Source organism: Dysgonomonas sp. 25 (assembly GCF_010501075.1).
Taxonomy (GTDB): Bacteria; Bacteroidota; Bacteroidia; order Bacteroidales; family Dysgonomonadaceae; genus Dysgonomonas.
On the sequence record NZ_QVMN01000013.1, the window covers coordinates 1 to 57671 of the forward strand.

The 57671-nt window shown below is 43.4% G+C and carries 37 protein-coding genes, 1 tRNA gene and 3 pseudogenes (1 of these 41 running past the window's edge); 11 read left to right on the forward strand and 30 right to left on the reverse strand.

Annotation, left to right across the window (positions count from 1 at the left end; genetic code table 11):
• The first annotated feature begins 654 nt into the window (after positions 1-654).
• Both D0T66_RS14975 and D0T66_RS14980 read left to right on the forward strand, forming a co-directional pair.
• Positions 655-1905 (forward strand): FISUMP domain-containing protein, encoded by a 1251-nt coding sequence (locus tag D0T66_RS14975; protein ID WP_163358111.1) that lies wholly within the window; start codon positions 655-657, stop codon positions 1903-1905.
• Between the two features lie 425 nt (positions 1906-2330).
• A complete protein-coding gene (locus tag D0T66_RS14980; protein WP_163358154.1) occupies positions 2331-3182 on the forward strand; it encodes a mechanosensitive ion channel family protein in 852 nt (283 codons plus the stop codon).
• 84 nt (positions 3183-3266) lie between these two features.
• On the opposite strand, the gene D0T66_RS14985 is transcribed toward D0T66_RS14980, so the two are convergent.
• The 6 genes from D0T66_RS14985 to D0T66_RS15010 form a co-directional block, all read right to left on the reverse strand.
• Positions 3267-8885, reverse strand: a complete 5619-nt coding sequence (locus D0T66_RS14985; RefSeq protein WP_163358112.1) for a carboxypeptidase-like regulatory domain-containing protein — start codon at positions 8883-8885, stop codon at positions 3267-3269.
• Between the two features lie 115 nt (positions 8886-9000).
• Positions 9001-11304 carry a TonB-dependent receptor gene (locus tag D0T66_RS14990; protein WP_163358113.1) on the reverse strand — a complete coding sequence of 768 codons (2304 nt, stop codon included), beginning with the start codon at positions 11302-11304 and terminating at the stop codon, positions 9001-9003.
• 457 nt (positions 11305-11761) lie between these two features.
• Positions 11762-12997: an FISUMP domain-containing protein gene (locus tag D0T66_RS14995; RefSeq protein ID WP_163358114.1), complete on the reverse strand. Its 1236-nt coding sequence runs from the start codon at positions 12995-12997 to the stop codon at positions 11762-11764.
• Positions 12998-13705: 708 nt separating this feature from the next.
• A complete protein-coding gene (locus D0T66_RS15000; protein WP_163358115.1) occupies positions 13706-14188 on the reverse strand; it encodes a low molecular weight protein-tyrosine-phosphatase in 483 nt (160 codons plus the stop codon).
• A gap of 96 nt (positions 14189-14284) precedes the next feature.
• Complete coding sequence (locus D0T66_RS15005) at positions 14285-15286, reverse strand: malate dehydrogenase (RefSeq protein ID WP_163358116.1); 1002 nt, start codon at positions 15284-15286, stop codon at positions 14285-14287.
• 131 nt (positions 15287-15417) lie between these two features.
• Positions 15418-16308 (reverse strand): LysR family transcriptional regulator, encoded by an 891-nt coding sequence (locus D0T66_RS15010; RefSeq protein WP_163358117.1) that lies wholly within the window; start codon positions 16306-16308, stop codon positions 15418-15420.
• Between the two features lie 149 nt (positions 16309-16457).
• On the opposite strand from D0T66_RS15010, the gene D0T66_RS15015 reads away from it, so the two are divergent.
• Positions 16458-17486 (forward strand): YeiH family protein, encoded by a 1029-nt coding sequence (locus D0T66_RS15015; RefSeq protein ID WP_163358118.1) that lies wholly within the window; start codon positions 16458-16460, stop codon positions 17484-17486.
• A 9-nt stretch (positions 17487-17495) separates the two neighbouring features.
• Here the strand turns inward: D0T66_RS15015 and D0T66_RS15020 are convergent, their stop codons facing one another.
• The 9 genes from D0T66_RS15020 to D0T66_RS15060 form a co-directional block, all read right to left on the reverse strand.
• Positions 17496-19346 carry a ChbG/HpnK family deacetylase gene (locus D0T66_RS15020; RefSeq protein ID WP_163358119.1) on the reverse strand — a complete coding sequence of 617 codons (1851 nt, stop codon included), beginning with the start codon at positions 19344-19346 and terminating at the stop codon, positions 17496-17498.
• 32 nt (positions 19347-19378) lie between these two features.
• Positions 19379-20587, reverse strand: coding sequence for an ATP-binding protein (locus tag D0T66_RS15025; RefSeq protein WP_163358120.1), 1209 nt, complete (start codon positions 20585-20587; stop codon positions 19379-19381).
• A gap of 136 nt (positions 20588-20723) precedes the next feature.
• The gene (locus D0T66_RS15030) at positions 20724-22946 is read right to left on the reverse strand and encodes a glycoside hydrolase family 3 C-terminal domain-containing protein (RefSeq protein WP_163358121.1); all 2223 of its coding nucleotides are present in this window, start codon (positions 22944-22946) and stop codon (positions 20724-20726) included.
• 14 nt (positions 22947-22960) lie between these two features.
• Positions 22961-24415 (reverse strand): glycoside hydrolase family 30 beta sandwich domain-containing protein, encoded by a 1455-nt coding sequence (locus D0T66_RS15035; protein WP_163358122.1) that lies wholly within the window; start codon positions 24413-24415, stop codon positions 22961-22963.
• Positions 24416-24481: 66 nt separating this feature from the next.
• Complete coding sequence (locus tag D0T66_RS15040; protein ID WP_163358123.1) at positions 24482-25810, reverse strand: DUF5125 domain-containing protein; 1329 nt, start codon at positions 25808-25810, stop codon at positions 24482-24484.
• Positions 25811-25849: 39 nt separating this feature from the next.
• Positions 25850-27334 carry a glycoside hydrolase family 30 beta sandwich domain-containing protein gene (locus D0T66_RS15045; protein WP_163358124.1) on the reverse strand — a complete coding sequence of 495 codons (1485 nt, stop codon included), beginning with the start codon at positions 27332-27334 and terminating at the stop codon, positions 25850-25852.
• An 82-nt stretch (positions 27335-27416) separates the two neighbouring features.
• Positions 27417-28928: a RagB/SusD family nutrient uptake outer membrane protein gene (locus D0T66_RS15050; protein WP_163358125.1), complete on the reverse strand. Its 1512-nt coding sequence runs from the start codon at positions 28926-28928 to the stop codon at positions 27417-27419.
• Between the two features lie 12 nt (positions 28929-28940).
• Positions 28941-31931 (reverse strand): TonB-dependent receptor, encoded by a 2991-nt coding sequence (locus D0T66_RS15055; protein WP_163358126.1) that lies wholly within the window; start codon positions 31929-31931, stop codon positions 28941-28943.
• A gap of 220 nt (positions 31932-32151) precedes the next feature.
• Positions 32152-33783: a DUF6377 domain-containing protein gene (locus D0T66_RS15060; RefSeq protein ID WP_163358127.1), complete on the reverse strand. Its 1632-nt coding sequence runs from the start codon at positions 33781-33783 to the stop codon at positions 32152-32154.
• A gap of 200 nt (positions 33784-33983) precedes the next feature.
• Here D0T66_RS15060 and D0T66_RS15065 point away from each other — a divergent pair, with 200 nt between their 5' ends.
• On the forward strand, positions 33984-34436 hold the full coding sequence (locus tag D0T66_RS15065; RefSeq protein WP_163358128.1) for a zinc ribbon domain-containing protein: 453 nt from the start codon (positions 33984-33986) through the stop codon (positions 34434-34436).
• 371 nt (positions 34437-34807) lie between these two features.
• Here D0T66_RS15065 and D0T66_RS15070 read toward each other — a convergent pair whose 3' ends face one another.
• Complete coding sequence (locus tag D0T66_RS15070; RefSeq protein WP_163358129.1) at positions 34808-35509, reverse strand: IS1595 family transposase; 702 nt, start codon at positions 35507-35509, stop codon at positions 34808-34810.
• A gap of 337 nt (positions 35510-35846) precedes the next feature.
• On the opposite strand from D0T66_RS15070, the gene D0T66_RS15075 reads away from it, so the two are divergent.
• Positions 35847-36929, forward strand: a complete 1083-nt coding sequence (locus D0T66_RS15075) for a Fic family protein (RefSeq protein WP_163358130.1) — start codon at positions 35847-35849, stop codon at positions 36927-36929.
• 197 nt (positions 36930-37126) lie between these two features.
• On the opposite strand, the pseudogene D0T66_RS16380 reads toward D0T66_RS15075, so the two are convergent.
• The 3 genes and pseudogenes from D0T66_RS16380 to D0T66_RS16475 form a co-directional block, all read right to left on the reverse strand.
• Positions 37127-37670 (reverse strand): annotated as a pseudogene (locus tag D0T66_RS16380) (P63C domain-containing protein).
• A gap of 290 nt (positions 37671-37960) precedes the next feature.
• Positions 37961-38143, reverse strand: coding sequence for a hypothetical protein (locus D0T66_RS15085; RefSeq protein ID WP_163358131.1), 183 nt, complete (start codon positions 38141-38143; stop codon positions 37961-37963).
• Positions 38136-38348, reverse strand: a pseudogene (locus D0T66_RS16475) (transposase); the annotation flags it as partial. The pseudogene D0T66_RS16475 and the gene D0T66_RS15085, both read right to left, overlap by 8 nt.
• 68 nt (positions 38349-38416) lie before the next feature.
• Here D0T66_RS16475 and D0T66_RS15095 point away from each other — a divergent pair.
• Together D0T66_RS15095 and D0T66_RS15100 are read left to right on the forward strand one after the other, a co-directional pair.
• Positions 38417-38854 carry a HigA family addiction module antitoxin gene (locus D0T66_RS15095; RefSeq protein ID WP_163358132.1) on the forward strand — a complete coding sequence of 146 codons (438 nt, stop codon included), beginning with the start codon at positions 38417-38419 and terminating at the stop codon, positions 38852-38854.
• Between the two features lie 11 nt (positions 38855-38865).
• A complete protein-coding gene (locus D0T66_RS15100) occupies positions 38866-39519 on the forward strand; it encodes a nucleotidyl transferase AbiEii/AbiGii toxin family protein (protein WP_163358133.1) in 654 nt (217 codons plus the stop codon).
• A 422-nt stretch (positions 39520-39941) separates the two neighbouring features.
• Here the strand turns inward: D0T66_RS15100 and D0T66_RS16225 are convergent, their stop codons facing one another.
• The 4 genes from D0T66_RS16225 to D0T66_RS15115 are packed head-to-tail and all read right to left on the reverse strand — an operon-like array spanning position 39942 to position 42290.
• Entirely contained in the window at positions 39942-40115 is a 174-nt protein-coding gene (locus D0T66_RS16225; RefSeq protein WP_185154852.1) for a hypothetical protein, read from the reverse strand.
• Positions 40102-40497 (reverse strand): DUF6527 family protein, encoded by a 396-nt coding sequence (locus D0T66_RS15105; protein WP_163358134.1) that lies wholly within the window; start codon positions 40495-40497, stop codon positions 40102-40104. The genes D0T66_RS16225 and D0T66_RS15105 overlap by 14 nt, the downstream gene beginning before the upstream one ends.
• Positions 40475-41656, reverse strand: coding sequence for a ThiF family adenylyltransferase (locus tag D0T66_RS15110; RefSeq protein ID WP_163358135.1), 1182 nt, complete (start codon positions 41654-41656; stop codon positions 40475-40477). Before D0T66_RS15110 ends, D0T66_RS15105 begins: the two co-directional genes overlap by 23 nt.
• Positions 41631-42290, reverse strand: coding sequence for a multiubiquitin domain-containing protein (locus tag D0T66_RS15115; protein WP_163358136.1), 660 nt, complete (start codon positions 42288-42290; stop codon positions 41631-41633). Before D0T66_RS15115 ends, D0T66_RS15110 begins: the two co-directional genes overlap by 26 nt.
• 461 nt (positions 42291-42751) lie before the next feature.
• Here D0T66_RS15115 and D0T66_RS15120 point away from each other — a divergent pair, with 461 nt between their 5' ends.
• Together D0T66_RS15120 and D0T66_RS15125 are read left to right on the forward strand one after the other, a co-directional pair.
• On the forward strand, positions 42752-43081 hold the full coding sequence (locus D0T66_RS15120) for a helix-turn-helix domain-containing protein (RefSeq protein WP_163358137.1): 330 nt from the start codon (positions 42752-42754) through the stop codon (positions 43079-43081).
• A 7-nt stretch (positions 43082-43088) separates the two neighbouring features.
• On the forward strand, positions 43089-43976 hold the full coding sequence (locus D0T66_RS15125; RefSeq protein WP_163358138.1) for an ImmA/IrrE family metallo-endopeptidase: 888 nt from the start codon (positions 43089-43091) through the stop codon (positions 43974-43976).
• A gap of 232 nt (positions 43977-44208) precedes the next feature.
• Here the strand turns inward: D0T66_RS15125 and D0T66_RS15130 are convergent, their stop codons facing one another.
• Positions 44209-44862, reverse strand: coding sequence for an IS1 family transposase (locus D0T66_RS15130; protein WP_163358139.1), 654 nt, complete (start codon positions 44860-44862; stop codon positions 44209-44211).
• Between the two features lie 181 nt (positions 44863-45043).
• Positions 45044-45116 (reverse strand) — tRNA-Lys (locus tag D0T66_RS15135).
• Positions 45117-45371: 255 nt separating this feature from the next.
• On the opposite strand from D0T66_RS15135, the gene D0T66_RS15140 reads away from it, so the two are divergent.
• Positions 45372-47273 carry an amidophosphoribosyltransferase gene (locus tag D0T66_RS15140; protein ID WP_163358140.1) on the forward strand — a complete coding sequence of 634 codons (1902 nt, stop codon included), beginning with the start codon at positions 45372-45374 and terminating at the stop codon, positions 47271-47273.
• Positions 47274-47793: 520 nt separating this feature from the next.
• Here D0T66_RS15140 and D0T66_RS15145 read toward each other — a convergent pair.
• The 5 genes and pseudogenes from D0T66_RS15145 to D0T66_RS15165 all read right to left on the reverse strand — a co-directional run bounded on the left by D0T66_RS15145 (position 47794) and on the right by D0T66_RS15165 (position 55516).
• Complete coding sequence (locus D0T66_RS15145) at positions 47794-48975, reverse strand: FISUMP domain-containing protein (protein WP_163358141.1); 1182 nt, start codon at positions 48973-48975, stop codon at positions 47794-47796.
• A gap of 820 nt (positions 48976-49795) precedes the next feature.
• Positions 49796-51640, reverse strand: a complete 1845-nt coding sequence (gene glmS / locus D0T66_RS15150) for a glutamine--fructose-6-phosphate transaminase (isomerizing) (RefSeq protein WP_163358142.1) — start codon at positions 51638-51640, stop codon at positions 49796-49798.
• A gap of 200 nt (positions 51641-51840) precedes the next feature.
• Positions 51841-54199, reverse strand: a pseudogene (locus D0T66_RS15155) (TonB-dependent receptor domain-containing protein).
• Positions 54200-54295: 96 nt separating this feature from the next.
• Entirely contained in the window at positions 54296-54658 is a 363-nt protein-coding gene (locus D0T66_RS15160) for a hypothetical protein (protein ID WP_163358143.1), read from the reverse strand.
• 72 nt (positions 54659-54730) lie between these two features.
• Entirely contained in the window at positions 54731-55516 is a 786-nt protein-coding gene (locus tag D0T66_RS15165) for a hypothetical protein (RefSeq protein ID WP_163358144.1), read from the reverse strand.
• A gap of 209 nt (positions 55517-55725) precedes the next feature.
• Here D0T66_RS15165 and uvrA point away from each other — a divergent pair, with 209 nt between their 5' ends.
• On the forward strand, positions 55726-57671 hold the 5' portion of the coding sequence (gene uvrA, locus D0T66_RS15170) for an excinuclease ABC subunit UvrA (protein ID WP_163358145.1). Its footprint extends 859 nt past the window's final position; 1946 of the gene's 2805 nt are visible here — the first part of the coding sequence; its start codon is at positions 55726-55728; its stop codon lies beyond the right edge, outside the window.

Below are 57671 nucleotides of genomic sequence, written 5' to 3' on the forward strand. Positions count from 1 at the left end.
ACACACACACACACACACACACACGTAATATAACGTTTTTCGGGCGATTATCCAAATTTTCAACTAATAAAATTCACCTCCCCCCGTCCCCCTCCAGCAGAGGGGGAGTAAAAATATACACTCTTTTCCTATCTCCTCCCCTTGCGGGGGAGGTAGGGAGGGGGTGCCCGAATGCTTGTGTTAATGTCAGGGGTATTCCGGGCTGCGACAGCCGTACCTACCTCCCCCCAGCCCCCTCCACAAGAGGGGGAGCAAGGGGCAATATTTCAGTGAGCAGCAGGCCCCCTCAATCCCCCGAAGGGGGAAGTATATCATCCTCTTCTATCAACAATAGAACTTCTGTAGGGGCACACCTGCGTGTGCGCCCGCAAACCGATATATCGGGCAGACACACAGGTCTGCCCCTACACAGTAACGAGACGAGATCCCTCGTATTCACTTGGGATGACAATAACCGGTCCCCTTTATTCCCCAAAGGAGGAAATGGGTTTACGCCACCATTCAACAAAAAACGAAAATATATCCTTCTCTTAGCCTCCCCCACGGGGAGGTTTGGTGGGGCTAAAATACAATCAAACATATTATTCACTTCATCTTTTTCTGTTACCCCCTCTTGTGGAGGGGGCAGGGGGAGGTGGCTTATTCTTTTATAACATGAAAAGAACAATCTTGACACAGGCTATCGTTATATTAGCCTTATTTATTACAACAATCGGCTTGCATGGGCAAGTGACGATAGGTAGTGGAGAAAAACCTCGTACAGGAGCATTATTAGACCTGACTGAGGGGGCAATCACTACACGCGGATTGAAAATGCCTCGCGTAGAACTAACTAACCTAAAACCCACTACTCCTGCTGAACTATCGGCATCTATCGGCGGGACAGGCAATTGGGTGCTGGCGGACCATACGGCACTGGCTGTTTATAATACCAAAGAAAGTGACCATTGCGCTGTTGAGCCTATCCACGAGGGGCTTTACGTCTTCGATGGTGAACAGTGGCAATTCCTTGGGAAGAAAGGAAGCACCTCTGCTGCTGTTTACGAAGTTATTGACCCTCGCGACAATCAGGTTTACTTAGCCCGTAACTTCGGAAGTACCGCCGGCGACTGGATGCTGGAAAACCTGCGCTATATTCCCAACAACACCGATGCCGGTTTTACGGGGTTTACCCATACGGCAGCCGTCGCACCCAGTCCTTACACTGCTAAATACTGGTCTTATCCTTGGAAAGGGGATGGCTCTGGGAATACGCCTTACAATGCTACCCAAGCCGAAGCGGACTGGGATCCACGGACCGGGGTATTATATAACTGGTCTGCTGCAACTAACGGCGAAAACAGCGAGACAATAGACCAGGGTCAGGTAGCGGGCACTGTTCCTGGTGCTAATGAAGTAGAGGTCAAAAAAGAAACAATTGCAGGAGCCAAAAATGGCAAAATCCGGGGCATTTGCCCACCCAACTGGCATGTACCTACCGACCGTGAATGGAATGCATTGGAAAAGGAGCTCACCGAGCATGCTTCCGACTATTCAGCTACAGCTAACAGCACGTGGCCTGCGACTTGGGAAACAGGCACATATCCGAATCCGGGATACGGCTGGCGTGGCACTACTCATGGCGAGGTTATAAAGAGCGAGTGTGAGTTACCGGGCCATACCTACGGTTCTCCCAACGGCAAGAGCTTCTCTACGGCACAGGGTGGCTTCAACGCAATTCTTACGGGTTTCGCCTACAATGGTGATGTTAGCCATTATGGCTACGGCTTCTACTCTTGGACGGCAAGCACTTACAACAGCGGCACTGTGTGGCAGCGGGGCGTCCACGGCAGTGGTGCGCGAGTGGCCCGTGACGTCGGCTCTCACATCCATTTGTTTTCCGTCCGCTGCAAGAAAGACGACTAATCAGTTACTTCGCCCTTCGGGCAGTTACAAGTTACGAGTTACAAGAAACTTTATCTATACAGGGAGATAGTCCGCGAGGACTGTTTCCCTACGTTCTTTTACTTTGTGCCCTTCGTGTAGAATCTTTGAGCCCTTCGCGGTTAAATAATAAAGAAAAATGACAAGACAAAAACCAGTGTATCGCGTAATATTTGTCAAGAGTGTCAAGTTTTAACTAAATTTTGATTGATAATCAGCAAACTAAGGTTTTTGACATAATTTGACAGGGATATCAGTCCTGTAAAGAAATGCTTCGAGGTTAAAAAAGAAGAAAAAAATGCCAATCCGAAGAAATCTTAAAATTTGAACAATACCAACCTTCAAGGCGTTCGATATAAAAGATTCTTCCAATCATACGATCAAATAACTATAAAATATTCAATATGATGAACTTATTACAGATAGAAACCGTATCTCTCTCCAAAATAGAGAGAATATTGGAGACATTATTGGAGCAAGGAACTCATTTGGGATTGGCTATCCTCAAAGCGCTCATTATCTTTATTATCGGACGATTTGTTATCAACCTAATCAACAAGTTAGTCAAAAAGTTGCTGAACAAGAAGGATGTAGCTCCTGCCGTGAGGACATTCGTCGCCAGCCTCGTAAATATCATATTAATCGTGATGCTCATCATCTCGATTATCGGGGCATTAGGTATACAAACAACCTCGTTTGCCGCCCTTATCGCTTCTGCCGGTGTAGCCATCGGTATGGCACTCAGCGGTAACCTGTCCAACTTCGCAGGAGGATTGATAATCCTGCTCTTCAAACCATTCAAGATAGGAGACTATATAGGCACCTCGAGTGTAAGCGGAACGGTTCAGGAGATACAGATTTTCCATACCATCCTCACCACGTCGGACAATATCACGGTTTATATCCCTAACGGGACGCTCAGCAGTGGCTATATAAACAACTACAACGTGGACAAGAGAAGAATAGAGTGGATATTCGGCGTCGATTATGGCGAAGACTTCGACAAGGTAAGGAAAACCATTCTGGAGGTACTTGCCGCTGACACGCGCATTATGTCCGATCCCGCTCCGTTTGTAGAGCTTAACCAGCTCGATGCCAGCAGTGTAAATATTATTGTCCGCGTATGGGCTAAAGGCTCGGACTATTGGGATGTGTACTTCAACATCAACAAGAATGTGTATCAGAAGTTCAACGAGGTCGGCATCGACTTTCCCTTTCCGCAACTCACTATCCACAAGGTAGATAAAGATTCGGAATAGGCGTTCCAGGCAAAAACAGGCAAGGCTTTACCGACATCGATATGTCCATAAAGCCCTGCTTGTGATTATTATAAGAGGTTGATATTATTCTCGTTCCTCTATACCGATTCTCCTGAGGTCATTATTGGCATTCACCACAGGGAAGTACATCATCTCGGCCTTAGCTGGATTCAGTATATAACGCCCTGTATAGCGCGGAAGCAGATCTATCTGGAACGTATAAGTACCCATCGGAAGGCTTTCGCAGAAGATAACGGTCTTATCCTTGAACGACTCGCGGTGTGTCTCACGATTAGACCACCAGTAGTTCTGCCGCTTGCTGTTGTAGCTACATCCCGCAGGGATAGGCACTTCTATCATCACATGCTCGGCATTCTTCTGTTTCACCTCCAGCGTCACGGTCAATATGGCCGGCACGCCGGCTGTAAGCGTATCGCCGGCACCGAGGCTTGTCCTTATCTCGAAAGCATCGCCTTTGTTCTCTTCGGTTACCCACTTCATCTTGTAAGCCGAATAGATTAGCGGCAGCCCGGTTTGCTTCTCGATAGTCAGGCGTTCGTTCGGAAGCAGGGTGGTTTCGTAAGGGAACTCGGTCAACTGCTTGTTATCCTTACCCGACAGCAGGACAGACGAAGGTGTCTTTTTCGATGCCGATTCAGCCATCAGATCGGGCAGGATAGCCATAGTGGCCGTAGAAGCCTGATAGGTATTCCAACCCGACCCTTTCGTCCCGAGGATATACATCTGCATCGGCTCTTTCAGATGCGCCAGCGTCGAATCGTTGCGGGCAATGCGATAAGCTATGACAGTGGTCATCATATCGTCGCTATACCAGTATCGCTGCTTGCCATCGGAGCAATAAACAGCTCCCAATACATCCTTCTTGAGGTACTTGGTCAGGCTGTCGGGCGTATAGCCTATGTTGTGCTTCTGGCGAAGCTCGAGCAGTTGCAGCTTCTCTTTCAGGTAAGAAGTTGTATTCGGGCGTTTGTAATATCGGGCCAGTGTATCGGCTACGTATTCGAGGTGCTTAATCTCTTTATCGAACAGGTCTATTATCTGGTCGTACTTTTGCTCCGTTCCTGCATCCGACAAGGCATTGATAATGTCCATATCGTAGATGGAAGCACGGCGGTATCGCTGCGTATCGGTATAATCCTGCGCCGTGCGGCTCAGGTCTACCGTAACCTGATAACCTGCTTTCTTGGCCTCGTTCAAGGCGCGGATAACGTGTGCCGACATCCAGAACGATGTGCTGGAAGAACGTCCCCACCACGACCAGAGCTTATTCTCGTTGCGGTTCTCTTCCAGACGTTTGATGATTCTGTTGACGTGCTTGTCGTCCTTGAACTTCTTGTCTGCATATTGGCAATACAGCCTGTAGTTGAGGAAGCCGATAAGCTTGGATGCCAGCTGCTCGTTGCAGTCGTATTTGTAGTTGCGGAGATAGCTTGCTGCCTCCATATACACATCCAGCTGCTTAGCCGAAATGGAGATGTGCATTTCCTCGTCAGGTGCTGCTACTACCTCTTTCCGGTCGCCATTGCGGAGGAAGTCGAGTGTACCCTCGGCGAGTTCCGTTCCCTGACGAAGAACAGGTATGGTGCGCTTTTCGCCGTCGTTGTATCCATCGTTGCGGCGGAACATATAAGTGGCCGACAGGCTATCGGCAACCGTAGGCGTCACCAGCACCTTGTCCTGATGCGAGGTTGTAAACTGAATGCTCTTTGACATAACCGTATCTTCTTCGATGGCGAAGGTCACAAGCCCTTCTATATCCTGTTTGCCATAAGTATAGTTACGGATGTTTCCGGCATAGTAGCTCGAATCGCCTACTACGAGGAAGTGCGGGTTCTTCAGTTCTGCCATCAGTGGCTTATACGACTTGATGTGCTTGCGGGCAGTTCCCGTTTTCAGCTTCGGATTCATCGCATACACGATTGTATTCCATTGGGTGATATTGTCGGGGAAGGTAACCGTAAACCGGGCTTTACCTTTCTTGTCCGTTACCAGAGCCGGTTCCCAGAAACCGACATCCGAGAAGTTGCTGCGTAACCCGTTGAGTTGCAACAGCTCGCTATAGAGGCGATCTTCGGCCGCCTGCACCTCGTTTTCGTTGTCGCCCTCTTCGTCGTCATCCGGCACTTCCGGCGGGGCAGCAGCTTCTGTGGCTATCGCCTCAGAGACGGATATGGAAGAAACCGAGCCGGTCAATGAAGACTTTCTCACAGTGCCATAGCCTATTACGACCACCTCGTCCAGTCGCTGCATATCGGCTTTCAGCACTACATCGATTATGCTGCCTTTAGTCACTTTCAGTTCTTCGGTATTATAGCCTATGTAGCTGAATACAAGGGTTGCTTCGTTGCCGTCGACAGCTATTTCAAATCCTCCGTCGATGTCGCTTACCGTCCCATAGGTTGTCCCTTTGATGTAGACCGTCACCCCGATAAGCGGTTCGCCTTCATCATCTTTCACAATACCTCTCACGGCATTGGCTGCGGAAGATGGGCGTCGCACCATCGGCTGGCTGTAATAGGAACTCTGATAGTTCGATGTCTGCTGTGCCGTATAAGGTTGTACTACCCGTGTGCGCAATGCCAGCCATTTCTGCGAGAGGGTGTCTTTCGGCTGCAACGGCAAGTTAGTCATATCCACCGCTATATAATGCCCCGAAAGAAGCGGAACACTGTCGAAGCAGATATAGTTGCCGCTGTTGTAGAGCAATATGGCATCGTAGGTCGCTGCCGGAACGGAACTGTACTTCCGCTGACCGTATTCTATCTGGTCGGGGTACAAGAGCTTTTTCGTTTCCACATTGCGGAGCAGGAGGTTCGAAACGCCTGTCGTATCCTGCCGCGTCGGCAACTTGAAGTTGGCATGGAATCCGCTTTGCAGGATCTGGATATTCGTAGGCCGCCAGTTGTCGGTTTCGTTCTTGCAGGCTTCCACTATCCGGTTGAACTCCTTCGTGGTCAGGGTGAAATCATTCAGCCCATAGAAGTTCGTCGTGGAGCTGAAGGTCAGCTTATCTGGGTAAGGCTCTATCGCATATTTATAGACTACATTGTCCTCGTAGTCGTAGCGGAAGCCTCCTTCGTGCTTATAAATGGTGCTGTCGCAATATTGCATATAGCGCTTTCCTCCCGGGATAGGGCCTATCAATACGCTCGACATCGGACTTTGCAGGCACTTATGGAAGACAGGGTATACAATATTGCGTGCCGTGTCTCTGAGGTAGGTGAAGTTATAGTTCCTTTGCACAGGGATGCGCGATATATAATAGCTGTAGACGCGCTTCTCCTCCGAGGTAAGCTTATAGTCTTTATCTATAGATGTCCGTGTGTCTATACCTACCGACCACGCATTATATGCAGGCAACGAATCGAGGTCGACACTCAGAATCGTCTTCTTATGCGGGGTGAAGTATACCGAGTCTATCACAACAGCTCTGTCGTGCAAGCGCATGGTTATCTTTTGCTTCACTGTATCATTCGGTATGACGAACGAGTATCGCTTGGCCTGCTCCGTCCACGAGAAGTAGATAGGGTTGCTGTTCAGTTCGATGGCATATATCTGAACGGCTTCGCCACCCTTCATCACATAAGGGGCAAACTGCGTAGTAGAATCGGGCGTCGCCACTTCGTGCCTGAACAGTTTTCCCAACGGATAGGTAAACTGATAGTACTTCATCGTGTCCAATCCTGCCTTATACTTCCATTCGGGATAGTTGAGCGGGATGGTGAAGTCGCGGGCATTCCGCTGGTTGAGGCCATAGCTCGAACGTTGCTCGCGTGCACGTGGCGAAGGCCCATAATAAGGCAGATCTGGCAAATAGTATCCCAATTGGCTGTTGAAGGCGAAAGCCGTAAGGTCTACTCCCTTGACGGGTTTACCCATATTATCCTTCACGGTGATGGTAGCATCTAACTTCTGCCCCGGATAGATGCGCTCGGGCAAGTCGATGTCTACATCGAGGAATTCGGTCTTAGGGACAAACGTCCGGCGGAAGGCTTCCTGCTCCTGTCCGAGGAAGTAGAATACCTCCACATAGTGAGTCAGTTCGAGGTTCGTATTCGGATATTTGAAATCGAACTCCTTGCCTGAGCCTTTCTCTAACAAGGTATTACCCTGATAGATATACCACGAAACGTCCAGTTTGAGCGGGTTCTCCAATTTTACGTTGAAGGAGTCCGTCATAATGCCTCCTGCTATATCCAGCTTTGAATGCATAGCCGAAACGGCAAACGACCGGAAGCAGGATGGCTCTTCCACACGGATATTATAGTCATATAGCGACTGCTTAAACGGCTCTTCGTAAGGGAGTTCTATCTCCTTCTGATTCTCATAATCATCGTTGTACCAGAGCTTGGCTTTCACGTTCTTCTTATGTCCCAGTTCTTCGAACTCGAAGCGGATGGTATCGTTGCGCGTCGACTGGTAGATGTCATACTTCGACTTGTAGAAGGTGGCTCCATTCCGCGAAGTCAAGACCTGATTGTCATAGGTATATGCCTTTATCTGTACGTTGTATGAGCAATTGGACTCACCAAACAGGGACGGAGGGATATCGATATAGGTCGGCTTATCATTGTCCAGATTGATTGTCTTCTGCATCAATACATCGGGCAAGACCAAGAGGTCGGTAAAGGATGCTCCAACCGAAGACCTCGTCACCAGCACTTCGGCTTTCATGTCCTGCAAGAATAGCCCGTTCGTATCGAGCGCCTTAATCTCCAAACGGTTGGTATCGGGGTTGTAGTGGTCGAAGGCTGTCAGCTTGGTTTCGAGACGGCTATCGTATAACTCATAGTCTTCGTACTTGAACCGGGTATTACCCACAACCCGCCCCTTCTTCTCCCGGAGCTGAATATTGTAGCCGTAGTAGTAGTCTAACTGCAACTTCAGTGAGTCGTGCAGGAAGACCTCATCGGCATATCCACCCGGATTGTAAGGCGATATCTCTTTTATCAACTTGTTATTCAGCCATACTTGCAATGGCTCTTTCAATGGCTTCCGCTTAGCGGACAGGGCATACGATTTGAAGCGAACCGTCTCGCCGGGTTTGTACTTATTCTTGTCGGTCAGCATGTAGCTGTAGAAGTCGGGACCGCTATCCTCGTTGTCATTGTCGTACCAAGACGGATTGACAAGGTATTTCGACAAGTTGAACATAACCATGAATTTGTCCAGCTCTACCGTCAACAAGCGATCGGTCTTTTCCGACTCGTCGTCTATCGTGTATGTCTGGCTGACCTTGTCGAAGTACACGCCTGTATCGAAGAACTTCCATCGCCCTTTAATCCTTACTTTGGCATCGCTGCGGATATTGCCTTCGGCATCCACTACCTGCAATGTCAGCACACCGTACTCTTTGAACAGGAACACCTGAAAGGGCATGATAGGCGCATAGCGGTAACTCACCCTGTTCTTATGTATCTCGGAAAAGATGAAGTGCCCTTGCTTCGGGTGGTCTTCCCACTCATTCTTGTACGAAGTAAGCGGAGTATGCAGCATCTTCAGCATAAGGCTGTCTTGCGGTTTACTGCGGAGCAACTTCTCGGCTTCCTTATTGCTTATCTCGTAAACGAACGTCTTTCCGGGATAACTTTTCCAGTCTATTGTCTGTCCTTTCAACTGGAAAGCAAGGAAGAACAATACAGCAAGGAAGACGAACCTGTGTGTTTGACCGTTTGTATTCATAGCAGGTGGTTTTTATAGATTTTGCTCAAATATATGTTATTTTTTGTTATAAATCGAGCAAAATGCCATAAAAACGAATCCCAAGACAGAATTATGCCACAAATGTGGCTGCCTGCTACAACTTAATCTTCACCGAAGCACCCCAACGGGCAGGCCTGCCTTGTTGCCCGAAGTAGTTACGGCTCGATTCGAATACGAATGCGTTATATTCCCTATCAAGGACGTTCTTACCCCAAAGCTCGAGGGCGAAGATGCCTTTCTCGAAACCTATCTGCGCATTGAGTGTACCATAGAAGCCCTGCGACATGGTGTTCGATTCTTCCCAATAAACTTTGCCCACACCGGCGTAGTTGACATCCAACGTCACCCTGTCTATTACAGGACAGTTCTTGGTATCGTAAGAAAGGTTCCCTCCTACACTGAACGTAGAGCGCGGAGCAAACGGTATATAGTTGTGCGAGAAGTCGCCTTCGTCGGTCACGTACTTGCGGAACTTAGCATCGGCAAAGCCATAGTTACCATACAGGAAGAAGCCTGTACACGGGCGGGCTTTCAGTCCTACCTCGAACCCTTTACTCACTGCCTTCCCTCCGTTGGCAATCATACGCCCGCCACCGCTGGCAACGAACTTCGTCAACTGCACATCTTTGACATCCATATAGAAAGCCGAATAGTTGATAGACAAAGCGTTATCGAACAGGCTTTGCTGCCCCCCAAACTCGTAGCTCCAACTCAATTCGGGCTTGTAAGATATACGCTCGTTGGTCGGCGGCAAGTCCTTCAAGGCATTCAGCATATTCTGCACGGCAGGCGGCAACATCGGCAGCATAGCCGGAGGCATCTGGTCGAACATGTTCACAATCAGCGCTTCCTGCAACAAATCGGCAAACATCTGTATGTTGTGTCCTCCTGCCTTATATCCGCGCGAAGCCGAGACATACACATGCGAATTGGGATCTATCTGGTATTTTAAAACTGCCTTGGGCAGGAATTCCAGATAGTCGTCCGAAGCTTCCCCTTTAATAACAGGCTCTGCCGTAAAAGGTAAGGAGATTGGCGGACGAGGAGCGACCACGAAATTCGCTGTCGTGTATGAGTTGTATTTCAACTTAGTCTTTTCATAATCGAGCCTTACGCCTAAGGTTGCCGATAACCCTTTTACACCCAAATCGTTGAAGGTAGACTGATGAAAAACAGCTGCTCCGTAGGTGGGACGCTTATAATTACCGTCCAAATCTATCTGGCTGTCGGTGAAACTGATAGGCGCACCTACTGCCGTCATCTGGGCATTGAGTATATTGTTTATTCCGTCCTGCATCATATACACGGGCGGGGTGGTGTGCAGGTAATCGTAGAAGCCGAACACGCCTGCCGACCATTGATACCACGAATCCGAAGCGGATTTGATGGTAACTTCCTGACTGAGCGAGCTTTCTTTCTGCCGCTGGTTTATCTGAAAGACCGAAAGAGGCGTATAGTCCTGATCCATATTCATTTCGTCGTTCAGGTATTGATATCCGGTAGTAGAGTTAATCTCATAACCTTCGCCCGCATATCTTAGCGCCAACCCGTTGGTAAAGAGCTTACGCTTGTAGTAACCGTCGGAGTTGTAGTCGATTTCGTCGCTTGCAAGCTCCTTATATGGGAAAGCTCCTTGATCGATATAGTCGAAATTGGTCGACAGGGTTGCCGAGAAACGGGTATTGGGCTGCCAGACGAATTTCACACGCCCGCCGGCATCTTTCAGGTCGTCGACTTTCTTACCGTCAAACTTGTTGCGGAAGTACCCGTCATTCTGATTGTAATAGGCTCCCACCGAAATCCCGGTCGTCTTACTCAAACGGCGATAATGCGAACCCGATGCCGAAAATTGCCCGTGGCTACCTCCTCCCAAACGAAGCGTTGTTCCCTCATAAGTAAGAGGCGAATAGGTATAGATATTGATAATACCGCCCATCGCATTGCGCCCGTAAAGCGTAGCCTGCGTTCCGCGAAGCACCTCAACACGCTGTATATCATACAGTTCGTTATCGAACGAAGTGGTGTTGAAATATGGGATATTATCGACATACATACTCACTGTCTGAAAGCCCGAACGTGCCCCGATACCCCGTATATAGAGCGGTGCCGTCATCTTGGAGCCATAGTCGGCAACAAAATAATTGGGCACAATGGCACTCAGGTCTTTGAACGAGGTCACCTGTAACCCTTCGAGGTTCTTTTGCGAGAAGATCGAGACCGATGCCGGCAGCGATTTCAAGCTGTTCGTTTCCTTCGTGGTGGAAAGGATAACAATATCGTTCTTCAATTCGGTATAGAGTGTATCCGGTTTGGCAGGATCAGGATTTCCATCTCCTTCGTGTGCCCACAATGCTACCGATAAAAATGAGGCAGACAAACAAATAAGTAGCTTCTTCATAGAATTCAAGTTGATCTTTACAAAATTTATGTTGCAAAGAAACTTCAATTTCGCCTGCCTGTCAATCACTACATGTAGTGATTTTGCCCCCCAAAAAGCCTCTAAAGTGTCGCTTTCTTGTACCACTTTTTATACCAGTAGCTACTTTCTTTTTGTGCTTATTATGAGCACTTTAAGAATAAAAGACATACAAAAAGTATATCTTTTTTGTGCATTTTTTAGTGTGGTTACTTTTTCATTATTTAACCGCGAAGGACTCAAAGATTCTACACTAAAGGCACAAAGTAAAAGAACGATTCTGCCATGCCGAGCGGATGCGAGGCATACCGACCCAACTTTGAACAGCGCAAAGCGTAACGAGCTCCCTCGCATCCGCCCGGGATGACAAAGAACACAAGGAAACAGCCCTCACGGACTACTTCCTTGTATAGATAATTTATTTGATAACTGATTTACGCTAATCCTTTTTGCAACGCACACTATAGAAATAGTCACGACCGTAGTAGCCCCGGAACACTTGTGCGTAGCCATTGCTGATGGTCCGAGCCCATGCATTGCTGCCGTAGACGGCACTCGTTGACCAGAAGCTCCCATAGTTGCCGTAAATGGAGACGCTATTGAGGTAGGTGCGGCCCGCAAGCACTGCGTTGAAACCACCCTGTGTCGTAGAGAAGCTCTTGCCGTTGGGAGAGCCGTAGCTATGGCCCGGTAGCTCACACTCGCTCTTCATTGCCTCACCATGGATAGTGCCACGCCAGCCTGCTGCCGGAGTACTTGTGCCTGTTTCCCATGTAGAAGACCACGTACTGTTAGCCGTAGCAGAATAGCTGGAAGCATGCTCGGTGAGTTCCTTTTCCAATGCATTCCATTCACGGTCGGTAGGTACATGCCAGTTGGGTGGACAAATGCCCCGGATCTTGCCATTTTTGGCTCCTGCAATTGTTTCTTTTTTGACCTCTACTTCATCAGCACCGGGAACAATACCCGCTACCTGACCCTGGTCTACTATCTCGCTATTTTCGCCGTTAGTTGCAGCAGACCAGTTATAGAATAGTCCAGCCCGTGAATCCCAGTCGGCCTCAGCTTGAGTAGCATTGTATGTCCCACCTGTACCGGTTGGTCCTTTCCAAGGATAAGACCAGTGTTTGGCAGTATAAGAATTCACTGCCGTATGGGTAAACCCCGTAAAGCCGGCATCGGTGTTGTTGGGAATATAGCGCAGGTTCTCCAGCATCCAGTCGCCGGCGGTACTTCCGAAGTTACGGGCTAAGTAAACCTGATTGTCGCGAGGGTCAATAACTTCGTAAACAGCAGCAGAGGTGCTTCCTTTCTTCCCAAGGAATTGCCACTGTTCACCATCGAAGACGTAAAGCCCCTCGTGGATAGGCTCAACAGCGCAATGGTCACTTTCTTTGGTATTATAAACAGCCAGTGCCGTATGGTCCGCCAGCACCCAATTGCCTGTCCCGCCGATAGATGCCGATAGTTCAGCAGGAGTAGTGGGTTTTAAGTTAGTTAGTTCTACGCGAGGCATTTTCAATCCGCGGGTAGTTGTTGCACCTTCGGTCAGGTCCAATAGTGCCCCCACCCGTGGTGGTGTATTGCTTCCGATAGTCACCTGCCCATGTAGGCTGATTGTTGTTGTTAAGAAGGCTAATATCAAGATAGCCTGTGTCAAGATTGTTCTTTTCATAATAAAAAATAATTAGTTAATATGATAATGAGATAATGTGATGATATGTAGCTTTTAGCCGTTAGCTGATAGCTGTTAGCACTGTCATGCTGAGCGAAAGCGAGGGTTCTCGTTATAGCTTTGTAGGGGGCAATAAATATTGCCCCGTATATGTCGGATATTGCGGGCGAATATTTATTGGCTCGCCTACGCTTCGCCGAACGATGTTTCGCCCCTACATGTATTTCATTGTTGACTGTTGACTGATAACTGTTAACTGAAAGATTGCCCCTCGCTCCCCCTCTTGTGGAGGGGGCTGGGGGGAGGTAGGTACGGCTGTCACAGCCAGAAATACCCCTGACATTAACACAAGCATATTTTTTAGTAGACGAGTTACAAGTTACAAGTGACGAGTAGGGGCAAAGCCATGCAGCAGTTCGCAAGTTATCTCTTGTAACTCGTAACTGTGCGAAGCACGAAGTAACTGCCCGTAGGGCGAAGTAACTTTTTTTTCTAAAATTCTTATATGAAAATTTGGATAATCGCCCGAAAAACGTTATATTACGTGTGTGTGTGTGTGTGTGTGTGTCTATTATCTCACCAATGAACATATTGATAAGACGAAAGTTGAATAGAAAAATAAGGCGTTTTTGTTCCATTATCCGTATAGATATTAACCCCGTTACATTTGACAAAGAAAGGGATATTTTTCGTATTAAAAAAGAAAAATCAGATCTTTTGTTTGATTTCTTCCAGCAATCCGGCACAAGCGTCCTCCAATAGATCGAGTACCAACTCGAAGCCATCCGAACCGCTATAATAAGGATCGGGAATATGATCGTACTTATATTTGCGTGAAAAATCGACCATTCTGTGCACTTTCTTCTCCGATTCGAGGTCGGGAGCCAGCCGCATAATATTGTCATAATTGCTATCGTCCATAGCGATTATCATATCGAACTGATCGAAATCGACCGCCAGAAATTTGCGCGAAATGGAATCGAATTTATATCCCCGTCGCGCTCCATGCTGGCGCATACGGTAGTCGGGCAGCTCGCCGTTATGATAGCCTGCCGTTCCTGCCGAATCTACTTTTATACGGTTTTGTAGACCTTCTTTCTTCACCATATCGGCAAAAATACCTTCCGCCGCAGGAGAACGGCAAATATTTCCAAGGCAAACGAATAACACTTTATATTCTTTTTCTTCCATAGCTGGTCGGGTTGTTTTATTCTGCAAAGATACTAAAATGCGCGTCAAAAAAAGAAAAAGGAACTCGTGGTTGAGTTCCTTCTCTTGTAATTATGATTATTTCAAATGCTCATTGATAGCATTCCATTTGTTGACGGGAGGAATAACAGACGACGCAATAAGCTCATCCCTTAGTTTACACAAGTGCATGTAACTCTCCCGTAAAGCTTTGTTTTCCGCTTCCGTTCCTTTCGCCTCTTTATAATGAACTCCGGTCGTATCCAACGATGTTTCCATCGCCATCATAATATTGGAATACTCATTATTAGACACATATACGCCAACCGGCCAGTCGAATTTGTCGCCTCCCATCACAGCCTGTATCATTTCCAGCGAAAGATATGCCGGGCTTTGGAAAGAAGATCGTCCGCGCAATTCTATAATCCTTTTACCTCCTTGAATCACCTTTTGCTTTATGTCTTCCCATTGCTCTGTTGTCAGTTCGGGCGTACCGATCAAGGCATTCAATGGTTTGCCATCGACGGTTGTTGTGGAAGAAAACACAGCCATCTGTTCGCCATGGCCTCCGTAGGTCCGGCAATTGAGCACTTTATCGGGATGAATATTGAAATGTTTGGCCAGCTCGTTTCTCAACCTTGTACTATCCAATGCTGCAAGCGTCGAAACTTGAGAAGGTTTCAATCCCGAATATAACAACACCAGCAGCCCTGTAATATCCGCCGGATTGAAAATGACAACAACATGCTTCACGTCAGGGCAATATTGCTTCACATCTTTCCCGAACTGGATAGCTACTTCGGCATTTCCTTTGAGCAGATCCTCCCGTGTCATGCCTTCTTTACGTGCCGCTCCGCCCGAAGTTATAATATATTTGCTCCCGCGGAGGGCTTCGGCGATATTATCGGTATAGGTAATCGTCACGCCTTTGAAGCCGCACTGCAGCAGTTCTTCCGCTACTCCTTCCAGCCCTTTGGCATAGGGGTCGTATAAGCAAATGTTAGAAGACAGGCCCATCAGGATAGCCGATTGAGCCATATTGGAACCAATCATTCCGGCAGCTCCGACAATTGTCAGTTTTTCAGATGTAAGAGTTTTCATATCTTTATTTTTTTTATTGATTACAAATGTACTTAATTGATGGGCAGGTTATCTTGCTAAAATAGTTATGCCTCATAACAAATAATTATTGCCCATCCGTCAGGATGCTGCCCTTTTAATGAAACAAAGAATCAACTCTTGTTGTTCAGGCAAAAATCGATAAACATGTCTATCAGTCCGTTTTGTTGCCCTTGAGGGTATATGAAATTGAAGGTACGGGTAATATCGAGCCCTTCGATGTCTATTATCTGAAATTCATTGTGCACAATCTCTTTACTTATGGCATGGATAGAAACAAAGCCGAGGCAATCGGCATTTTTCAGGAAAGCTTTGATACTCTCGGTGCTACCCAGATGCATTTTCACCTGCAAATCTTTCAGCTTTATTTTATGTTTTTGTAATTCGCTTTCGAGGACATCCAAACTGCCCGAACCGGTCTCGCGCAGGACAAGCGGAATTGCTTTCAGCTCGTCCAGTGTGATTTGCGCCCGTTGCGCAATGGGTTGGGAGGTATGCGCCACAGCCACTATCTCATCTTCCATGAAAGGAATATATTTAAACTCCTTGATGCCGGGATTTCCCTCAACGATTCCCAAGTCGATCTCGTGAAGCGATAAATCTTTCTCTACGTTCATCGTGTTATTGTTGAACAGCAGCATTTCGATATCCGGATATTCCCGGTTGAAACGAGCTAATAAAGCAGGCAATACATATTGCTCGATAGTTGTGCTCGCACCGATTTTCAATCTCCCGGAGAGCGAATTTCTTAACAGTCCTATTTCATATTCCAATTTCTGGTATTCATCGATAGCGCGTTCAGCATACTGCAATAATATTTTCCCTGCATCGGTCAGCGATATGCCACTTTGATTCCTATCGAACAGCTTGACACCCAACGAGTTTTCGAGTTCCTTTATATTGTTGGTTACGGCAGGTTGCGTGATATGCAATGCTTTTGATGCTTTTGTAAAACTCAGATGTACTGCAACCGAATGAAAGACTTCTATCCTGAAATTGAACATGATGAGGTTAAATATGTTTATTAACAATGAGACAGCTAAGGTAACAAAACTCCTTGCTTCCTCATAACTTTTGCTTATGAAGCATAAAAATAAAAAAGCAACAACAAGCAGAAATACACTGTAATTTTGAACAACCAAATAAAAAGAATATGACCGAGAAAAAGAATATACACACTATACATGGTGTTTTGTTTGTCGCTTTGTTTGCCTGTGCAGCATTCTATATATCCGACTTTCAGGCACTGAAGTATCTGTCCTTCAGTCCCCTCATCATCGGAATCATAGTGGGGATGATATACGGCAACACCTTGAAAAAGAATATGCCCGAAGAGTGGCTTCCCGGCATAACTTTCTCGTCGAAAAAGCTTCTCCGGCTGGCTATTATCCTATACGGATTCCGGCTGACTTTCCAGAATGTGGTATCTGTTGGGCTGTCAGCTATTGTAATAGATATTATCATTATCACGGGTACTTTAGTATTAGGATTGTTACTCGGAAAATTATTGAAGATAGATAAAGAAATCGCCCTGCTGACCAGCACGGGTAGTGCTATTTGCGGGGCTGCCGCCATTCTGGGGATGGAGCCGGTATTGAATAATAAGCCTCACAAAACGGCTGTTGCAGTATCTACCGTTGTCATTTTCGGTACCATAGCGATGTTTCTATACCCGATATTGTTTCGTAATGGAGTATTGGATCTCACACCCGATCAATGGGGATTATACACAGGTGCTACGGTACACGAGGTTGCACACGTGGTAGGAGCAGGAAATGCGATGGGAGAAAGCATCTCGGAAGTGGCTATCATCGTGAAAATGATACGGGTCATCTTTCTGGCTCCTGTGCTGCTTATCTGTGCGCTCATCATCGCACGGCAGGCAAAGCTGGCAGGAGGAAAGGGTTCGGGTACGGTCAAAATAACCATTCCGTGGTTTGCTTTCGGATTTATTGCCGTCATCGGGTTCAATTCGCTCGATTTGCTTCCTCAAAGTGTTGTAGACGCCATCAATTATATCGATACATTCTTGCTGACAATGGCGATGACTGCCCTTGGAATGGAAACCCATCTGAAGAAATTTAAGGAAGCAGGAGCCAAACCTTTCCTGCTGGCTTTTATCCTATTTGTATGGCTGATGGTAGGTGGTTATTTCATCGTTAAATACATCCCTTTGTTTTAAAATATTCCCTTATTTGAAGCTTGGCAACAGGTGTTTCCATATCAGGTTGATTTCGGCCTGCATATCGTCTATATTAGCCGTAGCCACTATCACTGCATTCTTTTCGGGAAGGATGACGATCAACTGTCCTTTTGCTCCGTCGGCACGGAAAGCATTGTGACGGCATTGCCACATCTGATAGCCATAGCCCTGCAACCAATCGCTTTCTTTTATCTTGTCCTTTAAATCTTCCTTTTTCGCTTCCCTTGGAAGAGTCGAGATCTTCGCACTTGTCATATCGTCGAACCAAGACGCAGGCAGGAGCTGTTTGCCTTTCCATTCTCCTCTTTGCAGAATAAACTGTCCCATTTTGGCCATATCTTCGGTTTTGACATACAATCCCCATCCGCCATGATTAACACCTTGCGGCGACTCTGTCCAGTTGATTCCTGCAATGCCCAGCGGACGGAACAAACGCGGGTAGAGATAATCGGTCAGCTTCTCCCCTGTCACCTGCTGCACAATTGCCGACACCATATAAGACGCCATGCTATTATATTCAAAAACCGTTCCCGGCTGATAGACAAACGGTGTCGCCAGAAAAGCCGCCACCCAATCGTCGTTGTCGCCTTTTCTTATCTGATTCGATATAGTTGGGTTTTGCCCCGCCGACATCGTCAGTAAATGCTCGATAGTCAGTTCGCGCAAAAAAGGGCTGACCTCTTGAGGCAATTGATCAGGGAAAAAATTGATAACCTTGTCCGTCACTTTCAATCTGCCTTCGGATACAGCAAAACCGAGCGCCGTAGCTGTGAAGGTTTTACTCACAGAGTTCATAATATGCGTTTTATTTGCCGCATTCTCCCCAAACCAGTTTTCATACACCACATTCCCATTGCGAAGGATCATCAGGCTATGCAGATCCTGACCGCTTTTTTCTACGGCAGCCAGATAACTCTTTATACCTTTTTCAGCTACCTTCTCAGCTTTAGGTGTACTGCGCGGGAGGGCTTTTGTCAACTCATTGTAATTGATAAGGGTGATATTATTGTCGGCTACAGCCTGTTTTACGCGTTCGCTCGTCATGAAATCGGTTACTCCCTGCCTGTCTTCGGCTACCCACTCATAGCCGATATGCCCTATCGTTTCTATTTCGGCATTGTTTATAGCAGGGTGATCAAGGAAGATATAACTTTTTCCTTTCTCCAGTTTCGACAACATATTGATAAAACTTGCTTCCTTCTCCTGGCTTGTCTTGCTCGGTCCGTCGTACCAAACAGATTGGACGCTATATTTAGCTTTCAGATCATCGCCTTCGACAAAGGTTAGATTATATTCCTCCGCCAACCGGTGAACCATCGCCAGCACATCTTGGTCGAAGCGGATAGCGCCCATATGTCCCGTGAGGTGGCTTGCCTGCGGAATGTTCTTCAATACCAGTTCTATTTGTGCCCGGAATTCCTGTTCTATCTCGTTCAATTTCCAGTCATTTTCCGTGATCGATTGATTCGGATATGCTTTGTTGGGATGCATCATCGGATAAAAGTAGCCGTTCGCATCCGTCAGGCTGGGACACTGTGTGAGTGGTCGCCATTTGAAGTTTTCCCATTCGCTGGTGATGGCCAGATGTATTCCTACATCCACTCCCGGATTTTCGCGCAGCATCTTCACTGCCTCAGGAAACCACGGAGTTACGGGCATCACCTCGATGGTGGTTTCTATCCCGTTCTTATATGCTTCGATACAAGCAACATTCACCGAATGGAATGCTCCCATATCATCGGATCGGACAACCAAGCGCGGATTCTGCGCCTGCAAGGATATACCGCCTACCAATATAAATAAAATAGCAAAAGCGGCCTTCTTCAGATGTGTTTTCATATGCTTAGAATAAAGTGTTATTTTTCAATTAATTATCTTTCCAAAAATTCAGATGCTGGAATCATATTAATGGTCATACCATCTTTTTCAAATACGTCCTGCTGATTGAGTGTGACAATAGTGCCCTCTTTCAGCCCGAGGCTTTGCATAGCTTCTAACAGGCCATTGTATTCTCTGTCGAAGTTTTCATCATTTACATCCAAACATACCTGTATGGCTTCTTTTACAGTATTTTTTTCCATGGCTATGAAATCACATTCACCACGTTCCTTATAGTAAAAGACATGCTTGTATTTCCGGCGTAAATGCAAGAATATCAGGTTCTCTAAGCGTCTGCCTATATTATCGCTCGTCGATATAGAATTTTCGGTATAAAGACCCATATCCATTACATAAACTTTTTTAGGATTACGGGCTTGTATTTTAAGCGAATAGCTAAACATTGGCACAAATTCGAGCAAATAGGCATCTTTCAGAAAAGAGAAATATTCTAAAAATGTAGCAGCCGATTTGATACCAAACATGCCTACCAACTTATTTGCAGAAACAAGATTTCCTATATTGGTTATCAGAAATGCCGTTAATTGGCGCAACGAATTGGCATCACGAACCGCATGCCTCACAGCAATATCTCTCATCAATATATCGTCGACAAGAGCATTTAAGATAACAGGTATATCAGTCTTTACATATTCGGGTATACCACCTGTTGTCAGATACTTCATTATAGCTTCTTCTCCATTATCCAATTCTTTGAACCGGATAAACTCGGAATAAGAAAAGGGAAATAACTCCATAGACAGGTGTCTTCCCGTTAAATGTGTTCCCAATTCGATGCTAAGCATTGAAGCGTTAGAACCCGTTACGAATACCTTATATCCTTCTCGCAAAAGTTGATTAACATATTTCTCCCACCCTTCAACCACTTGTATTTCATCGAAAAACAGCACTTTTATTTCCCGTTTTTCTATTTCTCTATGGAGGCGGGCGAAATCGTTAACTTCGAAACCTGACAAACGAATATCGTCAAAATTCAAATATATGGCATCTTGATAATCCCGGCGAAGCAATTGTAACAACAACGTGCTTTTGCCACAACGGCGAATGCCTGTTATGATAGTAGCAAATGAATCAGCAACAGGCACATACATTAATGCATCACGTACAAATCCTGATTCTCGTTTCAGAAATGTTTCTTTCTGCGAATCTACTACTAATGCTATTTCATCTTGTCTAATCATTACTTCCCGATTTCTTTCATTACAAATATAAGATATTTTTTATTATAATAAAAGAAGTGTTTCTGAAATAATTAGATTAGAATAAAATCAAGAGTCTGCTTAAATTTCTGCTAAAACTTAAACAGACTCTTACTCCTTATTTCAATTTAAAAGAAACTTTCGATTTAATATCCGTTGCCGAAGCGCCTATCAACGCTTCGAAATCACCGGATTCGGCAATCCATTCGTGCTTTTTATCATCAAAGAAACTCAACGCCTCTTTTCCGATAGTAAACGAAACGGTCTTTTCTTCTCCCGCCTTGAGGTAGATTTTCTCAAATCCTTTCAGCTCCTTAACAGGGCGAGGCAAAGAAGATTTAACGTCGCGGATGTATAGTTGAACGATTTCGGCACCGTCTGTCGCACCTGTATTTTTCACGCTGACAGTAAACGAAATATTTCCGTCTGCGGCAACTTCTTTCTTGTCGGCAGTTACTTTTCCGTATTGGAATGTCGTATAACTCAATCCGTATCCAAAAGGGAATAGCGGTTTGATTTTTTCTTTGTCTGTCCAGCGATAGCCGACAAAAATGCTTTCTTTATACTCCTGCACTTTGTCGATACCCGGATAAGAGGCTTCGCCAAATGAGGAAGACGGATTATCCTGTATTTTGACAGGAAACGTAAACGGCAATTTACCCGATGGATTGACGTCGCCTACCAAAACCGAAGCCAAGGCAGTGCCCGATTCTGTTCCGTTGTACCATGTTTGCACAATAGCCGGAACCTGATTCACCCAAGGCATAGCCACTGCATTACCCGAAATATTTACCACCACCAGATTGCTGTTGGCTTTGTATAATTCGGTAATAACCTTATCTTGGTTATATGGCAGTTCGAGGTGCTTGCGATCGTTTCCTTCGCAATCCTGATTATCGCTTTTGTTCAATCCGCCGATGAAGATAACCATATCCGCATCTTTGGCAAGTGTAGTCGCTTCGGCAATAAGTTCTGCAGCCGAGCGGGAATCGTGCAAGTCCCTTTTCAGCTTTACACCGTTGTATTCGCTTGTAGGATCACCTACATAACCGCGGGCATAAACGATTTCGGCCTGTGCACCCATACGCTCGGTTATTCCGTCTAACGGCGAAACTTCATATTTTGCCTTCAACGAGGAACTACCTCCGCCCACCGTCATCGGTTTAATGGCATTCTCGCCTACGACAAGGATTTTCTTTACCTTATTCAGATCGATAGGCAAGGTGTTGTTTTTGTTTTGCAATAAAACGATTCCTTCCTCTGCGATCTTGCGTCCGGCAGCGGCATGTTCAGGTGTAACGAACGAACCCCAAGGACGTTTTGTATCCATCGTCGTGCGGAAAGCCAAACGCAGGATATTACGTACCTTTTTGTCTACTTCTTCCTCTTTGACTTCTCCCGATCGCAGCAATTTCAAGAACGGATTTGCCAGATAGTAATAATCGTAGGCATTGCTCGCCCCTTCGCCCAATCCGTCCGTCCAGGAACCGAATTCCATGTCGAGACCGTGATATATAGCCTGTTCCGTATTATTCACGCCGCCCCAATCGGACACTACAACGCCGTCGAATCCCCATTCGCCACGAAGAATATCGTTCAGCAAATACTGGTTCTGGCATGCCCATTGATCCTTATAGCGGTTGTATGCACCCATGATAGCCCATGCTTGTCCTTCCTGTACTGCCGCTTTGAAAGCAGGGAGGTATATTTCGTACAAAGCGCGGTCGTCTACAACAACATTCACCGTATGGCGATCAACTTCCTGATTGTTCAACGCAAAGTGTTTCACACAGGCTGCCACTCCGTTCTCTTGTACTCCTTGTATGTATGGTACCACCATTTTAGAGGACAGATACGGATCTTCGCCCATATATTCGAAATTGCGCCCGTTCAACGGGGTGCGGTAGATATTGACACCTGGTCCGAGCAGGATATTTTTGTTCCGGTAGCGGGCTTCCTCTCCGATGCTCCTGCCATAGAGCAAAGACATATCTTTGTTCCACGTAGCGGCAAGGCATGTCAGTGCCGGAAAGGCGATACACGAGTCATTCGTCCATCCCGCCTGATCCCACTCGTCCCACAAAACTTCGGGACGTATACCGTGAGGGCCGTCTGTCGCCCAGTTCTCAGGGATACCAAGTCGTGGTACGCCGGGCGAACTGAATTTAGACTGCGCATGGCACATCGCTACTTTTTCTTCCAATGTCATTCTTTTCAACGCATCTTCTACCCGTTCTTCTATGGGGCGGGTTTCGTCCTGATAAACAGGCTTCTGCGCTTGAGTATTTACGCTTATGCTACCTATCAGCAGCAAAGAGGCTACAATTTTCACACACTTCATATTTACCTTATTTATTATTTTCTCCAAAGATACGAGTTTACAGACTGCGGCTGAACTGTATGGCTGAATTCTTCCTCACCCACTCTCACAATTACCGTTTTGCTTTCATCGTTTTCATTCATCAATACCACGCCATATGATTTATCCGGATTTTCAACTACTGTGTAATATATTCCGGCAGCAAGATTATCTTCCGATTTTATGCGGTGGCTTCCCGGCTTGATTACCTTGGATAGATGCGCCATCGTATAATAATGGCTGTTCTTGGTCATCGTTTTATAATCCTTCGAATCAATATCGATAGCCCCCAGACAAATATTACATCCTCCGGGACGATCCGGCCCGTGCTTATCATCGAGCATATAGTTCCACATGATAACGGCTTTGTTGTAGTTGTTGATCGTTCCTATGCAGACTTCTTTCATATTCCACATCAGGTCGCCGGCAAAAGAATAGCCTTCGCCCCACAAACCGATAGACATTTCGGTGAAATAGATATTCTTGTCAGGGCGGGTTTCGTGCACGAGGATAAGCTCGGATTTATCGCCGCCGTAGGCGTGATAGGCTGCTCCGTCGATATATTTCGCAGCATCGGCATCTTCGTATATCTTTAGCGGATACTGCCCTTGATCGTAATTTTCGGGCTTGTTGCTATCGTAGTTATAATTGTGGTCATACACTACGATTTTTGTTTTGATACCAGCCTTTTCGAATGCCGGTCCGAGAGCGCTCTTCACAAAATCGCGTTGCTCTTGCCAAGTCATATACAGCGACATCGAATTGCCCCTGTTCAACGGTTCATTCTGGATAGTGACCGTATGGATGCTAAATCCTTCGGCTTCCATCGCCTGAATGTATTTGACAAAGTAAGCGGCATAATCCTGATAGTATTTAGGATTCAATTGCCCGCTTGTCCACGAATCATAGGGTTTCAGGTCTTTCAGGTTGTCCACTTTCATCCATTTGGGACAAGACCACGGCGAAGCCATAATCTTTATTTCGGGATTGATAGCCAGTATTTCTTTCAGGATAGGGAATAAATCGCGCTTATCGTCTGCATGTATCGCAAAATTCTCCAATCCCGGCTTATCGCAATAGGTATATTCATCGAGCGAGAAATCCGATGCCCCGAGCGAAATACGGATATAGCTATATCCATACCCATTGACAGGATCGAACGTCTCTTTCAACAGAGCTGCTCTGTCTTCGGGTGTCATCTTCAATAGATTGTAACAACTCGATCCGGTCATGGCCGCACCGAAACCGTCCATTTCCTGATAGGTGGTTTCGGGATGCAATGTAATAATGTTGTCCGTAGCTTCTCCGGCAGAAGCCATAGAGATCTGTTCGTTGTGCATCGTCTTTGCCTTGTCGCCGGTGGTTGTATAGACGTCTACAGTAGCCGATTCAGAACACGAAGTGAGCATAAAACCTATCAGCAAACAGGCTGCAATATATATTTTTTTCATAATCATATTTTTAATCGGTGAAGAGAGGGTGAACCCCTCCCTTCACGACATATTTAGAGATATTCTTTATCTTTTTTCAACGGTCAGTACAGCATTGCTGTTTCCTGCACTGAGGTCGAGAACGAATGCATACGTCGCGCCGTCTTCGAGCGTTTGTCCGTCGACTATACCCAGATTACCGCTGTCGCGGCCATTGGTTGTATCTCCCACGAATACGAGTGTGCTGGTCGTCGTGAGCGCTGTATGACTAAATTCTCCTCCCCACCCTTTTTGATGGAAGAACTTAAAGTTGATGTCATCCAGCTTTATTGTTTTTCCGGCAATAAATAAGATCTCGAACTTCTTATTACCAATCGGCACCATACATAGCGCCTTGGCGGTATTCCAGCCCACAGCATTAGTTGCAAACGAAGGGAATCCTACGCCGTCGCCTATCACCCATACAGCACCCGTTCCATCGGCTTGCAGGCTTGCAGGGTTGTTGCTCGCGTCCAATACTTCGGCAGTCATATACTCGTGTTGCAGATTCGCTTTGATGCGATATTTACCGTCTGATGGAACGAATGTAATCCGGCCGCCGGCATCCTTTTTGAAGAAGTTCGGATCGAGCCACCAGTTTTCGAAATCGTCGAAGCCTTCTACAGCAATCTCGTCATCTTGCAGGAGCGCTAAATCGATCTTATAATTGTCATCGTCCACCCTATCCATTTTTTCGTCATTCACCGCATAAGAAATGATAAATGGAGCAGCCTCGTAGTTGAATGTATTGAACGTTATCGAATACACGCCGGCATCGGAATTGGAGAACGGGATTCCTTCGGTCGAATGTTCCTTGATAGCATTATCTACCCATCCGAAATCGATTTCGTTGCCCGAAGTACCCATTGCAGGGGCTTTGATATATCCTTTGATTTTTCGCGGCAGATTATCGGTGAGGGCATACTCGTACAAGCCTGTCCGCGGCATGTTATAGTCACCATTTTCCGTCACGAATGTCAGGTAAGGAAAATCAGGACGCGTCAACGGCAAATCGTGTTCCTCTTCGGTAATCGTGAAACGGATATTTTGCAGCACGAGTTTGAGCGTCGCCGTTCCATTCGGAATATTGGCATAATACGGGATATATATTTTCCCTGTATAATCGTCGTTCGTTTTCGTGCGGATAACGGTTTCCGATACCATATCTTCGCCATAGAAGAGTTGCGCTTTCAGGGTAGACAGAGGAACATCGTCCATTACATTCACCGTGAATTGCAGGCTATCGCCGAACATGGCACTGGTGAATTCTGTTTTGGAATCCATAACCGGATTTCCGGGCGATTTATCATCGTCATCGCAAGAAGTGAATGCGATGAGTATAGTAATAAATAACAGTATTAATTTATTCGTTTTCATGCTATTATCTTTTATTGTTTTCTGATATTATTTGTGTTTTTATTGCTCCCATAGATAGGAAACCATCGAGTTAGCCGGCACGGAATAGGTAAACGACTTATTATCCAGTGCTACCGTCACATTCCTTGCATCCTGCGATTCGTTTTGCAATACCACTCCGTATGTCCCGTCCGTATTCTTGAATCCGGCATAGTACAATCCGGTTGCCGTATAGCCGCTCGTTTTTATCCGTTGCGCCCCCGGTTTGATCACTTTAGCCAGATGTCCGATAGTATAGAAATGGCTGTTGCGCTTAACATCCGTATTGGATGCGTTGAGCGTCACTGCGCCCAGACATTGGTTGCATCCTCCCGGGCGATAAGGCCCATGATCGGCATCGAGCATAAAGTTCCACACCAACACGGCCTTGCAATAGTTATTGATTGTACCGATGCACACTTCGCGTGCATTCCACATCAGGTCGCTGGCGAATGTATATCCCCAGTCGCCGATAGATATTTCGGTAAAATACAAGCCTTTGTCGGGATAGGCGTTGTGAATATTCATCAACTCGCTCTTATCGCCCCCATAGGCATGGAAAGCCGATCCGTGGATGAATTGCGCCGCATCGCTATCGGCATATATCTTTGCCGGATACGATTGCTGATCGCTTATGTTGTCATAATTATAATTGTGATCATACACGATAATCTTCGTTTCGATTCCTGCCGTATAGAAAGCAGGCCCGAGGTTGTTCTTGATAAAGTCGCGTTGCTCCTGCCAGGTCATATACAGCGATGCGGAATTGCCTCCATTCAACGGTTCGTTTTGTACCGTGATAGATTCTATGTCGATTCCTGCGTTTTTCATTGCCTGTATATACTTCACGAAGTATGTCGCATAATCGGCATAATAAGCAGGATTCAACTGTCCGCCTGTCCACGAATTGTAAGGAGCCATGTTGGTCAGATTATCCACTTTCATCCAGCGCGGGCATGTCCACGGAGATGCCATAATCTTAACCGCAGGGTTGATAGCTAATATCTCTTTCAATACAGGGATTACATCTCTTTTGTCGTATTCGTGCAAAGCGAAATTTTCTATCCCTGCATTGTCGCAATAGGTATATTCGCCCAGCGAAAAGTCCGACGCTCCTATCGAGATACGGATATAGCTATAGCCCATTCCTGTTTCGGGATCGAACGTTTCTTTCAATAGTTTCGCCCTGTTTTCAGCACTCATCTTCAATAGATTGTAGCAGGTCGAACCTGTAAAAGCCGCACCAAAGCCTTCCATCTCCTGATATACTGTGTTTGGCGAAAGCGTAACGGTATAAGGCGACATATTATCTTTCTTATTGAAGGATACAGGCACATGCTGAAACAGCATTGATTCGTCGCCGGTTGTGACATATACATCCACATCGGCAGTTTCTACCGGAGGATTGGGATCGGGATCAGGATCGTTATTGTCGTCGCTGCTGCATGCCTGCCACAGCAAAGGGATAGCGATCAGGAATAATATTTTTATAACATTCTTTTTCATAGAAATTTTCTTTTTTACCGAAAGGAGCGCCACATTACAAGGAATGCAGCACTCCTCATTAACTTGAAATAACCTTTATAACCTAATATCCGGGGTTTTGAGTCAGGTTCGGATTCTTATCCATTTCTTCCTGAGGAATCGGTAACAGGATCGTTTCCTCTGTCAATGGATATTTTATCGTCAACCTGCCCGAATCTCTTGACGGCAATGTATTGACTACGTTTATCACTTTATCGTTGCGCACGAGGTCGAACCAGCGTTGACCTTCGTAAGCCAGCTCCAAGCGGCGCTCTTTCAATACGGCATCTTTCATCCTGTCTTGCGAACCGGTCACACTACTCGGCAGTCCGGACAATCCCGCTCTGGTGCGTACCTGATTGACTAAGGCAACAGCTGCCGGTAAATTATTTGTCGCAACATAGGCTTCTGCCTTGAGCAGGAGAATATCTGCCAAGCGCAGTTTGATGATACTGTTGAATCGTGAACGGGTTTTATACATAAACGGATAGTGATTGGACGGATAGTAGATACTCCACGATGGTTGTCCCCATACGATAGCTTCGTTCATGCGAACCATATCACCTTCGTCTTCGTAAGCTTTTACCAAATCGCGGGATGGTGTCACCCATTTGGCCCAGTTGTATGTACTGCTCGGATCGCACAGGTCGATACCAAACATCCATGTTACCCAGTTGCCGCTACCTTGCGGATAAACGACTTCGAATATCGATTCGGGCGTGTTACGGTAATTCACATCTGTTTTCGCAGCATTCACCGAGAACAGATCCGAATAGTTGGGCATAAGTGTAAATCCATCGGCTTCTACAGCTGTGCAGTATTGTATCACCTTGCTATAATCGCGTACCGGCTTTTCGGCATACACTTTCGCAAGGAGGGCATTTGCCACAGCTTTGGTCAGTTTGAACTTATTTGTATTATCGACCGCAGGCGCATCGAGCGAAGCATCCGTAAGGTCTTCGATTATCTGGGCATATACTTCGTCCACAGGGCGGCGTTCAGGGAAGAGGAGCGGATAGATCTCTTCGATATTATCGGCCGTGATTTGTGGAGTTTCTTCTATCAATACAGGTACTTCTCCCCACAGGCGAACCATTTCAAACATCATCCATGCACGCAGGATTTTGGCTTCTGCCTTCCAATGCTGACGTTCGGTTTGGGTGAGTGCCAAATCGGGCACTAAATCCACATTACAGATGATGATATTGGCTGCATTGATATTCTCCAGAAACATTTTCCAGTTACGCAAAACAATCGTATTGTCCCCATCCTGCGAATGTTGCTCGAGCGAAACAATTCCGTTGCTTGTTCCTCCGGCATAGGCATTGTCTGCCCGCACCTCGGCAAATTCCAGATAATCCATATACCACTTTTCCTGTGTATTGTTACCTTGCAGGATGCTGTACATGCCCTCGTACTGCGTCAGCATCTCGGCTCTGGTCGCATATTTTATCGAGTCGGAACCTTCTTCGCCTATTATCACTTCGCTGTAATCGGAAATAGGATCTTTGTCTAAGCTGCACGATGCCAGTAGTAAACATCCTGCGGATATGCCGTATAATAATATCTTTTTCATAATGTGATTCAATTAAAATTCAACGTTTAACCCGAATATGAATGTCTTAACCTGTGGATACGTTCCCCAGTCGATACCTTGCACGCGGGCATCACCGCCCCATTGGTTTACTTCGGGATCGAAACCTGAATAATCGGTAATTGTATATAAGTTTTGTGCTGTGATGTATGGCTGTATTCTGCCGATACCTAATTTTTTCAGCTTGTTATTCTGGATGTTGTAAGAGAGTGTCACGGTTTTCAGGCGAACATACGAACCGTCTTCTACCCATCTGGTAGATGCTTTGATGTTGTCCGTACCGCTTGTTGCGCGTGGCATATTGGTGATTTGTCCCGGGATTTTCCAGCGATCTCTTACCTTAGTCGATTGGTTGCGTGTATGATACATACCTTCCGTTTCGATACGGGATGCATTGTAAATATCGTTTCCGTACGAACCTGTGATGAAGATTCCCAAATTGAAATTCTTATAAGAGAAATTATTTGTCAGACCGAATGTGAAATCAGGATTCGGATCGCCGATATAGGTTTTATCGCTCGATGTAATCTTCCCATTTCCGTCTAAATCTCTATAAATAATATCTCCTGTTTCGGGATCAACTCCTTCGCTGATGAATCCCCAGAATTTGCCCAACGGCTGACCTTCTGCCATGCGAACGACTTTCTCGTTTGTACCTTCGGATGTAGAAGCGTAATAGTAAACCTTTTGCAGGCTGAGTTTGGTTACCTTATTGCGGTTGAATGAGATATTGAACTGCGTATCCCAAGAGAACAATCCTGTCAGGTTTTTGCTATCTACGGAGAACTCGAACCCTTTATTTTCCATTTTTCCCTCATTGCGATAGATATTCCCGATAGACGATGTTGCCGGAAGTGGCACATCCATCAACAGGTCGGTTGTCTTTTTGTAGTAAGCATCCGCAGCAAATGTCAGGCGTCCGTTGAGGACAGTCAGGTCGAGACCGATATTTGTCTGAGTTGTTGTTTCCCATGTCAAATCAGGGTTGGAAAAGCTCGACGGTTTCAGCGTAATCATTGCATTTGCCTTACCATCTTCCCACCAATTCTGGCGGGTTATGCTGTATTTCTGCAAATAACCATAGTCCGATATACCGGCCTGATTACCTGTTTGTCCCCATCCTCCGCGAAGCTTGAGATCGTCCAGCCAAGTAGATGTTCCACTCATAAATTCCTCTGCCGAGATTCTCCATCCGGCTGAAAGAGAAGGGAAATATCCCCAACGTTTGCCGGGTGCAAGCTTGGACGAACCGTCGGCACGGAAGTTGGCCGTGAACAGGTATTTGCTATCGTAGTTGTAAGAAACTCTACCCAGATAAGACATGATAGCCCAATCGGAAGCGGTAGTTCCATTGCCTTGCGAAACCTTGTTACCGGCATTCAGTGTTTTAATATCTGATCCCAAGAAGTGTGTCGCTGTCTGGTAGCTTTGATTCCATGTAGATCTGGTACTGGATGTACCTCCCAACAAGGAAAGGTTATGTTTCCCGATTTTCTTGTCGTAAGTAAGTATATTGTCGAATATGAGGATAGTACTCAACGATCGTGTATCTGTTGCCTGTCCGTATTGCTCGCGGCCATAGTCTGTCTTGATAGGATCTAACCATGTGGTTGAGTTATAATAAACCCGGTCGATTGTGAAACTCGATTTGAATTTCAACTCGGGTGTGAAAGTGAACAAAGCCGAACCGCTACCCATGAAACGGTTGTTTTTGCTTTTGTTATCAGCCGTACGCGACATATTCGCCACCGGATGCGTGAGGTTAGCACCGTAGAAATTGTTGTAGTACCAGCCTTCGTGTCCCGGGGTTTCGTCCCAGATAGGAGCATATTTAGGCGTACCTATCACCGAGAGTACTACCCCTGCCCGGTTGGCTCCTTGTCCCGAGATAATACCGTTCGACGAGTAATCGGAATAGGAGAGGTTAGCATTCACTGTCAGCCATTTTTTTACCTGGTTTTCCAGATTGGCTCTGAAGTTATAGCGTTTGAAGTAAGAAACTTTTATCACACCTGCATCTCTTGTATAACCTCCCGAGACATGATATTTCATTTTGTCGGTCGAACTCGAAATAGATAACTGGTAATTCTGGTTAGTTCCTGTGCGGAATGTTTCGTCGAACCAGTCGGTCCGATCTGTCAGGCCGTCAGGCACTTTTATCATTCCTATTTCGTCCATCAATTCTTTGTATTCGGCCGTGTTCAGCGAGTTCATTCTCTTTGCTACTTTGGATATACCCAGATAAGAAGTGAAAGAGATTTTGGCTTCGCCTGTCGCTCCCCCTTTTGTGGTGATGATTACCACCCCGTTTGCCGCTCTCGAACCGTAGATAGCAGCAGAAGAGGCATCCTTCAATATCTGCATGGTTTCGATATCGGTAGGTGCAAGCGAACCGATGTCTGTTGTAGGTACTCCGTCTACCACATACAAAGGGTCATTACTTGCGCTGATCGAGGTATTACCACGGATTCTCACGACCATTTCGGCACCGGGTACACCACTCGGCTGTATTACCGATACTCCGGCAGCCTTTCCTTGTATAGCAGCGGCGGCGCTTGTCACCGGACGCTCGTATATATCTTTGGTATCTACCGAAGATACGGCAGTCGTTACGTCGGCGCGACGCTGTGTCCCGTAGCCGATTACCACAACTTCGTCGAGTTGCTTATCCGCTTCTTTCATTCTTATGTCTATGCGATTGCTGTTGACGCGGACTTCCTGTGTTTCGAATCCGACATAGCTGAATGTCAACGTTGTCCCTTGCGGAACAGAGATAGAATATTTTCCATCCAAATCTGTCGATGTACCGTTCGAAGTGCCTTTTTGTGCAACGGTAACACCAATCAGCGTTTCTCCCGATACTGCATCTATAACAGTACCCTCAACCTGCATATTATCTTGTGCGTATATGGGTATAGACACCATAAACGCAAATAACATGCACAAACTTAGAAAGAGTTGTTTTTTCAGAACGTAGTGCTTCATAGTTTTCTGATCTTAGTTAGTTAATATTTTTTGAGGTCAAACCTGGAATTGGTTAAGTAAGAAAGATTAACGAATCCCCCAGCAATTTCAAAATTAATTTCATGCGTCTCCCGTTTTTTTATATTCCAAAAAAAAGTACCAAATAAAAAACGCAAATATCACATAAACAGATATTTGCGTTTTCGATTGGGAGAAAAAAAGTACTAAATCATGTATATTTTCAGTCGTTCTTTCGCTGGATTGTTCCTATCTTTTTTACCATTTCTTCGAAATCATCTCTCGAAACAGATGCTTTATTCCGCACCTTCGTCCGGTAATTATAGACAGTGCGCAATGAGTAGCGCAAGAAGTGCGCTATCTTGACACTATCGGTAATGCCTAAACGAATCAATGCGAAAATGCGTAGCTCCGTATTCAGCAACTCACCCTTTTTGGGGAATATCTGTTCCTCTTTTTCCAGTAAAGCATTGAAATCGGCGACAAAGGTAGGATACAGGTTGAGGAAGATAGCATCGAAATTTTTATATAATTCCTCCAATTCATTTTCGACGATAGTAGTCGATTTTAAGCTTTTGAATAGTTCGTCGAGCTGGTTATTGGCCGCTTTCTTATTCAGCGTTTTCCGGTAATCTTCCAGCTTGTCGATATAGGCTGAACACAAGTCAAAGAAATGGGCGATATATTCCTCCTTGATCGTATTGGTTTCCTGTAAGTCATTGTTTACCTTCAGCAGATCGTTGTTCAACTCGTTCAATTTCAGATTAGTATGATACAATTCCTTCCGGATACGTGCTACCCGCTTCATCTGCTTATACACATATGTGATACCGACGATGAGAAGCGCCGACAAGATGCTGATGAGTATCAAATACTTTTGCAATTCCGATTTCTGTTTTTTCTCTTTTGCCTGATAAGAAGCATTTATTATCGGGTAAAACGCCGATGCTTCCACCGCACGATACCTTACATTACAGAAGACTGCATCGTCGACTGCCGATTGAATGAATTTATAGGCCTGATCGATATCGCCCATTTCGTAATAAAGCAGAGCCAGGCTTTGAAGTGAAGCATTGTCTTTCAGGCAATTCTTAATATCGGCAATGGCGGAAATGGTAAAATACGTTCTCTGCAATTCGGTGTTCTTATCATTCTTATACATATATCCCAGAAGATAAGCGATTGTACCTCTTTCCTCATTCTTATCCGTTGTTTCGTTTAGCAAGTCCAAGAGTACAGCCTCGGCTTCTTCCCGCTTTCCTTCATACAGGATTTTTGTTGCATACGAAACCTGATACTTCATCGAACCTTTATCCAACAACAGCAACATAGAATCTCTGTAATATTCACTCTTTTTGTAATAGGTATAGCTATTGTTGCTTTGGCCGTAATGGCTGCAGAAAGCCCCGTAGGTTTCGTAATAATCCGCCATAAGAGAATCGGGTAAATTCTTCCTTTCGATATTCTCCAGAATATCCTTTGATTCTATATACAGCCCCGAGGTAGAATATAGCCAAGCCAGTTGTACATCGGCTTTGAACTTCAATTCTTTATTATTTATTTGAACCGCCAGTTTCTGATTTTCCAACATATAATATACCGCCGAGTCGGACCGGTATTTTTTATATTCGTTGTATAGCTTCTCATTCAAATCATAAGTCTGGAGCGGCGAAAGGCTTCCTATTGTCAATAATTGCCTGAGGTTGTTTATGCTTTGTCTTTTCTCTTCTATGTAAAGGTCTTTATTCTCCATCACTTTATCCAAGTATATTGTCAGGGAGTCTTTTTTATTGTATGAATACGAAAAGGTGGTACATAATGAAGAGAATATGATCAACAGTAAGTATTTTTTCATATCATTTAGGGTTAACGAATGGTAGTAAGACAAATTTGTTGTAATACAAATATAAGACTTGATTGCAAAAATATTACTATTGGAGCAAAGTTTAACTAAGAATCGGATTTTATCTACCCTGTTTTTAGTCAATTCACATCTTAAATTTTTCATTAAAGGATGGTGTAGCCAAATATTGGGAAAAGGGTTTACATGAACCATTGATAGATGAAGCTACTTTTTACCGGGTGCAGAATGTTCTTGATGGTAGAGTAATAAAAACTAATCCTAAGTATAGTAAGAAAAGGGAAGATTTATACCTCAGAGACTTTCTTAAATGCCCTATCTGTGGGCGCAAACTAACAGGTAGCCCCTCTAAAGGAAATGGGGGTGTTTACAGCTATTATCATTGTGGTAACTCAGGTCATACTTCATTTAGAGCAGATGAAGCACATAACGAGTTTATAAAGCTATTGTACACATTCAAACCAAAGCAAGAGGTCGCAGATTTGTATGTAGAGATATTGAAAGATGTATCGAGGGAGCGTAAAGGTGGTTTTAAGGACACGGCAAAGTCCATAACTCCACAAAAGAAACCCTTGAAGCCAAACTTATCACTCTACAAGACAAATGGCTTGACGGTAAAACAAATGATAGTGATTACCATTCTATGAAAGAACGCATAGAGAAACAAATATGTGAACTAAAGCATGAAAGGGAACAAGTATTGTCCATTGATACCAATTTTGACAGTAAATTAGATTTTGGATTGAATCTGTTATCAAACCTTGATAAGTTCTTTGATTTAATGGATGTTGAGACGAAATATTATCTAATAGGTTTGATATTTCCCGAAAAACTGCAATTTCAGAAAAATCAATATCAAACCACGAAAATCAATGAGTTCGTAAATACGATTCTTAGTGACAATGCGGGATACAGAACAAAAATAAAACGACTGACTTCTATTTCTGAAAGTCAGTCGCATCAAGTGATCCCGCTGGGTTCACAACTTTTATCTCGTAATTGTAGAATAACCAATCATTTAGATTATTCGAAAAGGTTCAAACCTAGTTAAGTTTGTTTTCCGTAGTTCTTTGAGTAAAATTAGGTAAATATTTTGGTTTCGATAATTGTACCTAAATTCGCACTCTTTTATATGTAAACAGAATGTGTGTTTGTGTACACCTCTGAACTTCGCCAAGCGAACTTTGCAAAGCCCCCAGAAGTTCTCGATTCCATTAATATGGTTTTGTCCATCGGCAAATTCGTTCTCGCCATGCTTGACCCGATAATGCTTTTTGTACCCATAATTCACAAGCCCGTCGTAGGTCTTGAAACCATCGGAATATATGACCGCATCAGTGTCGGCTTTGCCTTTAATAATAGGCAATAGCTCACTCACAGAGCAGTTTTTGACGATTTGGGTGTAAACCTTATCACCTCGTTTGAGCATTCCGAAAACCGGGATCTTGCCTTTGGCTCCTCGTCCTCGGACTCCGCGTACACGACGCGCTCCGAAATAACTCTCATCGAGTTCGACCTCGCCGTTTGTGAAAGGACTTTCAGCTTCACAAAGAGAGGCGATGCGAACACGTAACTTATTGTAAATATTGTTTATTGTGTCCTGATTTAATCCCGTAAATTCAGCGACTTTTTTTGCCTCAATATCAAGGCAAAAAAGTCGTAAAATCAATCGAAATTTACGATCAGAAATCTGCGACCGAAAATAATACTTGTTACTCATTAAGCCAAAGATAGTTAAATAACTTTTATCGTTACTTAACTAGGTTTGAACCTTCGAAAAAATAGACGGTAACGAATTGGTAACGATTTATTTTTTATCCTTTTTGTCCATTCTGACTTCATATTGTCCGCTAAACAATACAGGTTCAAAACTACATATAATCGACCAATTTTCCAAATATCTGATTATGAATATTCTAATTTTTTAGTGTAAAGTGCAAGCTTATCTATATATAGATACTTGCACTTTACACTAATTATCTCCGCATTTTTTGCGGAGATAATTGCCGCATTTAAAAAATTAATGATTATTTTTACAATAACAAAAAACAAAAGAAATGTTTATTCATCGACATACAGATTGGAATAATTTCACATGGGATAATGCTCGATTAACATCTTTACTGGGAAATGTTCGTTATCTTCAAGGAAAGATATTAGGCCGAATGGAGAGTCTTGGATTCTCTTTGAGAGAAGAAGCTATGTTGACGACTTTAACATTAGATGTACTTAAGTCCACAGAAATAGAAGGTGAAATTCTTAACAGGGAGCAAGTCCGTTCTTCTATTGCCCGTCGCTTAGGTATGGAAATCGGAGGAGTAGTGGCTTCCTCTCGCAATGTGGACGGAGTAGTGGAAATGATGCTTGACGCAACTCAAAACTACCAGTCTCCTTTGACTGAAGAACGGTTATTTGGATGGCATGCTGCATTATTTCCTACTGGTTATAGTGGAATGTACAAAATAGAAGTCGCTCAATATCGAACTGGTGATATGCAGGTTGTTTCTGGAGCAATGGGAAAAGAAAAAATACACTACCAAGCTCCTGATGCAAAATCCGTTCAAAAAGAGATGAGTATTTTTTTGAATTGGTTGAATAACAATAAATCAACCGATCCTGTAATCAAGGCTGCTATCGCTCACTTTTGGTTTGTTACGATCCACCCGTTTGATGATGGAAACGGAAGAATTACACGAGCTATAACTGATATGCTTTTGGCTCGTAGTGACAGAACCTCGCAACGTTTTTATAGTATGTCCAATCAGATTCTATCTGAGCGTAAAATATATTATAAAATTCTTGAGAGATCTCAACGAGGAAATAAAGATATTACCGAATGGTTGAATTGGTTTCTCTCGTGTCTGGAAAGAGCATTGACCAATACTGAAGAACTATTGAATTCTATCTTGATAAAAGCTCGATTTTGGGAGAGCCATACCCTTACTATATTAAATGAGCGTCAGAAAATAATGTTGAATAAATTGCTTGACGGTTTTGATGGAAAACTTACATCTTCTAAATGGGCTAAAATCACAAAAACATCTTCAGATACAGCTTTAAGAGATATACAGGATTTGGTGTTAAAAGGTATTCTTCGAAAAGAATCGCAAGGTGCTAATACTAATTATGTGATTAACTGATTATTGCAACAGGACAGATCTCCTTTGAAGATTGTTGAAAGTAGAGTTTTTAAGCATTGATTTATAATAAAGATAAAGTTTCATTATTGTATTGGTTTTGTTTGCATTATAAATAATAAATAAAATATGGTAACTATATACAAGTTTACATAAACAAATATAAAATATAAGCCCTGATTGTCGCAGGGCTTTGTTGTTTAGTTGGGTTTTTCGTCTTTTAGATTATAATCTAGGGCTTGTTTTAATGATTTATCAAAATTTGATTGCTCTTCTACAAATAATATACCTTGAATTGGTTTTGGGCTTGTTGTTTTTTCTATCTTTTCAACCTCTTCTTCTATTTCTTCAAAGTTAAGCTCTTGTTGTCCGTTGTTTCGGTCAACCATTTTATTAAAGTTTCTCTTAAATTCAGCCCAATTACCCGAAATATTCATTATACCAATAACTTTATATATTTGAGCTGTAAGTGCAGGGTGTCCAATATCAGGTGTTAGGCTTTGAAAAAATCTTGCTGTATAATTACCTTGCTCACTTTTTGGTGTTCTAGATTCCAACTCTTCAAGAACATTTTTTGGTAGTTGCATATATAAGCTCTTTTGTCCATGTGCCGATTACACCTGGTCTTTTTTTAATACCGCTTACTGTATAATCCCATCCTTTCAATCTAAAAATTTCATAATAAAATGTGTCAGGAAACATTTTTTGCCATTTTTGAAGCTCCTCACTTATATAAGCCTGCATTATAACTTGTAATGCATCCTTTTCTCTATCGTATTGATAACCTGTGGCTTCATCTATTAAAGCAGTGATACCAACACGAGCGAATCCCCTTACAAGTATTTCACATTGATCAGCTATTATTTGTTGTCTTGGAGATAAATGAATATGCTTTCTTGCATCTAAAAAAGCTTCACATATATCGGCTAACACAGTAGCTTCGTATCCATTTATTCTTTGAACTCCTCTATAACAAATAATTGGGTCAAAATGGCCATCCTCTTTGTCTTTGTAAATAAATGGTTTAAGTGTTTTTAGTTCATATATCTGGCCAATCTTGTGCCTGATTTACTATCGGACTCTTCTTGCAATTTTAGAGCACTTTGCATCGCATTCCCAGATAATACCCTAGTCCCATCTTCTAAAACATAACAAGGAATAACAACATTACCTAGCGTTATTTCTCCTTCATGTGAAATTTGCCTTTTTTCAGCCATAAATTAATTCTTTATATGTTATTCTATTTTCTAAATTGCGTAGTAGTGTGTTAAAGCGGTTTCGAGTTGAATCATCACGAGTATTATATTTGAATACAAATTCATCTACATATTTTTGTAAATGTTTGCGAGTAGTAAAATGATAAATACCAATTATACCACGTTTAAGCAAAGACCTGAAACCCTCAATAGTATTTGTAAAAATAAATAATTTTTCTAAAATGGTAAATCAAAAGTAAACATATTTGTTTATATTTGTGGAAAGAATTATTTATGGATAATCTCATTGACATAATAAAAGGCATTCATCCCGGAAAATTTATCGAAAGGGAGTTGAAAAAAAAGAGACTCAGTCAACGTATATTGGCTGAGGAAACGGCTATTCCATATCAGACAATTAATGCTATAATAGCGGGCAGACGCAACCTCACAACTGAACAAGCTCTTAAGATAGACGAGGCATTAGGTTATGATGAAGGATTTTTCGCGATTCTTCAAACCCATTATGATATAAAACAATACAAAGAAAAAAAACTTGCAGACATATATTCTACAGCCCCTCGCATTCGGAAGTCTTTATTTTGGGATGCAGATTTCAATAAAATAAATTGGGCTAAATATAAAAATGCTGTAATAAAACGAGTTTTTGAGAGAGGGAGTAAGGAGGAAATAGAAGAAATTACTCAATATTATAATCTATCTACAAAATAAAATATCAGACAATGGCTACCAAACTTCATTATGAAACAGTTACGCCTCTGTTGAGAAAGGTTCTAAACGATATAATGGCTAATCCTATATTTGAGCCGTTCTATTTGGTAGGTGGTACTTCTCTAAGTTTACGATTAGGACATCGAATCTCGGTTGATATAGATTTATTCACCAATGCTCCTTATGGTAGTTTAGATTTTTCCATTTATGAGAAATTCTTTCAAGATAATTACCAATATTATTATTCTACGGATAAAACTGATTTTGTTGGTTTTGGTCGTTCATATTATATTGGCGAATCAGAAGACGATAATATAAAAGTCGATTTATATTATCATGATGAAATAATCGATTCTTGTGATGTAATAGATAATATTCGGATAGCTAGTCTTGATGATGTTGTCGCTATGAAAGTCGATGTTATTTCTCGTGGGGGGCGAAAAAAGGATTTCTGGGATTTACACGAACTTTTGAATACTTACAGCATCTCTCAAATGTTAGAACTACATAAACAACGGCATGAATATACTCATGAACGAGATCAGATTATTGCTAATTTTACAGACTTTGCTTCTGCTGATGAAGATATTGATCCTATCTGTCTAAAAGGTAAAGAATGGGAATTGATAAAGTTGGATTTTGTGGAGATGACAGGTATATTATGACTAGAATAAGAAAAGCGAATTGTTTTAAATTCGCTTTTAATATATACATGTTATATGTAACATAACCTTAGCTTGTATGGCATGGATTACAGCAATAGTGGCAACCGTTTATCTTGCGATATGGATATAAACTTTTAGCTTTAGCTACAGCATCTCTACAATTACTAAACATGCCTAGATAAGTTCTGTTATGCTCATAAGGTAAATAACTGCAACCTTCGCAATGAACTTCATAATCACCATTTGACTGTTGATTGTTGTTTAAATAATACTTTTTCATATTAAATTATTTCTAAAAATTTTATTTACTAATTAGATTTATATTGCTATAATAAACAATATTTGTTTTCTTATGTAATTATTATACCATAGGCTTTTATCAATTTTAATAGTTTAACACCAAAGGCTCATTTATTACGAGTCTATTTCTCTTTTCGAACACCTTTGAATTTTCCGCCACTAGTCTTCACATCCATAAACCTGCCTGTATTTGAGTCACGCTTCACATACAAACCTGTTTTAGGATTAAGAACTTGACTTCTTTCTTTTACTGCTCCTTTACGAGCATTATCGCCATAAGGCTTATTTACTGCCATAATTTATTTTTTTCTTTTTTGTTATAAATTCTTTTATCAGAGGAATTAGTTTCTTCTTCCGTTTCTTCTTTTTCCTCTCGTTTTTTAATTCGATCTTGATATTCTTGCGATTATCATCAATAAACACAAAATGGTTATCTCTAATCCAATAATGAGAACGACATGGAAAGTTCCAGTTTCCTATCGATGGGTTTAGTGATACCTTTTCGCCATCAAATTTCAAATGCCAACCAGAAGGAGCTAATGGTGTTATCGTTTTACTACCACAACCACATGCACATAAATGAATTGCTACCACACACTCTATGGAGATGTACAGCACATTTTCTTCTAAGCTAGGCGGCATGAGCTCTACAAACTTATGTGTGAATTGTTTCTTCATTTAATAAATCTGAATCATTTATTGAATAGGTTGAATGAAACTCTTGTATCAAGTCTTGATAAAAGCCATTCATCTTTTTCCATTTAATAACAGCGAATACAGCATTTAAAGCATTAAGATCAGCAATTTGAATATTTGTAGAATATTCATTCTCAGGCTCATTGTTTTCTGATAAGGGTAATCTTTTGATGATATGATCGTTCTTTACTAAGTTAGCAGACGTTGTTCTGACTATTCCAATCAGCTTATCACCAACTATGTTTACTCCCATTCCAACATCAATAAAGCTTATCCCTTGTTTCAAAAGATATTCTACTATAGTTTTCCGAGAACTGTCGTTATCAATGCATATAAAGACGTGCGACATCGACGATAACTCATCGATATTCTCCTTAGTAACATATTTAGCATGTGGTATTACCCCTTTGTGCATATTCAGGTATAAACTGGCAAAATAATCAGCTTTATATTTTTGACTACTTAGCATCTCTTTGTTAGGAGCACCAGGTGCTCTGAATGCATTGTGTTGTAAAAATTTATCTCCATCATAAAGGTGGATTTCAGATACAGGTGTCTTTGCCACTAAATCCAAGATATATGAGCCGGTACCGCCGAGTCCAATAATAGCAATTTTTTGTCCTCTAAACTTGTTGTTCAGATAGTAAGTATTTGCACGACTGGAGCATGTATCAGCATACTGGAAAACATCATTATCTGTGCTATCAATAACCTTATAAGTCCGAACTTCAACAGAAGGATCAAGTGATATCGCCGGAGATGATATTATTTCAATATACCTTGTAATCTGCTCATAATGATCCGCATATCCTTTTGGCGGTTTATTAGAGAAGGAATAATTCATTATTATATCATCCGTTAGTTTCTGATTAGGATTCGCATGCCTAATAGCTGATATAGGAGAACCATCTTTATGGCATGGAAAATCACCCATAAACTGGATAACATGATTACCAGAATACTTTGCAATATTATTATTTAAAGTAAGCGCAACAATCAGTTTCCCATACTTAATACACCTATCTTTATCTACGTAGGGTATGTGGTGGGTAATTAGATACCCACCTTTGATTTCAACTTCATACCCTTCATTTTGCAGCCTTTTAAGGTCTGGACTATGATCTATTAGTTTCTGTGACATTGAAAATCATTTTATTTTTGATGTAAATAATATCGCCTTTATCCATAGAGCCGTTAGGATTCTGACGAGGTCCGTTGCTATACTTCATCGTATACGCTATCTGGTCATGATTTATAGCCGGAAAAGCTAAAGAAAGTACTTCTTCAAAAGAAATTACATTCTTTTTCCATTCCTTTTCATCTCCATTAACACGAATAGTGTAGCAAGTCGGTTTTGCAACAGTTACGAATCTTTCTTTTCCTGGTCTAGCCAAGTCGACAAGTTCATCGTCCTCTATGAAATCATCCTGCCATCCTTCATCCACTTTGAGGTAGATATCCATATCTGTGGGAACATTCCCTTTCTCACGCAATTCAACACCAGAAATCCATTGTTTATATGAAGTATATTCTACTTCATTTATAAAATAATATAATTTTCGTTGCTTTGTAAAGAACTGTTCGATATCGGGTCTTGCCAGATTTACACGAGTTTCGTTTTCTATAAGCTCGTCCTCGAAGGGCCTTTTTATTGCAAGATACAACTCTACATCAAGTGGAATACCTGCTTGTTTTTTTAGTTCAGTACCAGTTATATACTGTTGAGTTATTTGGAAGGTTTTCCCTTCAATTGTATAATTCAAAATATTATTCATTATTAAAAAAATTAAAGATTTTCGTAATTAAATTATCTATATACAAAGCTTGAATCTCTAAATTGAGAAAAAGCAATGTGCGTAACTCATACAAGAGTTTTCGTGTTTTAATTATAAGTGCCTAATAATCTTTTTAATAATTAGTAATTAACCGAATAGTCAAAGTGTTTTTTAGGCTTCGACTATGTTAAAAATAACCCAAAACTTGAAAAGTACTCAAAAGTTTTACTATATTTGAACTACCACATTCATATAGTTGAGTGTGCCTGGCAAGGGCCAACTCTCCTTAAGAATACATTCAAAGCCTGGGTTTTTCAACCTGGGCTTTTGTATTTTTCACAAAGGTAACACAAAATCTAAATATATCAAGCAAATCTAAAAAAAGTTATCAAGTATTTAGCAATGCTTGTTCTTTTGAATATAATTCATACATTTGTAGAGTAAACTAAAAAGGAGCAATCATGAAATCAATTGGAAGTATCTTGAAAAATTCACGAGACTTAATGCAATTGACATTACGACAGGTTGAAGAGGCTACTGGAATCTCAAATGCTTATCTAAGTCAATTAGAAAATGACAAAATAAAGAAGCCTTCTGCGAACGTACTATATAAGTTGTCAAACATATATGGGATCAGTATAAATGATTTGCTAGCAGCAGCAGGCATCATAGAAAAACAAGCATCAGAAAGACATAAGCTATTAAGTTCAGTTGCTTTTTCTACAGAATCACTAACAGAGAAGGAAGAGGAAGAGTTGCTTAAATATCTGAAATTCATCAGACAGAAATAATTATGAAATGGATCTTTATACGAAGAAAGACATAGAAAAAATCTCATATGAGATTTTAAAAAGCAGTAAAAGTTTAGATATTTTCCCTACTCCTGTTGATCGTATTGTTTCATATACAGAATTAGCTATAAATAAAGGAATAGACCTATCAAAAATTCACCCCAATTATTTATCAAAAGGGACAGATATTTTGAAGAGAGCTCTAGGTAAAGTAAAAGGTGTATTTGATCGAAAAGAAAAAATAATTCATCTTGACTTATCATTGATTGGTGCTAAACAGAATTTTGTTAAACTTCATGAGGTTGGTCATGGGGTTCTTCCTTGGCAACAAAGTACGTATGAAATATGTGAGGACGATGAAGATTCTTTAAGCCCTGAGACTCGGGATGATTTTGAAATTGAAGCAAATACTTTCGCTTCAATTACTCTATTCCAGTGTGACCGTTTTCATCATGAAATGGAGAAATTAGGGTTAAGTATTGATTCTGCGATATATCTGTCAAAACAATTTGGAGCATCAATTCATGCTGCTCTTAGAAAATATGTAGAAGATTCAAATAATAGATGTGCTCTCCTTGTTTTGAAAGACAGAACTCCTGTCGGTGCACTATTGAGGAATCTCTTTCAGTCCGAAAGGTTTACTAAAACATATGGAATGTTGTCTATTCCAGATACCCTTGATTATTTTTCATGGCCTTTTATTCAAGACTATTGCCATAGGCGTAAGCGGAGAGATGATGGACTAGTAACTATTATGACTGAAAATGGAAGTGTTGATTTTAAATATCATTTTTTCGATAATAGCTATAATGCCTTTGTCTTTATTTTCCCGATAGGAGAGAAGAAAAGTACAAGGACAAAATTTATTATTTCAGATAACAATATCCAATTATAATTTTTTTCAACTTTATTCTATTTATTTTCCTAATTCTTTATTTCGCTGCTTCTTTTTCTTTGGTAAAATTGATTGTGGCTCTTTACTATTTTTGGTATCATGAGTTAATATCCCCAAAGCCGAGGATAACTTTTGACTATTTTGAAGGGATAACTTCACGTGGTCATTTTATCCGTTTTTTCCATTGGGGATATGCAGTTATTACAGTTGATAATTTAGTAATTGGCAAAATTTACCCCCAAAAGTAAATCCTCAAAATAGCTGAAAGTATTTCTGAACTTCTGCTAAAACATATTGATCTCCTTGTTAATCTTTTAAGATGAGTTCTCAGAGTCAGATTGTGTCTTTCAATGTGATTTGTAGCACGATTAAATGTACTATGAATTTTCTTATCTATCAAGGTTTTATAACCTATCCATTTATCTGTATATATTTTCTTCGCATTTGATAGATTAAGGGTTTTAATGACTACCTTTAATGTAGTGTTAGTTCTATTACCCACATTATAACTTACAACTTCTTTGGTTTTTCGATCTAAGGCATAGACGATCCAGATACGATTATTCTTGCGCTTTACGAAACTTTTAATTTCATCAACTTCATAAACTTGCTTAGACATGACAGGTGGCTGTTTAATGTTTTTAGCTATTGAGAGTATTCGACAAAGTAAAGTTGTTGTTGATATTTTTAGAAGTCTGGCTGTGCCTCTAATCCCAACTCCTTCTTTAGTGTAAGTTATAATAGAGTGATTTACACTTGGATTATAAGCATGGTATTTATATCCTTTCTGCTGTTTCTTTTTACAACTTTTGCATTTATACCGTTGACAACCATTTTTTTGAAATCCATCTTTGATGCATTTCTCTTTACAAAATTTACAAATCATTTATCCCCTAATCTGATACATGAAGGTCAAAATCGAAGACCTACAAACTGTTTTTATCAATTTTAAGGGCACAAAAATAAAAAAGATAACTAATTTAGCTATCTTTTTTATTTATTTTCCGTAAGTCTTGTAATGATTTTCAAGTATTTAGAGTTTTATCCCCTAATCTGATACATTACCGTGATCCCGCTGGGGCTCGAACCCAGGACCCCATCATTAAAAGTGATGTGCTCTACCAACTGAGCTACGGAATCTCCTGTTTTGCTTTACAAAAGCGTGTGCAAAGGTAAGTCATTTTCTTTATTTTCCAAATAATTAGTATAAGAAAAATAAAAAAATATTCATCTTTAAACGCCATAAGAAATTTAAATATCTGTTTTTCAACTTTTTAAATATTACACATACATCTTCTATACTTTCCTATTTTTTTAGGATAACAGAAAAAATACAATTATCTTTGTACTCTCTTTTTATTAGAGATAAACGTTGCTAAAAAAGATAACACTTCTATGACTGAGCCTTTGAAGCATGAATGCGGTATCGCAATGGTACGCCTACTTAAACCACTCGAATATTATCACCAGAAATATGGTAGCTGGCAATATGGCCTGAACAAGCTGTACCTCCTGATGGAGAAACAACACAATCGCGGACAAGAAGGTGCCGGATTAGCTGTTGTGAAGTTGGCATCACCTCCCGGAAATGAATTTATATTCCGCGAGAGAGCTACCGGTTCGAGTGCCATCTCCGAGATATTCGGAAACGTATACAAGAACTACGAGAAAGTTCCCGAAGAACTCCTCAACGATCCCATTTATGCCAGCCAACACCTGCCATTTGCAGGCGAACTATTTATCGGACACCTCCGATACAGCACCACAGGCAAAGACGGATTGTCATACGTACATCCATTCCTCAGACGAAACAACTGGCGATCGCGCAGCATTGCACTCGCCGGAAACTTCAATATGACCAATGTCGACGAACTTTTCCAAGATCTCGTTGCCGAAGGTCAGCACCCACGCTTCTATGCCGACACATTCGTCTTGCTCGAAACGCTTGGGCACGCCCTCGACCGCGAAGTACAATACCAGTTCGACAAATATGGTAAAGATACGGGCATAAAAGGCGAAGAGCTCAACAACCTCATCGAACAGAACCTCGATATACACTTTATGCTCAACAAAGCCAGCCAGAAATGGGACGGAGGTTTTGTCGTAAGCGGTGTTATCGGCTGCGGAGACGGATTCGTCTATCGCGATCCATGGGGAATACGTCCGGCTTTCTATTACAAGGACGACGAAATCCTTGTTGTAGCCTCCGAACGTCCGGTCATCCAAACGGCCATGAATCTGGATGTCGATCAAATCAAAGAACTCGAGCCGGGACAAGCGATCATTGTCAAAAAAGACGGGACAGTCTACTTCTCGCAGATACAAGAGAAGAAACCCGAGCTTGCACCATGCTCTTTCGAGCGGATTTACTTCTCACGCGGTTCGGATGCCGATATCTACGAAGAGCGCAAAAAGCTCGGAGAACTACTCCTGCCTCCTATATTGAAGGCCATCGACAATGATATACAACACACTGTATTCTCATTTATCCCAAACACCGCCGAAGTCGCTTTCTTCGGAATGGCAGACGCTTTCAATAAGCATATGAATCAGGTCAAACTCCGTAAGATTATGGAGAAAGGCCCCGAAATCTCCACCGAAGACCTGAACAGGATATTATCAATGCGCGTGCGCACCGAAAAGGTCGTTATCAAGGACATCAAGCTCCGCACCTTTATCGCTCAGGACAAGAGCCGGAACGATCTGGCAGCACACGTATACGATGTCACTTACAACTCGCTTCGCCCTTACGAGGACAACCTCGTGGTGATAGACGACAGCATCGTACGCGGTACAACCCTCAAACAGAGTATTATCAAGATGCTCGACCGTCTCCATCCCAAAAAGATTGTCGTTGTTTCCTCGTCGCCACAAATCCGCTACCCCGATTGCTACGGTATCGATATGTCGCGGATGAGCGAATTTGCGGCTTTCCGTGCGGCTATGGAGCTGCTCGAAGAGCGCGGTATGCAACACGTCATCGACGAAGTATATCAAAAGTCCATTGCCCAACGCGATAAGCCGAAAGAAGAGATTGTCAACTATGTGAAAGGCATATACGCACCATTCACCGACGAAGAAATCTCCGCCAAGATGGCTCAGATGCTGACTCCTCCGGGAACGCAGGCAGAAGTCGAATTGGTATTCCAGACCATCGAAGACTTACACAAGGCTTGCCCGGACAACCACGGCGACTGGTATTTCTCCGGCGACTACCCTACCCCGGGCGGAAACCGCATGGTAAATACAGCCTTTATCAACTATGTCGAGGGCATAGACAAACGATCGTATAACTAATTACATCCAATCTTATGATATAACCGGGCTTTCACAGTCCGGTTTTTTTATGTAATAAATAGACAATCGCGTCACTTTTTTGTCACCCTGTTTTTTGAGGTTTATCCGCTCTTTATCAGCCTGATATCGCCTAAAAAACTTGACAAAACAGGATATGTTTTATAAAAAACAGTTGTCAAATTATGTCAAAAACCTTAGTTCGCTGATAATCAGTCGAAATTTAGTTAAAACTTGACACTCTTGACAGATTTGACGCGATACAGTGTTTTTTGTCTTGTCATATTTTTATTATTAAACCACGAATCTACACCAAGGGCACAAAGTAAAAGAACGGTTCTGTCATGCCGAGCAGATGCGAGGCATCCCAACCCGACTGTGAACAACGAGCTCCCTCACATCCGCTCGGGATGACAATCCATATGTCAACTTGTTTTCTCGTCAACTTTTCTTATATAGATAAAGTTTCTTGTAACTCGTAACTTGTAACTGCCCGAAGGGCGAAGTAACTGTGCGAAGCACATCAGTCCTTTTTGCAGCGGACAGAGTATAGCGACTGCCTCCCATCCCGATAGCGGGAAACATCTCCAGTCATACGAAAATAACGGCACCAAGCACTGCCGAAACCGTAAACACTACTCGTCCAGAACAAACCCCATTGACCATAAAATGAAGTGGAAGTTTGCTCAATTATGAATCTTCCCGCAAGAAGAATACTAAAGCCTCCTTCATGAGCAAACCTACTTTTCCCTCCGGGAGCTCCATTGGAATGACCGGGAACTTCGCATTCACTTTTCATCGCTGTACCATGCTCTCCCCGGGAACCATCCGATGTAGACCATGCTGGTTGCCATGCCCCCCAAGTAGAGATATCAGCAGCAGTCAAGCTACTATATGGCAAAGGCGTGGCTTGCATCACTTGTTCCAATTGGTTCCATTCAGTATCGCTGGGAATATGCCAATTAGTAGGACATATACCTTGAATATGAGTAGAAGGACCAGGGTTAGCATCTCCTTCTCCTTGCTGCTCGGTCACCAAATCTTGTGCGCCCAAAGTTACAGCTGCATAACTATAGAGAAGTCCGTATTTTTTATTCCACTCAGGGATGTTTGCAGGATTTGTTTCAGTTCCCCCATCAGGCTGTGGATAGAAGTACCGTTTCAAAATACGGGCATTAGGATCGGAGCTATCTCCTGGCTGAGATAAAGTAATAGACCCATCCGACGGCAAATAACGAATATTTTCGAGCAACCAATCTCCTGCTGTACCGAAATTACTTGCAAGGTATAATTCACCGTCACGGTCATCTATCACTTGATATACTCCATTTGCGCCCGAGCCTTCTCCCAATATTTGCCATTTTGTTCCATCCCAGACATAGAGCCCTTTATAAATAGGCTCCATAGGAGGGCATCCTCCTGTTGTTGTTTGATTATAAACAACCAATCCAATATGATCGCTCAAATCGTAACTTCCGGTCGTGTTACCAATCGATTTTGCCAACTCCAAAGGAGTGCTTGGTTCTAAATCAGTCAATGCTACCCGTGGCAATCCCAGTCCTTTTTTAGTTGTTGCACCTTCTGTCAAATCCAGCAATGCCCCTGCAACAGGTGGATGGTTACTCCCGATAGTCACCTGCCCATGCAAGCTAATTGTCGTAAATAAGGCTAATATGATGATAGCCTGTGTCAAAGTTCTTTTCATGTTATAAAAAAATTAACCACCTCCCCCTGTCCCCCTCCACAAGAGGGGGTAGCAGAAAAAGATGAAGTGAATAATATGTTTGTTTGAGCCCCACCAAACCTCCCCGTGGGGGAGGCTAAGGGAAAGATATATTTTCGTTTTTTATTGAATAGTGGTACAAAACCATTTCCCCCTCTGGGGGATAAAGGGGGCCGGTTATTGTCATCTCGAGTGGATACGAGGGAGCTCGTTCGGTTTTTTTGTAGGGGCAGACCTATGTGTCTGCCCGATATGTCGATTTGCGGGCGCACACGCAGGTGCGCCCTTACATGGCTTCTATTGTTGATAGAAGAGGATGATATACTTCCCCCTTCGGGGGATTGAGGGGGCCTGCTGTTAACTGAAAAACAGCCCCTCGCCCCCCCTCTTGTGGAGGGGGCTGGGGGGAGGTGTCCTCGGCTGTCGCAGCCCGGAATACCCCTGACATTAACACAAGCATTCGGGCACCCCCTCCCTGCCTCCCCCACAAGGGGAGGAGATAGGAAAAGAGTGTATATTTTTACTCCCCCTCTGCTGGAGGGGGACGGGGGGAGGTGAATTTTATTAGTTGAAAATTTGGATAATCGCCCGAAAAACGTTATATTACGTGTGTGTGTGTGTGTGTGTGTGTACCTATTATCTCACCAATGAACATATTGATAAGACGGAAGTTGAATGAAAAAATAAGGTGTTTTTGTTCCATTATACGTATAGATATTAACCCCGTTACATTTGACAAAGAAAGGGATATTTTGCTGTTTCTCCAAAAATATCCCTTCTATTTTACTGTTTTAATCTTTTTTTACTCTACCGTTACCGATTTAGCGAGGTTGCGTGGCATATCCACATCCCGGTTCTTATTCACGGCAATATGATAGGCCAGCAATTGCATCGGGATGCAGGAAAGAAGCGGATCGAGGCACTCCTCGGTATGAGGCACTTCGATATAATGGTCGGCAAGCGCCTTAATGGTTTCGTCTCCCTCGTTGATAACCGCTATCACCCGCCCGTTACGCGCTTTTATCTCCTGAATATTGCTGACGACCTTTTCGTAGATAGCCGTATTCGTCCCGATAATTACTATAGGCATTTCGTTGTCTATCAACGCTATCGGGCCATGCTTCATTTCGGCGGCAGGGTATCCCTCCGCATGGATATAGGAGATTTCCTTTAGCTTCAACGCCCCTTCCAAGGCAATGGGGTAGTTGTAGCCACGCCCCAAGTAGATGAAATTCTGCGCATAAGTGAATATCAGCGAAAGCTTTTTGATTTCATCATTCAGTTTCAGGATTTGCTCTATTTTGGACGGAATATGCTGCAATTCTTTTATTAGTTTGACATAAGTAACTTCGTCGATGCTTTTCTTCTCCTTAGCAATAGCCAATGCCATCATTGTCAACACTGTAACCTGTGCCGTAAAAGCTTTGGTAGAAGCCACTCCTATTTCGTGTCCGCAATGGGTATACGAACCCGAATCCGTATTGCGCGGAATGGATGAGCCAACCACGTTGCATACCCCGTAGACGAATGCTCCCGCTTTGCGCGCCAGCTCGATAGCTGCCAGCGAATCGGCCGTTTCGCCCGATTGCGATATGGCAATCACAATATCATCAGGATTGATAACCGGATTACGGTAGCGGAATTCGGAAGCATATTCCACTTCGACAGGTATACGGCAAAATTCTTCGAACAGGTATTCGCCTATCAGTCCCGCATGCCACGACGTTCCACAGGCAATAATGAGAATACGGCGGGCATTGACAAATTTATCTTTATGGTCGATAATTCCCGAAAGTGTTACGTTTGTCCCTTCGACATTGATGCGGCCGCTCATGCAGTTCAGCAAGGTTTGCGGTTGCTCAAAAATCTCTTTCAACATGAAATGCGGATAGCCTCCACGCTCCAGTTCACTGAGGTTCATCTCGAGTTCTTTGATTTCCGGCGTTTTCTGGATATTGGAAATCGTAACCACTTTCGGCTCTTTATCACGCGAAATAATGGCTATCTCTTCATCATCCAGATAGATTACCTTATTCGTATACTCGATAATAGGCGAAGCGTCCGAACCCAGAAAAAATTCGCCTTCGCCCAACCCGATAACGAGCGGGCTACTTTTGCGGGCTGCAATAATATTGTTAGGATTACCCTTCTCTATAACGGCAATAGCATATGCTCCGACCACCTGATTGAGTGCCAATTGCACGGCCGTGAACAGGTCGCAATTGTTGAGCTTTTTGATGTATTCTATCAATTGTACCAGCACTTCCGTGTCGGTGCTGCTCTGGAAGGTATATCCTTCGGCAACCAATTGGGCTTTCAGTACCGAATAGTTTTCTATAATCCCGTTGTGGATAAGCGCCAGCGATTCGGTTTGCGAATAATGCGGATGGGCATTTGCATTGCTCGGCTCGCCATGCGTAGCCCAGCGCGTATGCGCGATACCGATTGTTCCCGTGGTATTCTTGTCGCGGGCATATTCTTCCAAATCTTGTACACGCCCTTTGGTTTTGAGAACGGAGAGTTTATTACTGTCGTCGATGAGGGCAACACCTGCACTGTCATATCCACGATACTCGAGTCTGTGTAAGCCTTTTACAAGTATCGGATAGGCTTCGCGGAAGCCTATATATCCTACAATTCCACACATATTTTTTCGTTTGAGGTTGGTTTTAGTTTAAAAGAGAGTACAAAGATATTTTTTTTAGCGCGCTACATCAAACGAATATATACTTTTTTGCTTTTTTATAAACCAATTAATAATATTAAGGGTTATTCACTAACATTCTGACAAAAGACAGCCTTTGGTCTTTCCAAAAGCTGTTTTTATATCAAGGTTCAATAAAACGATCAGAATGAAAGCTTGGCACTTGCAAAATAGCTTCGTGGAAAAGATGGTCCGTAGATATAGGAAGATATGCGGTCGCGCCCTTTATCGAAGTCCTTCTGAAAGGCGTCCGTCATATTCTGCACGCCGCCGCTGATTTCTAATCTACTGCCTTTGTAGAAAGGAATCTGATAAGATACCTTTGTGTTGAAAGTCATAAATGTCCGTGTCTTTTTCGTGAAACGGTTTTGTGCTTTTTCCGCCTCATAAGGGACGAGCATCGAACCTGTATAATTCCCCGAAAAAGATATTTCGAGCCGCTGTATAGGGGTAACCGTAGTGACAAAGTAGCCATACGTCCGGCGTACGCATCATTTTTTTGGTCGATTGGATATGATCGGCAGGATCGTCCGACCATTTGCGCGAATCGTCGTAGCGGCTTTTCTGGATGGTTATCCCCATTTGCAGTTCCACCAGACTTTTATATCCTCCGCGCAATTCGAGGTTGACACCATATACTTTCGCCCCCGACTCGTTGACTGTGGTGCGGATAATGGTACCGTCGGGCTGTTCCTCCGAGACAGACGTAAAAGGATTGAGCAAACGGGTAAAGAATCCTTCGGCAAGGAAGTTCACTTCCACAACGCCGAATTGATGATACCAGTCGGCCGAAGCGCTGAAACTGTGCGACTTTTCCTCTTCCAAATCGGGTGATAGCTGCGAAATAATATGCTGCCCGCCTGCAATATCCACATGGAGATCCTCATCGAACAATTGCGGTGCGCGGAAACCCTGTCCGTAACTCAACCGGATATTCATATCCGGCGAAGGGTTATAACGAATATTGGCGCGGGGGCTTACAATTGCATGATCTATGAGGCTATGTTTATCCAGCCGTCCGCCGAAGAGGAATCCCCATCTATCGTTCTTCCATTCGTTTTGGACAAAGAGGCTTTTGGTACTTGTCGATTGCTCGATCTTGTTGCGGAAACCACTTTGATCTTCGAGGTCGTCGTGCGTATATTCTATCCCTGTCGTGAGGTCGGAAGGCATAAACAGCAACTTGTCGAAACTGTAATTGTATTGCCCTCCCAAGGAGTAGGTTACATCTTTTGTTTTGCCATACGAATTGAGGCGGTTGTTGTAATTATCTATTTCGTCTTGTGTCTCACCTCCTGTTATTTCGCCTGCCGGCTCGCCTCCGCCGTAGTAGCTGTCGCGGTTAGCCAATTGCCCCGAAGCGAAGAGGGAGATCTTCTGTTTGCCATCGGGTGAAAAAATATCGTATTTGAGACTTCCCACATCCACTTTCGAATCTATCTGTTCGGCAATTTCCGCCTGAAAAGGAGGTAAGTCCAAGCGATCCCCACCACGGCGAAATTCCTGAATATTATGATATTCGGCAGTCAGACGGGTATATGTGCTCGTTTTGGCAAAAGCGCGGAAGCCCATCGTCCGGCTATCCAGTTTCGGCAACTCCGAGAATCCGTCTCCGTCCTGATCGTAAGCGGCACGATGGCGCTTCTGCCCGAAAAGCATAACGCCTAAGCGCTGATTGTCGGCAACGATGGAGGCGTTGAGTGCTGTAGAATTGTCAAATACCCCTTTGCCCCCTATCGACATGATGTTGTGCGATAATTCGCCCGAATTACGGACAGGCTCTTTGGTGATAACATTGATTGTTCCGGCGATAGCCGAAGCCCCGAAAAGGGCAGAACCGCCGCCACGCACAACCTCTACGCGCTCGACCATATTTGCCGGAATCTGCTCCAGCCCATATACGCCTGCCAGTGCGCTGAATATAGGGCGCGAATCGATCAGTATCTGCGAGTACGCTCCGCCCAGACCGTTCATCCGCACCTGTGGAAGCCCGCAATTCTGGCAGTTATCCTCTACCCGCAATCCCGGTTGATAGTTCAACCCTTCGGATAGCGAAACAGCATTTGTGCGGTCGAATGTCCGTGTGTCGAGGATGCTCACTAAGGTAGGGGCTGTGCGCCGCGAAGTTTCGTTGCGGTTGGCCGATACCACGACTTCGTTGAGCGAAACATTGTCTTCTTCTATCTCGAAATTGATTTCGTAGGTTTTGCCTTTCTCCAGATTCATCTCGAACTCCTGTGTTTTGTATCCCACAAAACGGGCTTGGATGATGAATTTGCCGACAGGCAGGTTTTTCAGGAAATAGTGTCCTGTGGCATCGGTCGTTGTGCCGATGGTTGTACCTTTCAAGGCAATGGTGATATAGGCAAGGTGTTCGCCTGTCTTTTTATCCACCGCATGCCCCATTATATTGATGTCGTTCTTCTTGTCTTCGGTGTTGTCCGCCTTCGCACAGAAGGTTGCTGCCAATAAGGCTATCAGCAGCAGTATTTTTTTTATCATATTCTTTTTTCTTTGTTTTATGAATAAATAATACACCATGTCATACAAATCCCTTTACGACAAAAGGATTCGGCATGAACTACAAGCTATTATGAATCATAAAACAGGAGGTGGGCGAAGAAACGAAAAGTAGTGGTGTTCCTGCCGGAAAGCAGGTGATGAAAAGTTGGATATAAGAATTTCGCCCCTTTCTATCGGGCGGATAATGTCTATAACCGTTACAACGGTAGATGGCGCATGAAATGCCGAAAGCTGGCTTATCAGCTGTATCTCGGCACCTGAATGTTCGTGATGGGGATACCCGTCGTTATCGGGCGCATAAGGGTGCGAATGCACAATCGTTATGCCATTTACGATATGCGTGTGGGTAAAAAAACTGATGCAGGCAAAATAGTTGATGAAAATAACCGGCAAGATTATTTTTATCAGTCTGTTTATTTGTTTTCCTCTCAGTTTCATGCTGCAAAGGTACAACAATCCTTTTCCGTGGGCAATACCTATTTAAGGGGATTTTATTTGGAGGTTGGTATATTAGGTCTTTAACAATGTATCGAGCCAAGCCTGCCATTCCTCTGCCGAAGCGTTGGTATCGGGGATATTGAAGTTCCAGTATATCGGGCGAAAAATCTCTTTAAGCCTATTTCTCGCGAAATCGGACATACGAATGCTTTCGTAATACACACTTGAATATCCTACATTTTTCTTTTTTATTACAATACCTAAAAATCTTTTATATCGTACCCCGTCACCATGCATTATCTGCTCTATGTAAACCTCATTGTCATTTGACAAGTTCTTTATTAATTGCTTGGTATATCTGCTATCGACTGAGTTTTTGGGTTGTTTAAGCGTATCGCCCGCAATGGCATGTTCGAGAAAACCGGCAATGTCATTTTCCATGTTATCATACATCTGCTTTGCTTTAATTCCTGTTGCATCTTGCGGAAGATAATCCTTACAATAGAATATTCCGTTTTTGAGCGGATAAACAGTAAGTGTAAGAGGCTCTTCGCTGTATAGAGCTGGTTCAACAACTGCAACATTGTTTACAAAAACCACTCCAACCACATCTCTCCCTGCTCGTTGTGCAGACTCATCATCCAGCTGTAGCGTATATACCGAGCGTTGAGTATAGCCGGGTAGAGCGACGGCGGCTTGCTCTTGTATGAATAGCTCACTGGCCATCCGTTTCGAGAGTTGTTCTATATTGCGGGTATAACGCCCTGTAATGGTTATCGGTTCTTGTGCCCGGATGGTGAAGATACTTATGTTTATTACAGCTACCAGTGCTATGGCTATTTTATGTGCTCTTCTCATTGTGTTTGTTGTATGTTTGTATGTTACGTTGATACCTTTTAATCCGCCAAAAAACGGCGCAGGCATCTTTATATTTTTTCAAAAATACTAAATATTTGGGATATAATGAACAGGTCTTTTACGAGCTCTCCGTAATATGTTAGTTTTTGTTATTGCACAAGGTAATCTGGGATTTATTGTGTAATTTTGTAGCCATTTTTCTGAAATATATGGCTGAATCGAAAAGTATATTTATAAAGGGGGCTCGTGTCAACAATCTCAAAAATGTAGACCTCGAAATCCCACGTGGCAAGTTCGTTGTGATAACCGGTGTGTCCGGCTCGGGAAAATCATCCCTTGCCTTCGATACGCTTTATGCCGAAGGGCAGCGCCGCTATGTGGAAAGCTTGTCGTCTTATGCGCGCCAGTTCTTGGGACGTATGCACAAACCCGAATGTGACTACATCAAAGGCATCCCGCCGGCCATTGCTATCCGCCAACGGGTAGGAGGACGCAATCCGCGTTCGACTGTCGGCACAACTACCGAGGTGTATGAATACCTGCGTTTGCTTTTTGCACGGATAGGAAAAACGATTTCCCCCATTTCGGGCAAAGAGGTGAAAAGGCATTACGTAGCCGATGTGGTAGACCAGATGCTGACTTATCCGCCGCAGACACGCATCATGTTGCTGACAAAAATCATCCTGCGCGACGGAAGGAATGTCGCTCAGCAACTCGATATGCTTTTCAAGGAAGGTTTTTCGCGTATAGAAGTTGACGGGCAAACCGAGCATATAGAAGATATACTGAAAGACAAAAAACGCACGTTAGACCTCGATAAGGCTTTATTGGTTATCGACCGCCTGACCTGCGACAACGATACAGCCAACATCAACCGTTTTGCCGAATCGCTCGAAACTGCTTTCTTCGAAGGGAATGGCGAATGTATTGTCCGTTTCTATCCCGAGGGGAAAGAGCCGGAAGTATTCGACTATTCCAACCGCTTCGAGATGGACGGCATGAAGTTCGAAGAACCGAGCGACCTGATGTTCAGCTTCAACAGCCCTGTGGGTGCATGCCCTCAGTGCGAAGGCTACGGAAAAGTGTTGGGTATAGACGAAGATTTAGTCATCCCCAATAAAAGCCTTTCCATCTACGACGATGCGGTGCTTTGCTGGCGCGGCGAAAAAATGGGAGAATGGAAAAAGGCCTTTATCCAGAATGCCGGCAAATTCAAGTTTCCTATCCACCGCCCTTATAACGACCTGACGGAAGAGCAGAAAGACCTGCTTTGGCGCGGTGCAGAGGGAGTTCCGTGTATCGACGACTTCTTCAAAATGGTGGAGGAAAACCAGTACAAAATACAATACCGCGTGATGCTTGCACGCTATCGGGGCAAAACAACCTGCCCGAAGTGTAAAGGCTCGCGCCTGAAACCGGAAGCGCTTTATGTGAAAGTGGGAGATAAGTCCATTGCCGATTTGGTATTGATGCCTATCGCCGAATTGCAGCGCTTTTTCGACCAATTGGAACTGAACGAAACTGAAAATAAAATTGCTCGCCGCCTGCTTTTAGAAATCAGGATGCGTGTGAAATACCTGATGAATGTAGGGCTAAGCTACCTTACGCTCAACCGTTTATCGAATACCCTTTCGGGTGGCGAAACGCAGCGCATCAGCCTCTCTACTGCACTCAGCAGCAGCTTGGTGGGTTCGTTGTATATTCTGGACGAACCGAGTATAGGGCTTCACTCGCGCGATACGGATTTGCTTATCAACGTCCTTCGCGACCTGACGGAGTTGGGAAATACGGTTGTTGTGGTAGAGCATGATGAGGAGATTATCCGCGCTGCCGACTACATTATCGATATAGGCCCCGACGCCGGTACGCATGGCGGAGAAGTTATCTATCAGGGGGATATGGCAGGATTGGAAAAAGGAACCGACAGCTATACGGTTCGCTATCTGAATGGTGAAGATATTATTCCTGTCCCGAAACATCGCCGCAAATGGAATAATTACATCGAAATACACGGCGCCCGCCAAAACAACCTGAAAAACATCGACGTCAAATTCCCGCTGAATGTGATGACGGTGGTGACGGGTGTCAGCGGTTCGGGTAAGTCGTCGCTCGTATGCGATGTCTTGTACACGGCTATGCAGCATTACTACCTGGA

Bases quoted from the DNA above. Each gene is read 5' to 3' on its own strand.
- D0T66_RS14995 (WP_163358114.1), bottom strand. From the start codon at position 12,997: ATGAAAAGAACAATCTTGACACAGGCTATCTTGATATTAGCCTTCTTA.
- D0T66_RS15075 (WP_163358130.1), top strand. From the start codon at position 35,847: ATGTTTATTCATCGACATACAGATTGGAATAATTTCACATGGGATAAT.
- D0T66_RS15115 (WP_163358136.1), bottom strand. From the start codon at position 42,290: ATGAATAATATTTTGAATTATACAATTGAAGGGAAAACCTTCCAAATA.
- D0T66_RS15050 (WP_163358125.1), bottom strand. From the start codon at position 28,928: ATGAAAAAGATATTATTATACGGCATATCCGCAGGATGTTTACTACTG.
- D0T66_RS14980 (WP_163358154.1), top strand. From the start codon at position 2,331: ATGAACTTATTACAGATAGAAACCGTATCTCTCTCCAAAATAGAGAGA.
- D0T66_RS15160 (WP_163358143.1), bottom strand. From the start codon at position 54,658: ATGAAACTGAGAGGAAAACAAATAAACAGACTGATAAAAATAATCTTG.
- D0T66_RS15130 (WP_163358139.1), bottom strand. From the start codon at position 44,862: ATGATTTGTAAATTTTGTAAAGAGAAATGCATCAAAGATGGATTTCAA.
- D0T66_RS15010 (WP_163358117.1), bottom strand. From the start codon at position 16,308: ATGTTCAATTTCAGGATAGAAGTCTTTCATTCGGTTGCAGTACATCTG.
- D0T66_RS15055 (WP_163358126.1), bottom strand. From the start codon at position 31,931: ATGAAGCACTACGTTCTGAAAAAACAACTCTTTCTAAGTTTGTGCATG.
- D0T66_RS15165 (WP_163358144.1), bottom strand. From the start codon at position 55,516: ATGAGAAGAGCACATAAAATAGCCATAGCACTGGTAGCTGTAATAAAC.
- D0T66_RS15125 (WP_163358138.1), top strand. From the start codon at position 43,089: ATGGATCTTTATACGAAGAAAGACATAGAAAAAATCTCATATGAGATT.
- D0T66_RS15040 (WP_163358123.1), bottom strand. From the start codon at position 25,810: ATGAAAACGAATAAATTAATACTGTTATTTATTACTATACTCATCGCA.
- D0T66_RS15100 (WP_163358133.1), top strand. From the start codon at position 38,866: ATGGCTACCAAACTTCATTATGAAACAGTTACGCCTCTGTTGAGAAAG.
- D0T66_RS15025 (WP_163358120.1), bottom strand. From the start codon at position 20,587: ATGATTAGACAAGATGAAATAGCATTAGTAGTAGATTCGCAGAAAGAA.
- D0T66_RS15145 (WP_163358141.1), bottom strand. From the start codon at position 48,975: ATGAAAAGAACTTTGACACAGGCTATCATCATATTAGCCTTATTTACG.
- D0T66_RS14985 (WP_163358112.1), bottom strand. From the start codon at position 8,885: ATGAATACAAACGGTCAAACACACAGGTTCGTCTTCCTTGCTGTATTG.
- D0T66_RS15020 (WP_163358119.1), bottom strand. From the start codon at position 19,346: ATGAAAACACATCTGAAGAAGGCCGCTTTTGCTATTTTATTTATATTG.
- D0T66_RS15000 (WP_163358115.1), bottom strand. From the start codon at position 14,188: ATGGAAGAAAAAGAATATAAAGTGTTATTCGTTTGCCTTGGAAATATT.
- D0T66_RS15120 (WP_163358137.1), top strand. From the start codon at position 42,752: ATGAAATCAATTGGAAGTATCTTGAAAAATTCACGAGACTTAATGCAA.
- glmS (WP_163358142.1), bottom strand. From the start codon at position 51,640: ATGTGTGGAATTGTAGGATATATAGGCTTCCGCGAAGCCTATCCGATA.
- D0T66_RS15045 (WP_163358124.1), bottom strand. From the start codon at position 27,334: ATGAAAAAGAATGTTATAAAAATATTATTCCTGATCGCTATCCCTTTG.
- D0T66_RS15095 (WP_163358132.1), top strand. From the start codon at position 38,417: ATGGATAATCTCATTGACATAATAAAAGGCATTCATCCCGGAAAATTT.
- D0T66_RS14990 (WP_163358113.1), bottom strand. From the start codon at position 11,304: ATGAAGAAGCTACTTATTTGTTTGTCTGCCTCATTTTTATCGGTAGCA.
- D0T66_RS14975 (WP_163358111.1), top strand. From the start codon at position 655: ATGAAAAGAACAATCTTGACACAGGCTATCGTTATATTAGCCTTATTT.
- D0T66_RS16225 (WP_185154852.1), bottom strand. From the start codon at position 40,115: ATGGCAGTAAATAAGCCTTATGGCGATAATGCTCGTAAAGGAGCAGTA.
- D0T66_RS15105 (WP_163358134.1), bottom strand. From the start codon at position 40,497: ATGAAGAAACAATTCACACATAAGTTTGTAGAGCTCATGCCGCCTAGC.
- D0T66_RS15070 (WP_163358129.1), bottom strand. From the start codon at position 35,509: ATGAGTAACAAGTATTATTTTCGGTCGCAGATTTCTGATCGTAAATTT.
- D0T66_RS15015 (WP_163358118.1), top strand. From the start codon at position 16,458: ATGACCGAGAAAAAGAATATACACACTATACATGGTGTTTTGTTTGTC.
- D0T66_RS15140 (WP_163358140.1), top strand. From the start codon at position 45,372: ATGACTGAGCCTTTGAAGCATGAATGCGGTATCGCAATGGTACGCCTA.
- D0T66_RS15085 (WP_163358131.1), bottom strand. From the start codon at position 38,143: ATGGCTGAAAAAAGGCAAATTTCACATGAAGGAGAAATAACGCTAGGT.
- D0T66_RS15005 (WP_163358116.1), bottom strand. From the start codon at position 15,286: ATGAAAACTCTTACATCTGAAAAACTGACAATTGTCGGAGCTGCCGGA.
- D0T66_RS15060 (WP_163358127.1), bottom strand. From the start codon at position 33,783: ATGAAAAAATACTTACTGTTGATCATATTCTCTTCATTATGTACCACC.
- D0T66_RS15035 (WP_163358122.1), bottom strand. From the start codon at position 24,415: ATGAAAAAAATATATATTGCAGCCTGTTTGCTGATAGGTTTTATGCTC.
- D0T66_RS15110 (WP_163358135.1), bottom strand. From the start codon at position 41,656: ATGTCACAGAAACTAATAGATCATAGTCCAGACCTTAAAAGGCTGCAA.
- D0T66_RS15030 (WP_163358121.1), bottom strand. From the start codon at position 22,946: ATGAAGTGTGTGAAAATTGTAGCCTCTTTGCTGCTGATAGGTAGCATA.